Source organism: Citrobacter sp. Cb023 (genome assembly GCF_030336805.1).
Taxonomy (GTDB): Bacteria; Pseudomonadota; Gammaproteobacteria; order Enterobacterales; family Enterobacteriaceae; genus Citrobacter; species Citrobacter braakii.
In genome coordinates this window covers 1-57,460 of the sequence record NZ_JAOWCV010000029.1, presented here as the reverse complement: position 1 = coordinate 57,460, position 57,460 = coordinate 1, and the positions used below count along the sequence as shown (strand labels likewise).

Genomic DNA, 57,460 nt, shown 5'->3' with positions numbered 1-57,460 from the left:
GATGATGGCGAAAGAGGTTCCGGTGGTGGTGTCGCGATCATCCCAGTCTTTTAAGCGGACAAACATCCGCGCCACGTTTTGACCGTTCCCGCCAGGGCCAGAACCGACCGTGGAAAAGACCGACGTAATGTTGTCTTTCTCATGGGTGAAGTAATACTTCTCCACTTCCTCAACTACTTTCAATGTTTGCTGCTGGGTCGAGCCGCTGGGCAACTGTATCGAGGTGGTAAACATGCCGCGGTCTTCGAGCGGCAGGAAGGAGGTTGGCAGGCGCAGGAACAGGAAAACCATACCGCCGAGCAGCAGGCCGTAAATCAGTATCCAGCGCAGGCTGCGGTGCAGGATCCTGGCGACGCCTTTTTCGTAGCGTTCGGCGTTGCGGTTAAACATCCGGTTAAACCAGCCAAAGAAACCGGTTTGCCCGTGATGCTCGCCTTTATGTAACGGTTTGAGCAGAGTGGCGCACAGGGCAGGGGTGAGGATCATCGCCACCAGAACTGAAAGAACCATTGCGGAGACGATGGTAATCGAGAACTGGCGGTAGATAGCCCCGGTAGTACCGCCGAAGAAGGCCATCGGGATAAACACCGCCGACAGCACCATGGCGATACCGACCAGCGCGCCCTGGATTTGCCCCATCGATTTCCGCGTCGCTTCCCGCGGCGAGAGGCCTTCCTCACTCATAATTCGCTCGACGTTTTCCACCACCACAATGGCATCATCGACCAGCAGGCCGATCGCCAGCACCATCGCAAACATCGTCAGGGTGTTAACGCTGTAGCCAAAGGCGTAGAGCACGGAAAAAGTACCCATCAGGACGACGGGAACGGCGATTGTAGGGATCAGCGTGGCGCGGAAGTTTTGCAGGAACAGGTACATCACAAGAAATACCAGCGCGATCGCTTCCAGCAGCGTTTTCACCACGTCGATAATTGAGGCTTTGACAAAGGAGGTAGTTTCATACGCCACCTTGTATTCCAGCCCGTGCGGAAAATACTGTGAGAGCTCGTTCAGGCGGTCGATAACCAGCTCCGCCGTTGCCATTTCATTGGCGCCGGAGGCCAGTTTTACCCCCAGACCGGAAGCCGGGTGGCCGTTGAAGCGGCTGAGATAGTCGTACTTTTCCGCACCCATTTCGACCGTCGCCACATCACCCAGTTTAACTTCTGAGCCGTCCTGGTTGACGCGTAGCGTAATCGCGCGGAATTCATCCGGAGTCTGCAGCAGCGACTGGGCGTTGATCGTCGCATTCAGCGCTTGTTTGTCCACCGAAGGCGTGCCGCCAAGTTGCCCGACGGCAATCTGCGCATTCTGTGACTCGATAGCATCGGTCACATCTTTGGCGGTCATCTGGAAGCTGTTAAGTTTGACCGGGTCGAGCCAGATACGCATGGAATATTGTGAACCGTAAGCGTCAATATCGCCCACGCCGTTTATACGACTGAGCGGATCCTGGATATTACTGGCGACGTAGTCGGCGATGTCCTGCTTATCCATTGAGCCATCGGTGGAGACGAAGGCGATGGTCAGAATATTGGTGTCACCGGTCTTGCGCACCGTGACCCCTTGATTCTGTACCGCCTGCGGCAGCTTACGCATTGCCGATTGCAGCTGGTTTTGCACCTGCTGGACGGCTTCATCAGGATCGGTTCCCGCGAGGAAGCTCAGCGTAACCGACGCCTGGCCTGTCCCGCTGCTCTGCGACGACATGTACATCAGATTATCGAGACCAGTCATGTTCTGCTCGATAACCTGGGTGACGGTATTTTCCAGGGTTTGTGCGGACGCGCCAGGGTAGTTCGCGGTTACCCGCACGTTTGGCGGTGCCAGATCGGGATATTGCTCAACGGGCAGCGAAAAAATAGCCAGGGCTCCTGTCAGGCACAACAGGATTGCTAACACCCAGGCAAAAATGGGGCGATCGATGAAAAAATTCGCCATTAAAAGGGGACCTCGTGTTTCTGCGTATCGTTATGGGTGTGAATTGCTTCACTTTAGCGGCAAGGTACGGGGCAAACGTGGAGAAAAAAAGAAGATAATGTAAATTATCATGCCCGTTTACAGCTTACCTTTCGTGCCAACGCCGTCAGGCCTGGATCGAGAACCGACGGCGCTTTGCGGTTCTTTACGTTAGCTCACCGTCGGATTCTGCCGAACGAAAACTGATGCTCACCAGCGTTCCCCCTCCGGAGGGTTGAGAGAAAGTCAGCGTGCCGCTCAGCCTTTCCGCCCGCTCGCGCATAATATTTAATCCATAGTGCCCCGAAGGCTCATGCGGCTCGCCAATGCCGATGCCGTTATCGCGAATATAAACCGTGTGATTACCATCCGGCGCGGTCACGCAACTGACGGCAATTTCGGTTGCGCTGGCATGTTTAATCGCGTTCAGCACTGCTTCACGGACGATCTGCAGCAGATGCACCTGCATTTGCGCGTCCAGCGCCAGCGTCGGTAACCGGCAATCAAGCGTCAGTTTAGCTGAGGTCTGATTTTGCAGCGTTTCCAGCATTTCATGCAGGGCGGAGGGGAGATCGGCCTGCTGTAAAGTCAGGCGGAAGGTGGTGAGCAGTTCGCGTAGCTGGCGGTAGGCATCGTTCAGCGCCTGAGAGAAATCCGCCATAATGCTTTGCGCTGGGGCGTTATCTTCGGGAATCGAACGCTTCAGCAGCGTGAGCTGAATGCGTAAATAAGAGAGCACTTGCGCCAGCGAGTCGTGCAGCTCGCGCGCAATCGTCGCCCGCTCCTCCATTAACAACAGCTGCTGAAAATGTTTTTGCGCCTGGTTGAAGTACAACCCGCGACCCAGCATCGAGGAGACGCTGTTGAGCAGAGGGGTAGAAGCATTGACGTTCGGGCTTTGCCAGTGCAGTTCACCGTAGACGGTTTCCTGCATGGTGACCGGCAGGATCTGCATCGGCAGCTCGGGGCTTTTTGCGCCTTCGCTAATTCGCCAGTTATCTCCGACGGTGAGTTCCAGGAAATAGGCGGCGTCATGCTCGCGGACGATCTGTAAAATATGGCGGAAGCAGTACACATCAATCTGACTGGTATTTAACGCCTGAGAGCACTGATACAACACTTCCAGACGACGATTAGCTTCGTGGAGATCGTGGGTCTTCTCAGCGACAGACGCTTCCAGCGAGCGGTACAGCTTGTGTAATTCACTCGACATCTGGCTGAAGGTCTTGCCCAACAACCCGAGTTCGTTGGGCAAATCAGTATCCAGCGACGGGATGTCAAACTGACCGTGTTCAATGTGCTGGCTGGCCACCACCAGCTTATTCAGCGGACGCACCACCTGCTGGCGAATACGCCGTAAGGTAAAGAAAACGAGGGTGAAAATGCCGATCCCGCCCGCCAGTGAAATACCAAAAACCAGCATCACTTTGCGTTCGGCATAATGCTGCAGCGCCAGCACGAAGAGATCGATTTGATCGACATAGTTATTGATATTGCTCTGGTACCAATTTAAATCGCCATCGATCAGACGGGCGTTCATTTCCAGCCAGTTTGCATGTAGACGCCCATAGCGACTTTTTACTGCTTGAGGCACATACCACGCGTTCAGGTTCTGTAGTGCTGGCGAGTTTAGCGCCTGCTGGAAAAGCTGGCGGTGAGCGTTAAGCTGCGGACTTTGGCTTTGCAGATCGTAACCCAGACGGTAACTTTGCATGCGCAATGAGCCAGCCACGTTGATGGCTTCGGCATCTCGTAAGCTGCTGGTCAGCGTGAGCAGAGCAATACCCGTTGAGAGAATCGACAACAGCACTATGTAGAAAAAAGCTTTAGCCAGACTGGCCGAGACCGGACGCTTTACCGTCACTTGTGCATCCTCACACAATACACGTCGCGCCTTAAAACAGCCCGAACGATGCGGTGTATTTGATAAATGTTTATAAAACGCCATGAAACTGGATGGTAACTGAAACGCAATTTCATATGCGATGAAATAAATTGATCTGCCACAGGTTCTGGATAAATAGTTGTGCTTCCTGGGCAAATGAACATTGCCGCTTCCTTCCGTGTCGGTTAATAACAACACTCATATAAAGAATAAGGTTTTTGCAACCAAAAAAGAAGGAAGCCATGAATCGTTTTATTATGGTTAATAGCCAGCAGTGCCTGGGATGCCATGCCTGTGAGGTCGCCTGCGTCATGGCTCACAATGGCGAGCAGCATGTCCTGAGTCAACGGCATTTCCAGCCCCGAATTACCGTCATCAAGCATCAGCAGCAGCGCAGTGCGGTAACCTGCCATCACTGTGAAGATGCGCCCTGCGCCAGAAGTTGCCCGAACGGGGCAATCAGCCATGATAACGACAGCGTTCAGGTGAACCCGAAAAAGTGTATTGGCTGTAAATCGTGCGTCGTTGCTTGTCCTTTCGGCACGATGCAGATCGTACTCACTCCTGTCGCTAAAGGGAAGGTGAAAGCCACTGCGCACAAATGCGATTTGTGTCAGGGACGCGAACAGGGACCTGCCTGCGTAGAGAACTGTCCGGCGCAAGCGTTACAACTGGTGACGGAAAATTCGCTTACTGGTCTGTCAAAAGCGCGCAGGCTACGCACCGCCAGTCTGGAAAGCCAGCCCTGGCACGCCAACGCCACCGATTTCGTTTCGCATAAAATTACCAAACGTGAGCAAATGCAGGCGACGCCTGCGCGTGGTGAGCCGGATAAGCTGGCAATTGAGGCCCGTAAAACCAGCTTTGAGGAGATCTATCTGCCGTTTCGTACGGCGCAGGCGGAACGGGAAGCCTCCCGTTGCCTGAAATGCGGCGACCACAGTATTTGCGAATGGACCTGCCCATTGCATAACCATATTCCGCAGTGGATTGAACTGGTCAAAGCCGGGAATATCGACGCGGCGGTTGAGCTTTCTCACCAGACCAACTGCCTGCCGGAAGTGACCGGGCGCGTATGTCCGCAGGACCGACTCTGCGAAGGGGCATGTACGGTGCGTAGCGAGCATGGGGCGGTCACTATCGGAAATATTGAGCGTTACATCTCTGATCGGGCCCTGAGCAAAGGATGGCGACCGGACTTAAGCCACGTGCAGAAAGTGGATAAGCGCGTTGCTATCATCGGCGCGGGTCCGGCGGGTCTGGCCTGCGCGGATGTGCTGGCGCGCAGCGGAGTCAGCGCCACCGTATACGATCGCCACCCTGAAATCGGCGGTTTGCTGACGTTCGGCATTCCGGCCTTCAAGCTGGACAAATCGCTGCTGGCCCGCCGCCGTGAAATCTTCAGCGCCATGGGTATTCATTTCGAACTTAACTGTGAAGTGGGTAAGGATGTGGCGCTGTCGGCGCTGCTGGAGGATTACGATGCCGTGTTCGTGGGCGTAGGAACCTATCGTTCCATGAAGGCGGATCTGCCGAATGAAGACGCGCCTGGCGTTTATGACGCGTTACCGTTCCTGATTGCCAACACCAAGCAGGTGATGGGGCTGGATGAACTGCCTGAAGAGCCGTTCATCGACACCGCCGGACTGAACGTGGTTGTACTGGGCGGAGGCGATACGGCAATGGACTGCGTGCGTACCGCGCTGCGTCATGGCGCACGCCAGGTGACCTGCGCTTATCGTCGTGATGAAGCCAACATGCCCGGTTCGAAAAAAGAGGTGAAGAACGCCCGGGAAGAAGGGGCGAACTTCGAGTTTAACGTCCAGCCGGTTGAGCTGGTGTTGCATGATGATGGGCGAGTCAGCGGCGTGCGTTTTTTACGTACCCAGCTTGGCGAGCCGGACGCGCAGGGGCGTCGTCGCCCGGTTCCCCTCGCCGGGAGTGAGTTTGTCATGCCCGCAGATGCGGTGATCATGGCGTTTGGTTTTCACCCACATGGCATGCCGTGGCTGGAGACGCATGGGGTTAAGGTCGATAACTGGGGGCGCATAGCTGCCAATGTTGAAAGCGCATACCGTTATCAAACCAGTAACCCGAAAATCTTCGCCGGTGGCGACGCGGTACGCGGTGCGGATCTGGTGGTTACGGCCATGGCGGAAGGACGGCATGCCGCCCAGGGGATCGTTGACTGGCTGGGCGTAAAATCAGTCAAATCTCACTAAGTCGCTAAGAAGGCCGGATAAGGCGCGTTAGCGTTGCTATCCGGCTCTGTGCCGCCTAATTGCCTGATGGCGCTTCGCTTATCAGGCCGACATTGCACCAAGACAAACCCGGTTTCACGGCGTAGTATTATTTCTCACTTCTTGCTGTGGAGCCGGTATGTCGCAAAAAATTACCCTCATCAAAGATAAAGTCCTTTCCGATAACTACTTCATCCTGCGCAATATCACCTATGACCTGACCCGTAGCAATGGAGAGGTGATTCGTCACAAACGCGAGGTTTACGATCGCGGCAACGGCGCCACTATCCTGCTGTATAACCCGGAGAAGAAAACGGTGGTGCTCATCCGCCAGTTTCGCGTCGCCACCTGGGTCAATGGTAATGAAAACGGTCAACTGATTGAAACCTGCGCCGGGCTGCTGGATAACGACGAACCGGAAGCGTGCATTCGGAAAGAGGCCATTGAAGAGACCGGCTTTGAAGTGGGTGAAGTGCGTAAGCTGTTTGAACTCTATATGTCGCCGGGCGGCGTGACGGAGATAATTCATTTCTTTATTGCACAATACAGCGACAGCCAGCGGGCAAATGCGGGCGGAGGGGTGGAAGATGAAGATATTGAGGTTCTGGAGCTGCCGTTCACCCAGGCGCTGGAAATGATTAAAACGGGTGAAATCCGTGACGGTAAGACGGTGCTATTGCTGAACTATTTGCAGTCGTCGCATCTCATGGACTAATGCGCGGGATTTATATTTCTTTACAAATTTTCGGCCAATCCGACGATTCTTATTGAGCCACATCAGTCGCGCAAGGAAGATACCGCTTAGGCTGTGTGTTTTGACTTCGGGGTTGTACCGTCCATGCGCTATCGCGTTATTTTACTTTTCCTGCTCGGGTTGTTACCCGTCCGTTTGCTGTGGGCCGCGCCCGCGCAACAGACGTTTTCTGACTGGCAGGTGACGTGCAATAACCAAAACTTTTGCGTGGCGCGCAATACCGGAGAACATCACGGCCTGGTCATGACCTTGAGCCGCAGTGCCGGGGCACATACCGACGCCGTGTTGCGTATTGAACTGGGTGGGCTGGAATCGCCCACAGCCAAAGAGAGCGATATTGCGCCACGTCTGCTACTGGATGGTGCGCCGCTCCCGCTTCGCGGCGAACACTGGCGTATTACCCCCTGGCAACTGATGACCGATGATCCGGCCACCATCAGCGCATTTTTAACAACCGTACAGGACGCGAAGGCAATAACCCTGCAAAAAGGGGCGCAAAACCTGTCCCTGGTCGGGCTAAAAGCCGCGCTGCTTTTTATCGACGCCCAGCAAAAACGGGTCGGCAGCGAAACCGCATGGATCGAAAAAGGCAATGAGCCTCCGCTCAGCGTACCTCCCGCTCCCGCTTTAAAAGGCGTGGCTGTGATTAACCCAACGCCAACGCCTCTCACGCAACAAGAGCGCAGTGAATTGCTGGATTACGGTAACTGGCGGATCAACGGTATTCGCTGTTCGATCGATCCGCTGCGTCGCGAGATGCGCGTCACGGCCTTAACGGATGATAAAGCGCTGCTGATGATCGGCTGTGAAGCCGGGGCATATAACACCATCGATCTGGCGTGGGTGGTTTCACGTACTACCCCGTTGACGTCACGGGCGGTACGGCTAAGCCTGCCTTTTAAAACGGATGCGGAAAGTCGCGATATGGAGCTGACCAACGCCACGTTTGATGAGAAGTCGCGCGAGCTGGTAACCCTCGCTAAAGGACGAGGGTTGGCAGATTGCGGTATCCAGACCCGCTGGCGCTACGACGGCCAGCGTTTTCGTCTGGTGCGCTATGCCCAAGAGCCAAGCTGCGATAACTGGCATGGGCCAGATGCCTGGCCCACGCTGTGGATCACACGTTAAGCACCTTATGCGCTTTGTCGACAATGTTATCCACCGTAAAGCCGAAGAACGGGAACAGCTTGTCTGCCGGAGCCGACTCCCCATAACCCGTCATACCGACAATCGCCCCTTTCAGCCCAACATATTTGTACCAGTAGTCGGCAATTCCTGCTTCTACCGCCACGCGCGCGCTGACGTTTGAGGGGAGAACCGATTCCCTATACGCCTCATCCTGGGCGTCGAAGATATCGGTTGAGGGCAGAGAAACCACCCGCACGTTACGACCTTCACCGGTCAGTTTTTCCGCCGCCAGCAGCGTGATTTCCATTTCTGAACCGGTAGCAATCAGGATAACATCCGGCTTACCACCGCCATCCTTCAGCACATAGCCGCCGCGGGCAATCTGCTGCACTTGCTCAGGCGTCCGCTCAACCTGCGCCAGATTTTGCCGCGAGAGGATCAGCGCCGTTGGCCCGTCATGGCGTTCGACCGCCAGCTTCCAGCCTACCGCCGCTTCAACCTGATCGCAGGGTCGCCAGGTGCTGAAATTAGGCGTCAGACGCAGGCTGGCGAGCTGTTCGACGGCCTGGTGCGTGGGACCATCTTCCCCAAGGCCAATCGAGTCGTGGGTATAAACCATGATTTGTCGGGCTTTCATCAGCGCCGCCATGCGTGCGGCATTACGGGCATATTCGACAAACATCAGGAATGTTGCGGTGTACGGTACGAAGCCCCCGTGGTGAGCGATACCGTTGGCAATTGCGGTCATGCCAAACTCCCGCACGCCGTAGTGGATGTAGTTTCCTGCATGATCCTCTTTAAGAGAAGTGGAGCCTTTCCAGATGGTCAGGTTGCTGGGCGCCAGATCCGCCGAACCGCCAAGCAGCTCAGGCAGTATCGGCCCGTAGGCGTTCAGGGTATTTTGCGAGGCCTTACGGGTGGCGATTTTGGCCGGATTGGCCTGCAGCTCGGTGATATATTTCTGGGTCGTTTCTTCCCACTCTTCCGGCAGTCCACCGCTCATCCTGCGGGTAAACTCTGCCGCCAGATCCGGATGCGCATGTCGATAAGCGGCGAATTTCTCATTCCAGCTCTGTTGGGCTTTCTCGCCTTTTTCACGAGCGTCCCACGCCCGGTAAATCTCTTTGGGGATTTCAAAGGCAGGATGATGCCACCCCAACTTCTGCCGGGTCAGCGCCACTTCTTCTTCACCCAGCGCAGCGCCGTGCGCTTCCTCTTTCCCGGCTTTATTCGGTGAACCAAAACCAATCACCGTGCGGCAGATAATCAGCGACGGTTTATCGGTAACGGCCTGTGCTTCCTGAATCGCTTTTTTCACCGCCTCAGGGTCATGACCGTCAATCTCGTGCACTACATGCCAGTGATAGGCCTCAAAGCGTTTCGCGGTATCGTCGGTAAACCAGCCGTCGGTTTCGCCATCAATTGAGATGCCGTTGTGATCGTAAAAGCCGATGAGTTTGCCAAGTCCCAGGGTGCCCGCCAGCGAGCACACTTCGTGAGAAATGCCCTCCATCAGACAGCCGTCGCCCATAAAGACCCAGGTATAGTGATTAACAATCTCGTGGTCTGGCTGGTTAAACTGCGCCGCCAGGGTGCGTTCTGCAATCGCCATTCCGACAGCGTTGGCTAAACCCTGACCCAACGGTCCGGTGGTGGTCTCCACGCCCGGTGTATAGCCAATTTCCGGGTGTCCTGGCGTCTTCGAATGGAGCTGGCGGAAGTTCTTTAACTCTTCGAGCGGCAGGTTGTAGCCGGAAAGATGCAACAGGCTGTAAAGCAGCATTGAGGCGTGGCCATTGGATAAAATAAACCGGTCACGATCGTACCAGGTGGGATCGGACGGGTTATGGCGCAGGAAATCGTTCCACAGTACTTCGGCGATATCGGCCATCCCCATTGGTGCTCCAGGGTGGCCGGAGTTAGCTTTTTGGACGGCATCCATACTTAGCGCACGAATGGCATTGGCAAGCTCTTTACGGGTCATAGGAAATACTCCTTGAAAAGTAAAGTGTTAGATGCGTGTTGTGATTCACACTTTTGAGATAATTGCGGGCGTTGTCAGCAAAAAGCATAGCAGACAAGCATGGTATTGCTGGCTTAAGCAGGTAACATAGATGTTATAAATTGATAACAAATTCTTTCTTTGAATGGTGAGAGTATGGGGACCTTCAAAGTTTGTGCCGTTGACTGAGGTGATAATGTGCGGCTCAGTAGAATGGTTACCCGCGCCACTTTTTTGATAGATACGTGAAAGGAACAACAAGATGGATGACCAGTTAAAACAAAGCGCCCTCGATTTCCACGAATTTCCGGTACCCGGTAAAATCCAGGTTTCTCCGACCAAGCCTCTGGCAACCCAGCGCGACCTCGCGTTGGCCTACTCGCCGGGCGTGGCTGCACCGTGTCTTGAAATTGAAAAGGACCCGCTGGCAGCCTACAAATACACCGCACGCGGCAACCTGGTTGCGGTTATTTCCAACGGTACTGCGGTTCTGGGCCTGGGTAATATTGGCGCGCTGGCCGGTAAACCAGTGATGGAAGGTAAAGGCGTTCTGTTTAAGAAATTCGCCGGGATTGACGTGTTCGACATCGAAGTTGATGAACTCGATCCGGATAAATTTATCAACGTGGTAGCGGCGCTTGAACCAACGTTTGGTGGCATTAACCTCGAAGATATCAAAGCGCCGGAGTGCTTCTACATTGAGCAAAAACTCCGTGAGCGCATGAATATTCCGGTATTCCACGATGACCAGCACGGCACGGCAATCATCAGTACTGCCGCAATCCTTAACGGTCTGCGGGTGGTTGAGAAAAATATCTCTGATGTGCGTATGGTGGTGTCCGGTGCAGGTGCGGCGGCGATTGCCTGTATGAACCTGCTGGTGGCGCTGGGTATGCAGAAACACAACATTGTGGTCTGCGACTCCAAAGGGGTGATTTACAAAGATCGTGAACCAAACATGGCTGAAACCAAAGCGGCTTACGCAGTGGTGGATGACGGTAAGCGTACGCTGGATGATGTCATTGACGGCGCGGATATTTTCCTCGGTTGCTCTGGTCCGAAAGTGCTGACGCAGGAAATGGTTAAGAAGATGGCGCGTGCGCCAATGATCCTGGCCCTCGCCAACCCGGAACCGGAAATCCTGCCGCCGCTGGCGAAAGAGGTGCGTTCTGACGCCATCATTTGCACCGGCCGTTCCGACTACCCGAACCAGGTTAACAACGTCCTGTGCTTCCCATTCATCTTCCGCGGCGCGCTGGACGTTGGTGCTACCGCCATCAACGAAGAGATGAAACTGGCTGCGGTACACGCCATTGCTGAGCTGGCGCACGCCGAGCAGAGCGAAGTGGTGGCCTCCGCCTATGGCGACCAGGACCTGAGCTTCGGGCCGGAATACATCATTCCGAAACCGTTCGACCCGCGTCTGATCGTCAAAATTGCCCCTGCGGTGGCGAAGGCGGCGATGGATTCCGGTGTGGCAACGCGTCCGATTGCCGACTTTGACGCTTACATCGATAAGCTGACCGAATTCGTCTACAAAACCAACCTGTTCATGAAGCCGATTTTCTCCCTGGCACGCAAAGCGCCGAAGCGCGTGGTGCTGACTGAAGGGGAAGAGGCGCGTGTACTGCATGCCACGCAGGAGCTAATCACTTTAGGTCTGGCGAAACCGATCCTGATCGGTCGTCCGAGCGTTATCGAAATGCGTATCCAGAAACTGGGTCTGCAGATCAAAGCGGGCGTCGATTTTGAGATCGTCAACAATGAATCCGATCCGCGCTTTAAAGAGTACTGGAGCGAGTACTACCAGATTATGAAACGTCGTGGTATTACCCAGGAGCAGGCGCAGCGTGCGGTAATTGCCAACACCACGGTGATCGGCGCGATCATGGTGCAGCGCGGCGAAGCGGATGCAATGATCTGCGGTACGATAGGCGACTACCATGAGCACTTCAGCGTGGTGAAAGAGGTGTTTGGTCACCGCGATGGCGTGCATACTGCCGGGGCGATGAACGCCTTGCTGCTGCCAAGCGGTAACACCTTTATCGCCGATACCTACGTTAACGACGATCCTACGCCGGAGCAACTGGCGGAAATCGCCGTGATGGCGGCAGAAACCGTGCGTCGCTTTGGTATCGAACCGAAGGTAGCGCTGCTGTCGCACTCCAACTTTGGCTCATCTAACTGTCCGTCGGCCAGCAAAATGCGCGAAGCGCTGGAGCTGATTAAGGCGCGTGCGCCAGAGTTGATGATTGATGGCGAAATGCACGGCGATGCCGCGCTGGTGGAAAGCATCCGTCATGACCGCATGCCGGACAGTCCGCTGAAAGGCTCAGCGAATATTCTGGTGATGCCGAATATGGAAGCTGCCCGTATTAGTTACAACTTACTACGCGTTTCCAGCTCTGAAGGCGTAACGGTCGGCCCGGTGCTGATGGGGGTTGCGAAACCGGTTCACGTATTAACGCCGATCGCATCTGTTCGTCGTATCGTTAATATGGTGGCGCTGGCGGTCGTAGAAGCCCAAACTCAGCCGCTGTAATTTCACTTTAATTTATTTCCGGCGCGGGTTTCTCCCGCGCCTTTTTATTTCCCCTTTCTTAGTGATCCACTTCACCTTTTAAACATGGTTGCCGAATTTTGTTATTTACTCTGACAAAAAATTGCCACGATGAGGGCAGTTTTAGCGGAGGCGGTGAGCAATGGAAAAAGAACGCATTATTCAGGAATTTGTGCCGGGGAAACAGGTTACGCTGGCGCATCTCATTGCGCACCCTGGTGAGGAACTGGCGAAAAAGATCGGCGTTCCCGAAGCGGGCGCCATCGGCATCATGACGCTGACGCCAGGCGAAACCGCGATGATTGCCGGTGACTTAGCTATGAAGGCGGCAGATGTACATATCGGCTTTCTCGATCGATTCAGCGGTGCGCTGGTCATCTACGGCTCGGTAGGCGCGGTAGAAGAAGCGTTATTACAGACGGTAAGCGGTCTGGGTCGGTTATTAAATTTCACTTTGTGCAACCTGACAAAAAGTTAATCAGAGGCGGCGATGAAACGTATTGCGTTTGTCGGTACGGTGGGGGCGGGGAAAACAACGCTCTTTAATGCGCTACAGGGAAATTATTCCCTCGCCAGAAAAACACAGGCCGTGGAGTTTAATGAAAATGGCGATATCGACACGCCAGGAGAATATTTTAGCCATCCGCGCTGGTATCACGCCTTAATTACCACGCTGCAGGATGTTGATACGTTGATTTATATACACGCGGCAAATGATAAAGAAAGTCGCTTACCTGCCGGGCTGTTGGATATCGGCGCCAGTAAACGACAAATCGCCGTTATCAGCAAAACGGACATGCCGGATGCCGACGTCGCCGCAACGCGACAACTACTTCGCGGGATAGGGTTCCAGGAGCCGATTTTCGAACTCAACAGCCATGACCCGCGCAGCGTGCAGCACCTGGTGGATTATCTGACTGAGCTCAGCCAAAAGGAGGAAAGGGCAGGTGAAAAAACTCATCACAGCTAACGATATTCGTGCGGCCCACGCACGCGGCGAACAGGAAATGTCGGTTGTTCTGCGCGCCAGCATCATCACCCCGGAGGCGCGCGAAGTTGCGGAGCTGCTGGGCGTCACCATCAGTGAATGCGATGAATCCGCGCCAACCGCTGCTGCTGTCGCACCGGTTGCGGTGGATGATGGCAAAACGGAAAGCCAGCGCATTCGCGAAACCATCATTGCGCAGTTACCGGAAGGGCAGTTTACCGAAAGCCTGGTCGCCCAACTGATGGACAAAGTCATGAAGGAGAAACAGTCGCTGGAGCAGGGCGGAATGCAGCCGAGCTTTAACTCGGTGACCGGCAAAGGCGGCGTCAAAGTCATCGACGGCAGCAGCGTGAAGTTTGGTCGTTTTGACGGCGCACAGCCGCACTGCGTGGGTTTAACCGATCTGGTGACCGACCAGGACGGTAGCAGCATGGCCGCCGGGTTCATGCAGTGGGATAACGCTTTTTTCCCATGGACGCTGAACTACGACGAAATCGACATGATTCTGGAAGGCGAGCTGCACGTTCGCCACGAAGGCGAAACCATGATTGCTAAAGCCGGGGACGTGATGTTTATCCCGAAAGGCTCCAGCATCGAATTTGGTACGCCATCGACGGTGAAATTTCTGTATGTGGCCTGGCCTGCGAACTGGCAGTCCTGCTAAGGCGGATGTATGAAGGATTTCATTACCGAAGCATGGCTCAGAGCGAATCATACGCTCAGCGAAGGGGCTGAAATTCATCTCCCCGCTGACGCTCGCCTGACGCCATCTGCCCGGGAATTACTGGAAAGCCGACATCTGCGTATTAAGTATATCGACGAGCAGGGCAGCCTGTTTATTGATGACGAAGAACAGCAGCCGCAGCCGGTGCATGGTTTAACCAGCAGCGATACGCATCCACAGGCCAGTTGCGAACTGTGTCATCAACCGGTGGTGAAGAAAGCAGACACGCTGACGCATCTGACAGCGGACAAGATGGTCGCTAAAAGTGACCCGCGCCTGGGATTTCGCGCCGCGCTGGACAGCACCATCGCCCTGGCCGTGTGGTTGCAGATAGAGCTGGCGGAACCGTGGCAGCCGTGGCTGGCGGATATCCGTTCGCGTCTGGGCAACATTATGCGCGCCGACGCTATCGACGAGCCGCTGGCAGCACAAGCTATCGTCGGGTTAAGCGACGAAGATTTACACCGGCTTTCGCATCAGCCGCTGCGCTATCTGGACCACGACCATCTGGTGCCTGAAGCCAGTCATGGCCGTGATTGCGCGTTGCTTAATCTGCTGCGTACCAAAGTTCGTGAAACGGAGACGGTGGCGGCCCAGGTATTCATCACCCGTAGTTTTGACGTGATGCGACCGGACATCATGCAGGCGCTCAATCGCCTTTCCAGTACGGTTTACGTGATGATGATTCTGAGCGTAGCGAAGCATCCACTGACGGTTAGCCAAATTCAACAGCGACTGGGGGAGAAGCAATGATCATTGAACGTGCTCGTCAACTCGCCCAGCGTTCACCTGCACGGGTGGTGTTCCCGGATGCGCTGGATGTTCGGGTGTTGAAAGCGGCAAATTACCTGCATCAGCACGGTCTGGCACATCCTGTTCTTGTCGCCAGTCCGTTTGCGCTGCGCCAGTTTGCCCTCAGCCATCGGGTGGCGATGGATGGCATTCAGGTTATCGACCCGCAAAGCAACCAGTCCATGCGTGAAGAGTTTGCGCTGCGCTGGCTGGCCCGCGCGGGAGATAAAACGCCTGCAGATGCGCTGGAAAAACTCAACGATCCGCTGATGTTCGCCGCCGCCATGGTTAGCGCGGGTAAAGCTGACGTCTGTATTGCGGGCAATTTGTCGTCGACAGCAAACGTGCTGCGCGCTGGGTTACGCATTATTGGGTTACAGCCAGGCTGTAAAACGCTGTCGTCAATTTTCCTGATGCTGCCGCAGTACCTCGGGCCGGCATTAGGGTTTGCCGATTGCAGCGTCGTGCCGCAGCCCACAGCCGCGCAGCTGGCGGATATTGCGATTGCCAGCGCGCAGACATGGCAGGCGATCACCGGTGAAGAACCGCGCGTGGCCATGCTGTCGTTTTCAAGTCAAGGCAGCGCTCGTCATCCCAACGTCGCTAACGTGCAGCAGGCTACGGAGATCGTTCGTGAGCGTGCCCCGCAGCTTACCGTGGATGGGGAACTGCAATTTGATGCCGCCTTTGTTCCGGATGTCGCCGCGCAAAAAGCGCCCGCCAGTCCGTTAAAGGGCAATGCCAATGTGATGGTCTTCCCATCGCTGGAGGCAGGCAATATTGGCTACAAAATCGCCCAGCGTCTGGGAGGGTATCGTGCCGTAGGTCCGTTGATCCAAGGGCTTGCCGCACCGCTTCATGACCTCTCTCGCGGCTGTAGCGTACAGGAAATTATCGAACTGGCGTTGGTGGCAGCAGTGCCGCGTCAGACTGACATGAGTCGTGAAAACGCCTCACACACACTGGTTGTTTAGGTCCCGTTCTGGACCCCTTAATGAGAGGAAAACACAATGGAAGCATTAGGAATGATTGAAACCCGGGGCCTGGTTGCACTGATTGAGGCTTCTGACGCAATGGTTAAAGCGGCACGCGTGAAACTGGTCGGCGTGAAGCAGATCGGCGGCGGTCTGGTTACTGCAATGGTCCGTGGCGACGTAGCGGCATGTAAAGCCGCAACGGATGCTGGTGCTGCTGCTGCACAGCGTATTGGTGAGCTGGTTTCCGTACACGTAATCCCGCGTCCGCATGGCGATCTGGAAGAAGTGTTCCCGATCAGCTTTAAAGGCGACAGCAACGACATGTAAGTCGTCCATGTGACGCCACAGACTTCATTGCTGGCGTCACCCTCTCTCCTTTTCACATTACCTTCTGCGGAGGGTAGGGGGAGGTTTTACCTGAAATATGCCACGGAGGCGCGTATGAAACTGGCAATCGTCACAGGACAAATTGTTTGTACCGTACGCCATCAGGGGCTCGCGCACGACAAGTTGCTGATGGTGGAAATGATTGATGCCTGCGGAAATCCCGACGGGCAATGTGCTGTTGCTATCGACAGCATTGGGGCGGGAACCGGAGAGTGGGTGCTGCTGGTCAGCGGAAGCTCAGCCCGTCAGGCGCACCGTAACGAATCATCACCTGTCGATCTGTGCGTGATTGGCATTGTTGATGAAGTGGTGGCAGGTGGTCAGGTGATCTTCCATAAATAAGGCAGAAAATCATGAATCAACAGGATATTGAACAGGTCGTGAAAGCGGTACTGCTGAAAATGAAAGACAGCAGCCAACCCGTCAGTGCCGTTCAAGAAATGGGCGTTTTTGCCTCCCTGGATGACGCAGTGGCGGCAGCAAAACTGGCCCAGCAAGGGCTGAAAAGCGTTGCCATGCGCCAACTGGCTATCACGGCTCTACGTGAGGCGGGCGAAAAACATGCCCGAGAATTAGCGGAACTTGCCGTCACAGAAACTGGCATGGGACGCGTTGAAGATAAATTTGCCAAAAATGTGGCGCAGGCACGCGCCACGCCGGGCGTGGAATGCCTGTCTCCACAGGTTCTGACCGGTGATAACGGCCTGACGCTGATTGAAAACGCGCCGTGGGGCGTGGTGGCCTCGGTGACACCGTCCACCAACCCGGCTGCGACCGTTATTAACAACGCCATCAGCCTGATTGCGGCTGGCAACAGCGTGGTCTTCGCACCGCATCCGGCTGCCAAGGGCGTGTCTCAGCGCGCTATCACTCTGCTTAACCAGGCGGTAGTTGCTGCAGGCGGACCGGCAAACCTGCTGGTTACCGTGGCCAATCCGGATATTGAAACCGCCCAGCGTCTGTTTAAGTACCCAGGCATCGGCCTGCTGGTGGTGACCGGCGGTGAAGCCGTAGTGGATGCCGCGCGTAAGCACACCAACAAACGTCTGATTGCCGCCGGTGCGGGAAATCCGCCGGTGGTGGTTGATGAAACGGCTGATCTGGCACGCGCAGCCCAGTCGATCGTCAAAGGCGCTTCGTTTGACAACAACATTATCTGCGCCGACGAAAAAGTGCTGATCGTGGTCGATAGCGTCGCTGATGAGCTGATGCGTCTGATGGAAAGCCAGCATGCAGTCAAGCTGACCACGGCTCAGGCCGAACAGCTGCAACCGGTGCTGCTGAAAAATGTCGATGAACGCGGTAAAGGCACGGTCAGTCGTGACTGGGTAGGTCGCGACGCAGGAAAAATCGCTGCGGCGATTGGTCTGAACGTACCGGAGCAAACCCGGCTGTTGTTCGTCGAAACCTCTGCGACTCACCCGTTTGCCGTAACCGAACTGATGATGCCGGTTCTGCCGGTCGTGCGGGTCGCCAACGTCGATGAGGCCATTGAACTGGCGGTCAAGCTTGAAGGCGGCTGTCACCATACGGCGGCGATGCACTCGCGCAATATCGACAACATGAACCGCATGGCCAACGCCATTGATACCAGCATTTTCGTTAAGAACGGACCGTGCATTGCCGGTCTTGGACTCGGCGGCGAAGGCTGGACCACGATGACCATTACCACGCCAACCGGGGAAGGGGTGACCAGCGCACGCACGTTTGTGCGTCTGCGTCGCTGTGTGTTGGTGGATGCCTTCAGAATTGTATAAGGAGTGAACGACATGGCGCACGACGAACAACGTTGGCTGACACCCAGATTGCTAAAAGCGGCAACACTATGTAACCAGACGCCCGTAAAGAGCGATTCACCGCTGTGGCTGGGCGTGGATTTGGGGACGTGTGATGTGGTGTCGATGGTTGTCGACAGTGACGGACAGCCGGTTGCGGTTTGCCTGGACTGGGCCGACGTCGTGCGCGATGGCATCGTCTGGGATTTCTTCGGTGCGGTGACCATCGTTCGTCGCCATCTCGATACGCTCGAACAACAGTTGGGTTGCCGCTTTACCCACGCGGCAACCTCGTTTCCACCGGGAACTGACCCACGGATCTCGATCAACGTGCTGGAATCTGCCGGGCTTGAAGTCAGTCATGTGCTCGACGAACCGACCGCGGTGGCGGACCTGTTGCAGCTTGATAACGCTGGCGTGGTGGATATCGGTGGCGGTACCACCGGGATTGCGATTGTGAAGCGAGGCAAGGTGACTTACTCCGCCGATGAAGCGACCGGCGGGCACCACATTTCTCTGACGCTTGCCGGGAACCGTCGCATCCAGTTGGAAGAGGCGGAGCAGTTCAAACGCAGCAACGGTAAAGAAATCTGGCCGGTGGTTAAGCCGGTCTACGAAAAAATGGCGGAAATTGTGGCTCACCATATTGCCGGACAGGGCGTGGCTGATTTATGGCTGGCCGGTGGTTCCTGTATGCAGCCGGGCGTTGATGAACTGTTTCGTAAGCGTTTCCCGGAACTGCAGGTGCATTTACCCCAGCACAGCCTGTTTATGACCCCGCTGGCGATTGCAAATAGCGGAAAAGAAAAAGCGGAAGGAATCTATGCAAGCTGAATTGCAGACCGCGCTCTTTCAGGCATTCGATACCCTGAATCTGCAACGCGTAAAAACGTTTAGCGTTCCACCGGTTACGTTGTGTGGACTGGGAGCGCTCAGTACCTGCGGACAGGAAGCACAAACGCGCGGCCTGACGCATATGTTCGTCATGGTCGACAGTTTCCTGCACCAGGCGGGGATGACCGCCGCACTGGAACGCAGCCTGGCGATGAAAGGCGTGGCGATGACGCTGTGGCCATGTCCGGTGGGCGAACCGTGCATTACGGACGTCTGCGCGGCGGTCGCGCAACTGCGTGAATCGAAGTGCGATGGCGTAGTGGCCTTTGGTGGTGGTTCCGTATTGGATGCCGCAAAGGCTGTGGCGTTGCTGGTGACCAATCCCACCCAGACGCTGGCTGATATGGACGAGAGCAGCGCGTTACGCCCGCGTCTGCCGCTGATTGCCGTACCGACTACAGCCGGAACGGGTTCAGAAACCACTAATGTCACGGTGATTATCGACGCCGCGACCGGGCTTAAAAAAGTGCTGGCCCACGCAACCCTGATGCCGGATGTGGCGATTCTTGACGCCGCGCTGACGGAAGGTGTGCCCGCACACGTAACGGCGATGACCGGGATCGATGCGCTGACGCACGCCGTTGAAGCGTATAGCGCTCTGAACGCGACGCCGTTTACCGACAGTCTGGCGATTGGCGCGATTGCGATGATAGGTAAATCGCTGCCGAAGGCCGTTGGCTATGGTCAGGATCTGGCGGCGCGAGAAAGCATGCTACTGGCTTCCTGTATGGCCGGGATGGCGTTTTCCAGCGCGGGACTGGGCCTGTGTCACGCGATGGCGCACCAGCCGGGTGCGACGCTACACATCCCACATGGACAGGCTAACGCCATGCTGCTGCCCACAGTAATGGGTTTCAACCGCATGGTGTGTCGTGAGCGTTTCAGCCATATCGGACGGGCGCTAACCAACAAGAAGTCGGACGATCGCGATGCCATCAACGCCGTCAGCGAGTTGATTAGCGAAGTGGGCCAGACCAAACGACTCTCTGACGTTGGGGCGAAGCCCGAGCATTACAGCGCATGGGCTCACGCCGCGCTGGAGGATATTTGTATTCGCAGTAACCCACGCACCGCCACGCAGGCCGACATTATCGCGTTGTATGCGGCGGCACAATAAATACACATATGACAGGGAGTGAAGGTTATGGGAATTAACGAAATCATCATGTACATCATGATGTTCTTTATGCTGATTGCCGCCGTGGACAGGATCCTGTCGCAGTTCGGCGGTTCGGCACGCTTCCTCGGTAAGTTCGGGAAGAGTATTGAGGGATCGGGCGGCCAGTTTGAAGAAGGTTTTATGGCGATGGGCGCGCTGGGTCTGGCGATGGTCGGTATGACCGCGCTGGCACCGGTACTGGCGCATGTGCTCGGGCCGGTGATTATTCCACTGTACGAAATGTTGGGTGCTAACCCGTCGATGTTTGCCGGAACGCTGCTGGCGTGCGATATGGGCGGCTTCTTCCTGGCGAAGGAACTGGCGGGCGGCGACGTTGCGGCGTGGCTGTACTCCGGCCTGATCCTCGGGGCGATGATGGGGCCGACGCTGGTCTTCTCTATTCCGGTTGCGCTGGGGATTATTGAGCCGTCCGACCGTCGTTATCTGGCGCTGGGCGTGCTGGCTGGGATCGTCACCATTCCGATTGGCTGTATTGCGGGTGGTTTGATCGCGATGTACTCCGGTGTCGAAATCAACGGGCAGCCGGTGGAGTTCACCTTCGCACTGATCCTGATGAACATGATCCCGGTGCTGATCGTTGCCGTGCTGGTGGCGCTGGGACTGAAATTCATCCCGGAAAAAATGATCAACGGCTTCCAGATCTTCGCGAAATTCCTGGTGGCGCTGATCACCATCGGTCTGGCGGCAGCGGTGATCAAATTCCTGCTCGGCTGGGAACTGATTCCGGGTCTTGATCCTATCTTCATGGCACCGGGTGACAAGCCGGGTGAAGTGATGCGCGCCATCGAAGTTATCGGTTCTATCTCCTGCGTGCTGCTGGGTGCGTACCCAATGGTACTGCTGCTGACCCGCTGGTTTGAAAAGCCGCTGATGAGCGTTGGTAACCTGTTAAAAATCAATAACATTGCGGCTGCGGGCATGGTGGCGACGCTGGCGAACAACATCCCAATGTTCGGCATGATGAAGAATATGGATACCCGCGGCAAAGTGATCAACTGCGCTTTTGCGGTCTCCGCAGCCTTCGCACTGGGTGACCACTTAGGTTTCGCCGCGGCCAACATGAACGCGATGATCTTCCCAATGATTGTCGGCAAGCTGATTGGCGGCGTGACGGCGATTGGTGTGGCTATGCTGTTGGTACCGAAAGACGAAGATGTTCCGGCACCAGCAGAAACCAACCCGGAGGCGCAATCGTGAATACTCGCCAGCTACTCAGCGTCGGTATCGATATCGGCACCACCACCACTCAGGTCATCTTCTCGCGCCTTGAGCTGGTCAACCGTGCGGCAGTGTCGCAGGTGCCGCGTTACGAATTCATCAAACGCGAAATTAGCTGGCAAAGCCCGGTGTTCTTTACCCCCGTTGATAAGCAGGGCGGGCTGAAAGAGGCCGAACTTAAGGCGCTGATCCTCGCCCAGTATCAGGCGGCGGGAATTGCGCCTGAGACCGTCGATTCCGGCGCGATCATCATCACCGGAGAAAGTGCCAAAACCCGCAACGCGCGACCTGCGGTGATGACGCTCTCTCAGTCGCTGGGGGACTTCGTGGTTGCCAGCGCCGGTCCGCATCTGGAATCAGTGATTGCCGGTCACGGCGCAGGGGCTCAAACCCTGTCAGAGCAGAAGTTGTGCCGCGTACTGAATATCGACATCGGTGGCGGGACGTCGAACTACGTCCTGTTCGATGCCGGAAAAGTCAGCGGTTCGGCCTGCCTGAACGTCGGCGGACGGCTGCTGGAAACGGACGGTCAGGGGCGGGTGGTGCATGCGCATCAGCCAGGACAGATGATTGTTGATGACGTATTTGGTCCAGGCACCGGCGCCCGGACCCTCAATGCGGCGCAGCTTGTTCAGGTGGCCCGACGGATGGCGGCGCTGATCGTTGAGGTGATTGACGGCACGCTGTCACCGCTGGCGCAGGCGCTGATGCAAACCGGTCTGTTGCCGACGGGTGTGAAGCCGGAAGTGATTACGTTGTCCGGCGGGGTGGGCGAGTGCTACCGCAACCAGCCTGCCGATCCATTCTGTTTTTCCGATATTGGGCCGCTGTTAGCGACGGCGCTGCATGAACATCCGCGTCTGCGTGAGATGAACGTGCAGTTCCCGGCGCAAACCGTGCGCGCCACGGTGATTGGTGCCGGTGCGCATACGCTGTCGCTTTCGGGCAGCACCATCTGGCTGGAAGGTGTGGCGCTTCCGCTGCGCAATCTGCCGGTGGCGATTCCGGTTGATGAGGCTGATTTGGTGGCCGCCTGGCAACAAGCGCTGATGCAGCTCGATCTGGACCCGCAAACAGACGCTTACGTGCTGGCGCTACCCGGTTCGCTGCCGGTGCGCTACGCCGCGCTGTTAACGGTTATTGATGCGCTACTGGCCTTTGTCGCGCGCCATCCGAATCCGCATCCCCTGCTGGTGGTAGCCGAGCAGGATTTTGGTAAAGCCCTGGGCATGCTGTTACGCCCACAGTTACAGCAACACCCGCTGGCAGTCATCGATGAGGTGGTTGTCCGGGCGGGGGACTATATCGACATTGGTACGCCTCTTTTTGGCGGATCGGTTGTGCCGGTGACGGTGAAATCACTCGCATTTCCTTCCTGAGGGAACGACTTATGAAACTAAAGACCACATTGTTCGGCAATGTTTATCAGTTTAAGGATGTTAAAGAGGTGCTGGCAAAAGCCAACGAACTGCGTTCGGGGGATGTGCTGGCAGGGGTAGCTGCAACCAGTTCGCAAGAGCGAGTGGCGGCCAAACAGGTGCTGTCGGAAATGACGGTAGCGGATATCCGCAACAACCCGGTGATTTCCTATGAAGAGGACTGCGTGACGCGTCTGATTCAGGACGACGTCAACGAAACGGCCTATAACCGCATCAAAAACTGGAGTATCAGCGAGCTGCGCGAGTACGTGCTGAGCGATGAAACCTCCGTTGATGACATTGCGTTTACGCGCAAAGGATTAACGTCGGAAGTGGTCGCAGCGGTTGCAAAAATCTGCTCTAACGCGGACCTGATCTACGGCGGTAAGAAAATGCCGGTGATCAAAAAGGCCAACACCACCATTGGTCTGCCGGGCACCTTCAGCTGTCGTTTACAGCCGAACGACACCCGTGATGACGTGCAGAGTATTGCGGCACAAATCTACGAAGGGCTGTCCTTCGGGGCGGGCGATGCGGTGATTGGCGTTAACCCGGTAACCGATGACGTGGAAAACTTAAGCCGCGTACTTGATACCGTGTACGGCGTCATCGACAAATTCAATATCCCGACCCAGGGCTGCGTCCTGGCGCACGTTACTACCCAGATCGAAGCCATTCGTCGCGGCGCGCCGGGCGGGCTGATTTTCCAGAGTATCTGCGGCAGCGAGAAAGGCTTAAAAGAGTTTGGCGTTGAGCTGGCCATGCTGGATGAAGCGCGTGCAGTGGGCGCTGAGTTTAACCGTATCGCCGGGGAAAACTGCCTGTACTTCGAAACCGGACAAGGGTCTGCGCTCTCCGCTGGCGCTAACTTCGGCGCCGATCAGGTGACGATGGAAGCACGTAACTACGGTCTGGCGCGTCACTACGATCCGTTCCTGGTGAACACCGTTGTCGGCTTTATCGGGCCGGAGTATCTCTACAACGACCGTCAGATTATTCGCGCGGGTCTGGAAGATCACTTTATGGGCAAGCTGAGCGGCATCTCAATGGGCTGCGACTGTTGCTATACCAACCATGCTGATGCTGACCAGAACCTCAACGAAAACCTGATGATTCTGCTCGCCACCGCTGGCTGCAACTACATCATGGGCATGCCGCTCGGTGACGACATCATGCTCAACTATCAGACCACCGCCTTCCACGACACCGCGACCGTGCGCCAGTTGCTGAACCTGCGTCCGTCGCCGGAGTTTGAACGCTGGCTGGAAACCATGGGCATTATGGCAAACGGTCGCCTGACCAAACGGGCGGGCGATCCGTCACTGTTCTTCTGATGACGCGGGGATGACACACGATGGATCAAAAACAGATTGAAGAAATTGTACGCAGCGTGATGGCGTCAATGGGTGAGTCGCAGCCGCAGGCGCAAGCGCCGGCAGCACAAGCGCAATGCAGCGCCACCCAGTGCGCCGCGCCGACCGGTGAAAGCTGTGCGATGGATTTAGGCTCAGCCGAGGCTAAAGCGTGGATTGGCGTTGAGAATCCGCACCGCGCAGAGGTGTTGACTGAACTGCGTCGCAGCACTGCGGCGCGTGTATGTACCGGTCGAGCCGGTCCACGTCCGCGTACCCAGGCGCTGCTGCGCTTCCTGGCCGACCACTCGCGTTCGAAAGATACGGTATTGAAAGAAGTGCCGGAAGAGTGGGTAAAAGCCCAGGGGCTGCTGGAAGTGCGCTCGGAAATCAGTGACAAAAACCTGTATCTGACACGTCCGGATCTGGGGCGCCGTCTGAGTGCGGAAGCCATTGAAGCGCTGAAATCACAGTGTGTAATGAACCCGGATGTGCAGGTGATTATCTCTGATGGCCTGTCTACGGACGCTATCACCGCTAACTACGAAGAGATCCTGCCGCCGCTGTTGTCTGGCTTAAAACAGGCCGGATTGAAGGTTGGGACGCCGTTCTTTGTTCGCTATGGTCGCGTGAAAATCGAAGATCAGATCGGCGAACTGCTGGGCGCGAAAGCGGTGATCCTGCTGGTTGGGGAACGTCCGGGCCTGGGCCAGTCGGAAAGCCTTTCTTGCTACGCCGTCTATTCGCCGCGTGTGGCGACGACCGTTGAAGCTGACCGTACCTGTATCTCGAACATTCACCAGGGCGGTACGCCACCGGTTGAAGCGGCGGCGGTCATTGTGGATTTGGCCAAGCGCATGCTGGAGCAAAAAGCCTCCGGCATCAATATGACCCGTTAAGGAGGCATCATGCCAGCATTAGATTTGATTAGACCTTCAGTCACCGCAATGCGCGTGATTGCCTCGGTAAATGACGGTTTTGCCCGTGAACTTAAATTACCGCCACATATACGTAGCCTCGGACTCATCACAGCAGATTCTGATGACGTGGCGTATATTGCCGCAGACGAAGCGACAAAACAGGCAATGGTGGAAGTGGTTTATGGCCGCTCGCTGTATGCCGGCGCGGCGCACAGTCCCTCTCCAACTTCGGGTGAAGTGCTGATTATGCTCGGTGGACCCAACCCGGCAGAAGTTCGTGCAGGTCTGGACGCGATGGTAGCCAATATTGAAAGCGGCGCGGCGTTTCAGTGGGCGAATGACGCAGAAGATACCGCCTTCCTGGCGCATGTGGTTTCGCGTACCGGCTCGTATCTCTCGGCGACCGCAGGATGCCGGCTTGGCGATCCGATGGCGTATCTGGTGGCGCCGCCGCTGGAAGCGACATTTGGTATTGATGCTGCGCTGAAATCGGCTGATGTACAACTGGTGACTTACGTTCCGCCGCCGTCAGAAACCAACTATTCGGCTGCGTTTATGACCGGTAGCCAGGCCGCTTGTAAAGCTGCATGTAACGCCTTTGCCGATGCCGTTCTGGATATTGCCCGTAACCCAATCCAGCGCGCGTAAGAGAGGTTGTGATGATCAATGCACTGGGATTACTGGAAGTGGATGGCATGGTCGCAGCCGTGGATGCGGCGGATGCCATGCTGAAAGCCGCGAACGTGCGCCTGCTTAGCCACGAAGTGCTCGATCCTGGCCGGTTGACGCTGGTGGTGGAAGGCGATCTGGCGGCGTGCCGCGCAGCGCTGGATGCCGGTAGCGCCGCTGCTGCGCGTACAGGCCGTGTTATCAGCCGTAAGGAAATCGGCCGACCGGACGATGATACCCAGTGGCTGATCGGCGGTTTTAAGCGCCAGCCGAAGAAACCAGAACAGAAGCCAGAAGTGAAAACAGATGTAAAAACGCAGAAGACGCAGGACGCTCCGTTGACGCCTGAATCCTCTGATCAACTTCTGACGCTGTTGGCATCGGTCCGTCAAGGAATGACGGCAGGGGAAGTGGCTGCCCACTTTGGCTGGTCACTTGATGAAGCCAGAAAGGCGCTGGAACAGCTCTTTTCTGACGGAGCGTTGCGTAAACGCAGTAGTCGCTATCGCTTAAAAAATTAACCTGTCGGAGGGCCGGGGGCTTCGTTGAAGCTTCCGGCTTAAAAGATCATGAAAAAGAACCGTACTGCAAACCTGCACCATCTTTATCATGAAGCATTACCCGAAGACGTTAAACTTACGCCGAAAGTGGAGGTGGACAACGTTCACCAGCGGCGAACAACGGATGTGTATGAGCATGCGCTGACGATTACCGCATGGCAGCAGATCTACGACCAGTTACATCCGGGAAAATTTCATGGCGAGTTCACGGAAATCCTGCTCGATGATATTCAGGTGTTCCGTGAATACACCGGACTGGCGTTACGTCAGTCGTGTCTTGTCTGGCCGAACTCTTTCTGGTTTGGTATTCCGGCCACGCGCGGCGAACAGGGATTTATTGGCACCCAGTGTCTGGGGAGCGCTGAAATTGCCACCCGCCCTGGCGGGACAGAGTTTGAACTGAGTACGCCGGATGATTACACCATTCTGGGTGTCGTCATTTCGGAAGAGGCGATTGCCCGTCAGGCCAACTTCCTGCATAACCCGGAAAGAGTGCTGCATATGCTGCGCAACCAGTCGGCGCTGGAAGTTAAAGAACAACACAAAGCCGCGTTATGGGGCTTTGTGCAGCAGGCGCTGGCGACGTTTAGCGAAAATCCGGAAAACCTCCATCAACCTGCGGTACGCAAAGTGCTGGGCGATAACCTGCTGCTGGCGATGGGCACTATGTTGGAAGAGGCGCAGCCGATTATCACGGCTGAGAGCATCAGCCATCAGAGCTATCGTCGCCTGCTGTCGCGTGCGCGGGAATATGTGCTGGAAAATATGTCAGAACCGCTGACCGTGCTCGATCTGTGTAATCAACTGCACGTCAGCCGTCGGACGTTGCAAAACGCCTTTCACGCGATCCTTGGTATCGGTCCGAATGCCTGGTTAAAACGCATTCGCCTGAACGCCGTACGTCGGGAGCTGATAAGCCCGTGGTCGCAGAGTACGACGGTGAAAGACGCCGCGATGCAGTGGGGATTCTGGCATTTAGGGCAATTTGCCACCGACTACCAGCAGCTGTTTGCGGAAAAACCTTCATTGACGCTGCATCAGCGCATGCGCCAGTGGGCATGATGCGATGAATGTGCCGGATGCGACGCAAATGCGTTTTATCCGGCCTGGGGGCTGGTATTGTCTGGGGTTACACCCAGTCGCGAACCTGAATAAACGCGCTAAGGGCGGCTTCCGGGCTGTTCGCTTCCGGCTGCCAGTCATACTCCCAGCGCACCAGCGGCGGCATCGACATCAGAATCGATTCCGTACGGCCGCCGGTCTGCAGACCGAATAACGTGCCGCGATCCCACACCAGGTTAAATTCCACATAGCGTCCGCGACGGTAAAGCTGAAAATTGCGTTCACGTTCGCCCCAGTTCATTGCTTTGCGGCGCTCAACGATGGGCAGATACGCTTCGGTATAGCCTTGACCTACCGCCTGCATAAAGGCGAAGCTGTGGTCGAAATCCGGCGTATTCAAATCATCGAAAAACAGCCCGCCAATGCCGCGCTGTTCGTTGCGATGCTTGAGGAAGAAGTAGTCATCGCACCACTTCTTGTAACGGGGATAAACGTCTTCGCCGAACGGCTGGCACAGATCTCGCGCCGTGCGGTGCCAGTGAACCGCATCCTCATCAAAGCCGTAGTAGGGCGTTAAGTCAAAGCCGCCGCCAAACCACCAGACCGGGTCAGTGCCCGGTTTTTCCGCGATAAAAAATCGCACGTTGGCGTGACTGGTCGGAATGTAGGGATTCTGCGGATGTACCACCAGCGAGACGCCCATGGCCTCAAAGCTGCGTCCCGCAAGCTCGGGGCGATGGGCGGTAGCCGAGGCCGGCATTGCCTCGCCGTGAACGTGGGAGAAGTTGACGCCCGCTTGCTCGAAAATACCGCCGTTACGCAGCACCCGGCTGCGCCCGCCACCGCCTGCTTCACGTTGCCAGTTATCCTCAACAAACTCGGCGCCGTCTACGGCGGATAACTGCTGGCAAATATCATCTTGCAGGCTGAGCAGGAACTGTTTTACGCGCTGTGCATCGGGCTTCATGGTTAACGTTTCTTCGAGTGTGCTTTCTGGTTATCAAACCAGTGGAAATAGCTGATGATGCCATTGGCGATAGCGGTGGCGATTTTCTGGCGAAATGCCGCCGTACCCAGCAGACGTTCTTCTTCCGGGTTGGTAATGAACGAGGTTTCGACCAGTACCGACGGAATTGATGGTGATTTTAGCACCACGAAGGCGGCTTGTTCCGTGCTGCGGCTGTGAAGACGGTGTACCGGCTTGATCTTCTTGAGAATATGCGAGCCTAACGTCAGGCTGTTTTTAATGGTATCCGTTTGCACCAGATCGAACAGCACCTGCTGCAGCAAATGGTCTTTATCGGTGGTCTTCTTCCCGGCCACTTCATCGGCCCGGTTTTCACGATCGGACAGATACTTCGCCATGGCGCTACTGGCACCGCGATTGGACAACGCAAAGACCGACGCACCTGCAGCGCTCGGATTGGTAAAACCATCGGCGTGGATCGACATGAACAGGTCAGCGCCATGCTTATGAGCGATCTCGACGCGATCGTAAAGCGGAATAAATGTATCGCCGGAGCGCGTCAGGCGCGCATCAATCCCCTGGTTGCGTAGAATCGAGCGCACGTTTTTGGCAATCGCCAGTACCACGTGCTTTTCCTTCGACCCATTGCGACCAATTGCGCCGGTATCAATCCCTCCGTGACCCGGATCAAGGACAACAACGCGCTTAGCGCCGGCTTTTTTCGCTTTCGGTTTGCTGTGTCCATTGCTGGTCTTAAGCGCTTCTTCTTTAGCGATGGCTTGCGACATGCCTGACAGCGTTAGGGCGGCCAGCCCGGCTTTCAACACCTGGCGGCGCGATGTGAGTGTTTTTAGTGGTTTAAAAGTGCTCATACGGCCTGAGTTGTAAAAAAAGGTTCTAAACGTTATATCGTATCGCGTTGTCCGTTGCGACGGATCGGGATAAGAATTGTTTTACTTTTCATTTCAATACGTGACAATTCCGTATTATGCCATTTTTTCCGCCGCTTCGCGTCAGATATTGGCTAAATCAGCCGTTCGCGCCATAATCGCTTTTTAACGTCCTGAAAAGGTAACCAATACCATGGAAATACGCGTTTTTCGCCAGGAAGATTTCGAAGAGGTGATCACCCTCTGGGAGCGCTGTGATCTGCTGCGTCCATGGAACGACCCTGAAATGGACATTGAGCGTAAAGTCAATCATGACGTCAGCTTGTTCCTGGTCGCTGAAGTGAATGGCGAGGTGGTCGGTACGGTGATGGGTGGATATGACGGGCATCGCGGCTCGGCCTATTACCTGGGCGTGCATCCTGAGTTTCGCGGTCGTGGCATTGCCAATGCGCTGCTCAACCGGCTGGAGAAAAAGCTCATTGCCCGCGGTTGTCCGAAGATTCAAATCATGGTGCGTGACGATAATGACGTCGTACAGGGTATGTATGAACGTCTGGGCTATGAACATGCGGATGTACTCAATCTGGGCAAGCGTTTGATCGAAGATGAAGAGTACTGAGTTTCATCCGGCCGACTATGACGCTCATGGGCGTCTGCGCCTGCCTTTTCTCTTCTGGTGCGTGCTGCTGCTGCAGGCGCGCACCTGGGTTCTGTTTGTGATTGCTGGTTCTTCCCGTGAGCAGGGCAACACGCTGCTGAATCTGTTTTATCCCGATCACGACGCTTTCTGGCTGGGTTTGCTTCCCGGCGTTCCTGCGGTATTGGCATTTTTACTCAGCGGGCGACGCTTTGCGTTTCCGGTGGTATGGCGCTGGCTGCGAGGATTACTGATCCTCGCTCAACTGGTGCTACTGTGCTGGCAGCCGGTGATGTGGCTGGCAGGCGATCCGGTCAACGGCGTCGGGCTGGCGCTGCTGGTGGCGGATGTCGTTGCGCTGATCTGGCTGTTAACTAATCAACGTCTGCGCGCCTGTTTTTCCCTCGAGAAAGAATAACGGCACTTTTTGGCGAAACCGGACTCCAAGCAACGTTGATAAATAAGGAAGGAAGTGAAATGAAATCACTGCGTTTGACTTTATGCGCGATGCCGCTGCTATTGACCGGGTGTTCAACGTTGTCATCGGTGAACTGGTCTGCCGCCAATCCGTGGAACTGGTTTGGTTCTTCAACGCAGGTCACTGAGCAGGGCGTCGGAGCGTTAACTGGCGCAACCCCGCTGGATGAAAAAAACATTGCTGATGCGCTGGACGGTGATTACCGCCTGCGTAGCGGGATGAAGACCGATAACGGTAATGTGGTGCGCTTTTATGAAGCGATGAAAGATGACAAGCTGGCGATGGTTATCAATGGCAATCAGGGAACGATTAGCCGTATTGATGTAGTCGACAGCGATATTCCCTCTTCTGCGGGTGTCGAAATCGGTACACCGTTTAGCGACCTTTACACTAAAGCCTTTGGTAATTGTCAGAAGGCGACTGGCGATGACAGCGCGGGTGTTGAATGTAAAGCAGAAGGAAGTCAACATATTAGCTACGTCTTTTCCGGTGAGTGGAGCGGGCCTGAGGGCTTAATGCCGTCTGACGATACGTTGAAAGCATGGAAAGTAAGCAAAATTATCTGGCGGCGTTAATTTGCGTCTGAACAAATCGGCTTGTTAAAAAAACAGGTAGAATAGCGCCCATCAATGCCACGATGTCGTGGCATCTTTTTTTTCAGGAGGAACAATGTCTCAGGTTCAGAGTGGCATTTTGCCAGAACATTGCCGTGCGGCGATTTGGATTGAAGCCAATGTTAAAGGCGACGTTGAGGCCCTGCGTGGGGCCAGCAAAACCTTCGCCGATAAGCTGGCGACCTTTGAAGCGAAGTTCCCGGATGCGCATCTGGGCGCGGTTGTTGCTTTTGGCAACAACACCTGGCGTACACTGAGCGGCGGCGTTGGCGCAGAAGAGTTAAAAGACTTTATCCCTTACGGTAAAGGTCTTGCGCCAGCTACCCAGTATGATGTGCTGATTCATATTCTCTCTTTGCGTCATGACGTGAATTTCTCCGTTGCACAGGCGGCAATGGAAGCCTTTGGCGACTGTATTGAAGTCAAAGAAGAGATCCACGGTTTCCGTTGGGTTGAAGAGCGCGATCTCAGCGGCTTTGTTGACGGTACGGAAAACCCGGCAGGCGTTGAAACGCGCCGTGAAGTCGCGGTTATTAAAGATGGCGTGGATGCTGGCGGTAGCTATGTGTTTGTGCAGCGTTGGGAACATAACCTGAAGCAGCTTAACCGCATGAGCATTCATGACCAGGAAATGATGATTGGGCGTACCAAGGAAGCCAACGAAGAGATCGACGGTGATGACCGTCCGGTTACCTCTCACCTGAGCCGCGTCGATCTCAAAGAAGACGGTAAAGGACTGAAAATTGTGCGCCAGAGCCTGCCATACGGTACCGCCAGCGGTACGCACGGCCTCTATTTCTGTGCCTATTGCGCCCGTTTGCACAACATCGAGCAGCAACTGCTGAGCATGTTTGGCGACACTGACGGCAAGCGCGACGCGATGCTGCGCTTCACTAAACCGGTGACCGGCGGCTATTATTTCGCGCCATCGCTGGATCGTTTGCTGGCCCTGTAATTTTTTGATGCCAGATGGCGCTGATGCCGCCATCTGGCACAATATAGCTCTCCCCCGAATCACCCAACGTCCGCTATTCTGATAATGCACTCGCGTTGACGCTCATCCTGAAAAATCACCTCCCACGTTCATTATTATTTACCTGCCAGTTTCTCGGTTATGACAACGGTATTAAATGGAATTATTTAGAATTAATAAACTATTAATACCAATTTATTACTTTAAAAATTCTGAATATATCTGAATTAAATCACAATTTAAATGTGAGGAAGATCAGGTTTTTTAATGCAATTTATGAAAACAAAATAAGTAATAAGTGTAATTAATTCCGCTATAAATTGATTTAATGCCTTCATTTGTTGACAATTAAAATGACTGTCTTGTAATCTGAAAATGACCGAAAAATAACGGAATTTATATTTAACCATTTTGCAACAAAGGGTCATTGGAGGTTTTATGTCTACAAAATTATGGGGTGGGCGTTTTGATATGCCTACAAATAAACTGGTCGAATCTTATAATGCGACAATTATGCTGGAACAACGTCTCTGCCCTTTTGATATTCAGGGGAGTATTGCTCACGCCACTATGTTGGGCCGTCAGGGGATTATCACGCAGGATGAAGCGAATGCGATTATTGGCGGGTTAAGGCAAGTTAATAAAGAGATTGAGGACGGGCAATTCGTTTTTGATACCGTTGATGAAGATATTCATATGGCGATAGAAAGACGTATGACAGAAATAATTGGTCCTGTTGGCGGGAAGCTACATACTGGCCGCAGTCGTAATGACCAGACGACTGTCGATTCGAAAATGCACATGAGATCGACTATTCGTGAAATTCAGCAGGATATCGTTCATCTACAAAAAGTTATTATCAGCAAGGCTGAAAATAACATTAATGCGATCATGCCTGGCTATACTCATTTACAGACCGGTCAGCCTATTCTTCTGTCGCACTGGATAATGGCATATTATTGGATGTTACGCCGTGACTGGACTCGTTTTGCAGACCTTTATCAACGCATGGGGGAATGCCCTTTAGGTTCAGCAGCCCTTGCCGGTACTACTTTCCCCATTGATCGTGATTTCACGGCTAAAGAGCTTGGCTTTGACAAACCGACTGAAAACAGTATTGATTCTGTCAGCGATCGTGACCATATGGTTGAATTCACTGCCGCCGCTGCTATGTGCTTTATGCATCTTACCCGTTTGTCAGAAGAACTGGTTTTATTCTCAAGTCAGGATTTTAAGTTTATCGAGCTTTCAGATGATTTCTGTACCGGTTCCAGCATCATGCCACAGAAGAAAAACCCCGACGTGGCTGAAAAAATGCGCGGCAAAGGGGGGCGTATGTACGGAAATCTAATGGCGATGTTGACCATTATGAAAGGTATCCCTCTGGCCTATAATACTGATATGAGTGAGGATAAAGAGCAGGTCTATGACTCTATGGATACCTTACAGACCAGTCTGAAAATTATGGCGCCGATGCTCGAAAAAATGGTTATTCTTTCAGATAATACTCGCAGCGCAGCGGCAAGAGGATTTTCAAACGCAACCGATATGGCTGACTACCTGGTTCGTAAAGGCATTCCTTTTAGAGAAGCTCACCATATTGTTGGCAGTGCTGTTAATTACTGTATAAAACATAGAAAAATGTTGGAAGAGCTTACTCTGGATGAATTCCACACATTTGATGATAAAATTGAAAATGATATTTATGAGAGTATATCTCTCGAAGCATGTATTAAATCAAGAATGTCTTATGGTGGCACAGGGACTGATGCTGTTAAAAAACAGATCGAAATTGCTAAATCATATTTAAACTAATCCCGAGCATAGTAATTAATATCTCCCGGATGCAATATCCGGGAGACGCTTTGAGGTGAAAAATGGATGCTTTATTTTTTATACAATTATTTATTGTACTCGCCTGTATTGGTATAGGCGGGCGTTATGGCGGAATGGGGCTGGGTGCTGGTGGAGGACTTGGTGTTGCAATATTAGTTCTGGGTTTTGGACTTAAACCCTCCGCACCATCTATTACTGCAATGCTAATTATTATTTGTGTGATTGGCGCTGTCAGCGTATTACAGGCCGCTGGTGGGCTTGATTATCTTGTGCGCGTGGCTGAAAAATTACTCCGTAAAAAACCACAGGCAATTACTTTTGTTGCCCCCATATTAACTTCCATATTTACGTTATTCTGTGGGACTACTTACGTTGCTTTCTCTTTGTATCCGGTTGTCGCTGAAGTTGCTGCTGAAGCAAAGGTCCGTCCGGAGCGAGCGTTGTCCGCAACGGTTATTGCGGCCAGTGTCGCGGTTGCTGCCAGTCCGATGAGTGCGGCAACCGCGGGGATGCTGGCTATTCTGCATGAATATGCCGGGATTAGCCTTGGGCAAATACTGACGATTGCTCTCCCATCATTCTTTATGGCAGCTATTGTTACCAGCTTTTCAGTTTATAAACGCGGAAAAGAGCTGGAGGATGATCCGGAATTCCAGAGGAGAGTTGCTGCTGGCGAATATGAGTTCATGCATACTGAGCAGAAAAAAGAATTTGTTGCTTCAGCGGGCGCTAAAAAAGGTGTCGTTATCTTTGCGATTGGTGTGGTACTGGTACTTATTTTAGGTTCTTTTACTGAGTTACTCCCTTCCTGGGATGGAAAAAGACTGTCAACCCCAATGGTTATTCAGATGGTCATGTTGACAGCCGCGTTGTTTATTATGATTGTCAGTAAAGTACCAAGTAGTACCTTGAATAGCGGCTCAGTCTTCCGTGCAGGTTTGATGGGAGTGGTAGCAATACTCGGTGTTTCATGGATGACAGCGACGTTTTTTGATGCCTATCAGCCAGAACTGATTAAGGTTTTTGGTGGCATTGTCAATGATGCACCAATGCTATTTGGTGTGGTTGTATTCTTGTTCTCGCTGGTCATTATGAGCCCGGCGGCGACGGTAGCTGCCATCATGCCACTCGGTGTTACCTTAGGTATTCCAGCCCCGTTTCTTATCGCTATTTTTGCTTGTACCTGTGGTGACTTTATTATACCTGGAGCAAATCAAATCGGCTGTGTTGCATTTGATCGAACAGGTACCACAAAGATTGGACGCTTTGTTGTCAACCATAGCTATATTCGTCCGGGCTTTGTGATGGTTATCTCCCAGGTAATTTTTGCTTATCTCATTGCTCAGGTTGTTCTGTAAAGTACATTCTATGGAAAATTGCAGTGGTGCTATTCAGAAGTGAGTACCAGGCATCCTCTCTGAATTCATTCAGGGGGGATGCCATGAAGAAAAGGTTTACCACAATTAAATTGCTCTCTCACTACATCAGCATTTTTGAAAAAAGGAAGCAAAAAAGAGTTGATGCTACAACGGTGACAAGACCAGGTAGCATGTAGCTGTGATTAACCACATACTTGCCAATTCGAGTTGTCCCGGTACGATCAAACGCCACACAGCCAATCTGTGCCCCCCCTGGAATAATGAATGATCCACAAGTCAGCGGGAGCAGGGCGACCAGGGTTTCTGCCGGATATCCCATTAACACGCCAGCGGGGAGTAGCGCTACAGCAGTCGCTGCGGGGCTATAAATTACGGCTGAAAGACCAAAAACAATAATGCCGAACAAGACTGGATTCTGGAAACCGTGGAAAGCCGTGTTAAATAATTCGTGCCATGCCTCAAAAAAGGAGTTCATCATCCATGACAGACCAAATATGGCGACAACACCTACAAGACCAGCTTTAAAAACAGAACCTGAATCGAGTTTTGACGGAGAAATTCGACATACCATCATAATAATACATGCTGTTGTCAGCATAACTATTTGCAGCGTGGTAGGGATACTCATACGCTCCATTCCGGTACCGTTATTCCACTCAGGACGTAATTCAGGAATTGAACCCATAAGAACGACCAGAATGATACCGGTAAGGAAAATCAGCAATCCTCTCTTCGCCTCTTTTGTCACTATATTGGCTGTTCGCTCTTCAGCTTTTACTGATTCAAACTCACCTTCAGCAACCCTGCGTCGGAATTCCGGATCATTTTTAAGCTCATGACCTCTTTTAAAGACGAACAGGCAGCCGACAACGCAGCCAAGGAACGTTCCGGGAACGGTGACTAACAAGATATCTAAAGCAGAGACATGTAATCCAGCAAGGACAGCAATTGTCCCTGTTACGACCGCACTGACCGGGCTGGCAATAAGCCCAAAATTGGCAGCGATTACTGACATCGACATGGCCCTCTCTGGCCGTACCCTGGCATCTGCTGCAATTTCAGCAATGACTGGATAAACCGAAAAGGCAACATATCCTGTTCCGCAGATAGCAGTAAAAAGGTAAGCGACTGCGGGGCCGAGGAAAGTGATCGCGCCCGGCCACTTTCTGAGGATCCGTTCTGCCATCGTAACGAATAAATCAAGCCCGCCAGCCGCCTGGAGGATTGTGATGCAAGTGATAACCGCAAGGATAATAGAAATAACAGTGAAAGGAGGTGAGTCGGGAGGGAGTCCAAAACCAAAAGTCAGGATAGCGAGTCCTAACCCGCCAGCAGCCCCCAGGCCAATCCCACCAAAACGCCCACCTATACCGATACATATAAGTACTATCGCAAACTGAGTTACGAATAACACCATAATTAATTCCTTTTTATTAACAAATGGCTTGGTATAATTTGAATAATAGGGGCTATAATCTTACCATAACAGTATATTAAGCAATCTAACTTATTAGATTATTTATACTCATCAGTTTTGCAGCACTTTAATCCGAGAGTGTTTATGGATAACAAAAACGAACTGTTTGAAAGTATTAAAAATTATCTGCTTGATGATGCTAACCGCAATGCTGATGGTCGCATTGAAACTGAAACTGAGCTTGCCGTTCGTTTTAATACATCAAGATATAAAGTTCGTCAGGCGCTCAGCACACTGGTACAGATGGGAATGTTGGAACGTTCTCCTCGTCGTGGCAGCGTCTTGAAGAATTTGGAACAGCACAACATAAATCACCAGTTGTTAATGCAGTTTGATTTGTCTGGGTTTGATATCACAGAATTTACAGAGGCAAGGATCCTGATTGAGTGCGCGATTATCCCTCTGGCAACGCGTAGAATTTTTCCGGCGATGCTCTCCAAACTTGAAAATGAGCTAAGGCTTATTGAAGAGAATGCGGATAACCCCCAGGTGGCCGATCGTCACGATAGAGATTTTCATTTGCTCTTGCTACAGGCGAGTGGCAACCGGGTGCTGCAGGTTTTCTCTGATGTCCTCATTACTTATTTTGAGAAAACAAGGGAGTCGTTACCTGCGAACGATCGTCAGTATTTTCTTGATACGGCGGCAAAACAGAGGGAAATACTGCTTCATATTAAAAAAGGGGATGCGCAGATGGCATCGGAGTTGATGAGAGCGCATTTGCTGGAAAAACGGCTGTAAGTCTTCTGTTAACCTGGTCAGAGCATGTTTACTATTGGGTCCCCGCAATGCCGGGGACTTTTTTTACCTGAGATTAACCTGATTTAGTGAGCTATTCCTCAGCACTTATTTGTTATTGCTGTATCTTCTGCGTGAATGAAGCGAATGCTTCATATTCAAAAGGAGAATATTGAAATGGGAAAACTCACGGGCAAAACAGCATTGATTACGGGCGCATCTCAGGGTATTGGCGAAGGGATCGCCAGAACATTTGCCCGCCATGGCGCGAACCTAATCCTGCTGGATATCTCCGATGAGATTGAAAAACTGGCGGATGAGTTGGCTGGGCGCGGGCACCGTTGCACCGCCGTACACGCTGACGTCAGAGATTTTGCGTCGGTCACGGAAGCGGTAAAACGCGCTAAGAAGATTGAAGGAAAAATCGATATTCTGGTCAACAATGCGGGCGTATGTCGCCTCGGCAACTTCCTTGATATGAGCGATGAAGATCGCGATTTCCACATTGATATCAACATTAAAGGCGTCTGGAACGTGACGAAAGCCGTTCTGCCGGAGATGATTGCCCGCAAAGACGGGCGCATTGTGATGATGTCATCTGTGACCGGCGATATGGTTGCCGATCCGGGCGAAACGGCCTACGCGCTGTCGAAAGCCGCAATCATCGGTTTGACCAAATCTCTGGCGGTGGAATACGCGCAGTCCGGCATTCGCGTTAATGCTATTTGCCCGGGCTACGTTCGTACGCCGATGGCGGAAAATATCGCTCGTCAGTCTAATCCGGAGGATCCTGAATCCGTATTAGTCGAAATGGCAAAAGCGATCCCGATGCGCCGCTTGGCCTGCCCACTTGAGGTTGGTGAACTGGCGGCATTCCTGGCGTCGGATGAGTCCAGTTACTTGACTGGCACGCAAAACGTGATTGATGGCGGCAGCACCCTGCCTGAAAGCGTTAGCGTCGGCGTCTGATTGATGCCGGTCTCCTCCCCGTGCGCTGGGGAGGAGGTACCCTTATTCTCTTTTCAACTTTCAAATCATCAAACGGTATATAAAACCGTTACTCCTTTAGCACTGGTTATAAATATGATGACCATAAGAAAGTCATTAAATTTATAAGGGTGCGCAATGGCCGTTAACTTACTGAAAAAAAGAACCCTGACGCTGGCAGCAATGCTGCTGCTGGTGGGTCAGGCGCAGGCAACGGAGCTGCTGAACAGTTCATACGATGTCTCTCGCGAGCTGTTTGCCGCCCTTAACCCGCCGTTTGAACAGCAATGGGCGAAGGATAACGGCGGTGACAAACTGACGATTAAACAATCTCATGCCGGGTCATCAAAACAGGCGCTGGCGATTCTGCAGGGGCTGAAAGCCGATGTGGTGACCTATAACCAGGTGACCGATGTACAGATCCTGCATGACAAAGGCAAGCTGATCCCGGCCGACTGGCAAAGCCGTCTGCCGAATAACAGTTCGCCATTCTATTCCACCATGGCGTTTTTGGTGCGTAAGGGTAACCCGAAGAATATCCACGAATGGAACGACCTGGTTCGCCCGGACGTGAAACTGATTTTCCCGAATCCGAAAACCTCCGGTAACGCGCGTTATACCTATCTGGCTGCGTGGGGCGCGGCAGATAAAGCGGATGGTGGGGATAAAGCCAAAACTGAACAGTTCATGACCCAGTTTCTGAAAAACGTGGAAGTGTTTGATACCGGCGGTCGCGGGGCAACCACCACATTCGTGGAACGCGGTCTGGGCGATGTGCTGATCACCTTTGAATCAGAAGTGAACAACATCCGTAAACAGTATGAAGACCAGGGCTTCGAAGTGGTGGTGCCGAAGGTCAACATTCTGGCGGAGTTCCCGGTGGCCTGGGTAGATAAAAATGTGCAGGCTAACGGTACTGAAAAAGCGGCAAAAGCTTACCTGAACTGGCTGTACAGCCCGCAGGCGCAAACCATCATTACCGATTTCTACTACCGCGTGAATAACCCGCAGGTGATGGACAAACTGCAGGATAAATTCCCGCAGACCGAACTTTTCCGCGTGGAAGACAGGTTTGGCTCGTGGCCTGAGGTAATGAAAACGCACTTTGTCAGCGGCGGTGAGTTGGACAAACTGTTGGCGGCGGGGCGTAAGTAAATGTTTGCTGTTTCTTCCCGACGCGTGCTGCCCGGCTTTACCTTAAGTTTGGGCACCAGCTTACTGTTTGTCTGCCTGATTTTGCTGCTGCCGCTTAGCGCGCTGGTGATGCAATTGGCGCAAATGAGCTGGGCGCAATACTGGGATGTGATTACCAACCCGCAGGTGGTGGCGGCTTATAAAGTGACGCTGCTGTCGGCGTTTGTGGCGTCGATTTTTAACGGCGTGTTTGGTTTGCTGATGGCGTGGATCTTAACCCGCTATCGCTTTCCGGGCCGTACGCTGCTGGATGCGCTGATGGATCTGCCGTTTGCGCTGCCTACGGCGGTAGCAGGTCTGACGCTGGCATCGCTTTTTTCGGTCAATGGTTTCTACGGCGAGTGGCTGGCGAAGCTGGATATTAAAGTGACTTACACCTGGCTTGGCATTGCGGTGGCGATGGCTTTTACCAGCATTCCATTCGTGGTGCGTACCGTGCAGCCGGTGCTGGAAGAGTTAGGTCCGGAGTATGAAGAAGCGGCGGAAACGCTCGGCGCTACGCGCTGGCAGAGCTTTCGTAAAGTGGTACTGCCGGAGCTGTCTCCCGCGCTAGTCGCGGGCGTTGCGCTCTCGTTTACCCGCAGTCTCGGTGAGTTTGGTGCGGTTATCTTTATCGCCGGAAACATCGCATGGAAAACGGAAGTGACCTCGCTGATGATTTTTGTTCGTTTGCAGGAGTTTGACTACCCGGCCGCCAGCGCGATTGCATCTGTGATCCTCGGGGCTTCGTTGCTGCTGCTGTTTTCAATTAACACCCTGCAAAGTCGCTTTGGTCGACGCGTGGTAGGTCACTGATGGCAGACATTACCCAATTGAAACGTTATGGCGCACCCCGCATCAACTGGGGGAAATGGTTTCTGATCGGCACGGGCATGCTGGTATCCGCCTTTATTTTGCTGGTGCCGATGGTTTACATCTTCGTGCAGGCGTTCAGCAAGGGGTTGATGCCGGTATTACACAACCTGGCTGATCCGGACATGCTGCACGCCATCTGGCTGACGGTGCTGATTGCGCTGATTGCGGTGCCGGTGAACCTGGTGTTTGGCGTGTTACTGGCCTGGCTGGTGACCCGATTTAACTTCCCTGGACGCCAGTTGTTGCTCACGTTACTGGATATTCCGTTTGCCGTTTCACCGGTGGTCGCCGGCCTGGTCTATCTGCTGTTTTACGGCTCTAACGGCCCGCTTGGCGGATGGCTGGATGAACACAACCTGCAAATTATGTTTGCCTGGCCGGGAATGGTGCTGGTGACGGTGTTCGTGACCTGTCCGTTTGTGGTGCGCGAACTGGTGCCGGTGATGTTAAGCCAGGGCAGCCATGAAGATGAGGCGGCGGTTCTGCTTGGCGCATCCGGCTGGCAAATGTTCCGTCGCGTTACGCTGCCGAATATCCGTTGGGCATTGCTGTACGGCGTGGTGCTGACCAACGCCCGTGCGATTGGCGAGTTCGGCGCGGTATCGGTGGTTTCTGGCTCGATTCGCGGTGAAACCTTGTCTTTGCCGCTACAGATTGAATTACTGGAGCAGGACTACAACACAGTCGGCTCCTTTACCGCCGCGGCGCTATTAACGCTGATGGCGATTATTACCCTGTTTTTGAAGAGCATGTTGCAATGGCGCCTGGAAAACCAGGAGAAACGCGCGCAGCAGGAGGAAAATCATGAGCATTGAGATTGCCAATATTAAGAAGTCTTTTGGTCGCACCCAGGTGCTGAACGATATCTCGCTGGATATTCCTTCAGGTCAGATGGTCGCCCTGTTGGGGCCTTCTGGATCGGGCAAAACCACGCTGCTGCGCATCATCGCCGGGCTGGAGCATCAGTCCAGCGGGCATATCCGTTTCCATGGCACTGACGTCAGCCGTTTGCACGCCCGCGACCGTAAGGTGGGGTTCGTGTTTCAGCACTATGCGCTGTTTCGTCATATGACTGTTTTCGACAATATCGCTTTTGGTCTGACTGTTCTGCCACGGCGGGAGCGCCCGAATGCGGTGACGATCAAAGCAAAAGTGACCAAACTGCTGGAGATGGTTCAACTGGCTCATCTGGCGGACCGTTTCCCGGCACAGCTTTCCGGGGGGCAAAAGCAGCGCGTGGCGTTGGCGCGTGCGCTGGCGGTAGAGCCACAGATCTTGTTGCTCGACGAGCCGTTTGGCGCGCTCGATGCTCAGGTGCGTAAAGAACTGCGTCGCTGGCTGCGTCAGTTGCATGAAGAGCTGAAGTTCACCAGCGTGTTTGTTACCCACGATCAGGAAGAAGCGACGGAAGTCGCAGACCGCGTGGTGGTGATGAGCCAGGGTCATATCGAGCAGGCCGATGCGCCCGATCAGGTATGGCGCGAACCGGCTACCCGTTTTGTCCTGGAATTTATGGGTGAAGTTAACCGCCTGCAAGGGACGATTCGCGGTGGACAATTCCACGTGGGCGCACATCGCTGGCCGTTGGGCTATACGCCTGGCTATCAGGGTCCGGTGGATCTGTTCCTGCGTCCGTGGGAAGTGGACGTCAGCCGTCGTACCAGTCTGGATTCACCGTTGCCGGTACAGGTGTTGGAAGCCAGTCCGAAAGGACACTACACCCAATTAGTTGTGCAACCCTTGGGGTGGTATAACGAACCGCTGACGGTGATTATGCAGGGCGATGATTCCCCGAACCGCGGCGAACGTCTGTTTGTTGGGCTGCAAAATGCGCGTTTGTATAATGGCGACCAGCGTATTGAAACGCGTGAAGAGGAACTTGCCCTGGCGCAAAGTGCCTGATAGGTTAATTCGTATAGTTATCATCCGGTGGCGCTGCGCTTACCGGGCTTAACGGGTGGTGCATGACCTGTAAGCCGGGNTAAGCGCAGCGCCACCCGGCATTTTATTGAGCTGAAAACGTGAACACATTAGAACAAACAATTGGCAATACGCCTCTGGTGAAATTACAACGTCTGACGGCGGATAACGGCAGTGAAATTTGGGTCAAGCTGGAAGGCAATAATCCCGCAGGTTCGGTGAAAGACCGCGCGGCGTTGTCGATGATCGTTGAAGCGGAAAAGCGCGGGGAAATTCAGCCAGGCGACGTGCTGATTGAGGCCACCAGCGGTAATACGGGTATAGCGTTGGCGATGATTGCCGCGCTGAAAGGCTACCGCATGAAGCTCCTGATGCCAGACAACATGAGCCAGGAGCGACGTGCGGCGATGCGTGCTTACGGGGCTGAACTGGTTCTGGTGACCAAAGAGCAGGGGATGGAAGGGGCGCGTGATTTAGCCCTTGAGATGGCGCAGCGCGGAGAAGGTAAACTTCTCGATCAGTTTAATAATCCTGATAACCCGTATGCGCACTACACGACTACCGGACCCGAAATCTGGCAGCAGACGTCAGGACGTATTACCCATTTCGTCTCCAGCATGGGGACGACTGGCACCATTACCGGCGTATCGCGTTTTCTGCGTGAACAGGACAAACCCGTCACCATCGTTGGCCTGCAGCCGGAAGAAGGCAGTAGTATTCCGGGCATTCGTCGCTGGCCAGCGGAATATATGCCGGGCATTTTCAACGCCTCGCTGGTGGATGAGGTGCTGGATATTCATCAGAACGATGCGGAAAACACCATGCGTGAACTGGCCGTTCGCGAAGGGATTTTTTGCGGAGTGAGTTCTGGCGGCGCGGTTGCGGGCGCGTTACGCGTGGCGCGCGCGACACCGGGGGCGGTGGTGGTGGCGATTATCTGCGATCGCGGCGATCGCTACCTTTCCACCGGGGTCTTTGGCGAAGAGCATTTCAGCCAGGGATTAGGTATTTAATTTGTCGGCCTGATAAGCGTAGCGCTAGCAGGCAACCGTACGGCAGGATCGCCGGATGACGACGCAAAGCGTCTTCTCCGGCCCGCACTGTTCAATCGTTACGTTTTTCTACCAACTTATCAAGGAATTGCCACAGCGTCTCATTCATCTGCTGGTAATCCCAGGTGCGCATCTCTTCAACAGCGCGAATAAAGCGTTTCCCTTTCGCTTCGGCCAGTTCTTGCGCAGAGTGCTGAATTAATCCTTCGACCGCTTCGGCGGTAAACTCCATATGGCACTGAAAACCATAGACGAAATTACCGTATTGTACGATTTGTCGCGGACATCCCTCGCTTGTGGCAAGAATTTTCGCCTGGTCGGTTAATCCCGGCATGTCATTGTGCCAGTGACCCACGTTGAGCGGTGAGCCGAAATGGCTGAACAACGGATGCTGTTGGCCTGCCTCGGTCAGTGCGATCGGATAGTGACCAATCTCTTTTTCCGGGCTTTGGCACACCTTCGCGCCCAGTGCTTCGCCGATTAACTGCGACCCCAAACAGATCCCCACCACGATTTTTCGTGCCGCAATCGCCTGGTTTATCAGATGTTGCTCTGCCTGAGAGTCAAAGTATGGGCACTCTGCGAGCGTGGTGCGGGGTGACTGCGGCCCACCAAATACCACCAGCATATCGAAGCCATCGGCATTAGCGGGAACAGTTTCTCCGGCGTAAACGTGCGACCAACTGATGGTATAGCCGCGTGATTCGGCCCACGGCAGGTACGCGCCAGCAGATTCGAAAGACTCATGAATAACAAAATGAACTCGCACTTTTTCTCTCCTGTTAGCGCTTTAGCGCCTGATGGATATCAGTCGCCAGCTTATCAATGTCGCTGTCTGCTAATGTTGACAGCGTAATGCGCAAGCCATGCGCAGGCGTATTGACGCCAAACACTTCGCCTTCACGTACCAGCCAGCCGGACTTTGCCAGCGCAAAAGCGATCGCCTGGCTGTTATCTTCTAGCGGCAGCCACAGATTAAGACCGTCGCTGTCGGGCAGCGTAATGCCATGAAGCCGCAGAGCCGCTGCCAGCTTTTGCTGCTGGGCGGCGTAAAACTGCTGAGTTTGCGCCAGCGTGTGTTGATAAGTCTCGTCACTCAGGCAGGCGCAGGCCAGATCCTGCAGCAGATGGCTGACCCACTGACTGCCGGCGTTGAGCCGTAAACGCAGTTTCGCGGAAGTGAGTGGATCGCTGGCCACGATGGCCAAGCGTAAATCCGGGCCTAAAGTTTTCGACATTGAGCGAACAATCGCCCAGTGCGTGGTTTCCTTCGCAATCACCGGATACCAACTGCATGCGGACAGCAGCGCAAAGTGGTCGTCGACGATCACCAGCGTCTGCGGATAGCGGGCCAGGATTTCCTGCAATTGCGTCGCGCGGGATGCGCTCAGACTGCATCCTGTCGGATTATGGGCGCGCGGTGTCAGAATCACCGCCCGCGCGCCTTTCTGTAGCGCGATTTCCAGCATGTCTGGCTGCATGCCTTCGCTGTCAACGTTGACCGGACTGGCGGAGAATCCGGCATAACGCAGCATGTTGATGCTACTCAAAAAGCATGGATCTTCTACCACAACGCTGTCGCCAGGCAGTAAATGGGCGCACAGTAGGCGCTCAATGGCATCAATGGCGCCGCTGGTGATATCAATTTCTCCCGTGGCTGGCATCGCATCTTGCATCCATTGCGCGGCCCACGCCTCAAGGCCGGGTGATACAGCGGCATCACCGTACAAACGAGGATTCTTATTTATTTGCGCGAAATAACGGCTGAGGTCGGGAAGACGCGCGGGGGCTGGATTACCGCCGGAAAGATCGATAAGCGCGGTATCTGGATTGCCACCTTCCAGCGCAACGGGGGCTGAAATCCCCTTGATTACCGTGCCGTTACGTCCCTGGCTTTGTGCCAGCCCGGAGGTGACCAGGCGTTTATAAGCCGCCGCGACAGTATTACGGTTAACGTTCAATGCTGTTGCCAGTTCACGCACCGGCGGCAACGTTTCTCCTGCTGCCAACGTGCCTGTAGCGACATGTTGACGAATACTGTCAAAAATTTCGTTAGCGGTTTTTCCGTCGATCATTATTGACCTATGACAAAATGAATTTTAGCATATGACGATAATAGTGAGGCGTAAGCCCGCTGTCCAGCGAGAGGAGAAATTTATGGAGCAGGGGAGTGATATTCAGTCAGTGCTCTTCGGCGACAAGCATCGGGCGTTACAGACCGATATCGTCGCCGTCCAGTCACAGGTGGTTTATGGCAGCGTAGGCAACAGCATCGCCGTTCCGGCCATTAAAGCGCAGGGATTACGCGTGACGGCAGTGCCTACGGTGCTGTTCAGCAATACCCCGCATTATGAAACATTTTACGGCGGCGTTATTCCGGCCGACTGGTTTAGCGGGTATCTCCGCGCCTTGAATGAGCGTGATGCTTTACGCGAGCTGAAGGCGGTGACTACAGGCTATATGGGCAGTGCAGAGCAAATCGCTCTGTTAGCACAGTGGCTGAAAACGGTGCGGGCTACGCATCCGACAGTGTGCATTTTGGTCGACCCGGTGATTGGCGATACGGACAGCGGTATGTATGTAAAAGCTGAAATTCCGCAGGCCTACCGTCAGCACCTGCTACCGCTGGCTCAGGGACTGACGCCGAACGTGTTTGAACTGCAAATGCTGAGCGGAAAGCCGTGTCGTACGCTTGATGAAGCCATCACGGCGGCGCAATCGCTGCTTACCGAAACGCTGAAATGGGTGGTGATCACCAGCGCGCCGGGGGATAGCGAAGATATTATTAACGTGGCGGTAGTGACGGCTGAAACGGTTGAGGTGTTCGCTCATCCACGGGTTAAAACGGATCTGAAGGGAACTGGCGATCTGTTTTGTGCTGAGCTGGTGAGCGGTATTGTGCTGGGTAAAGCGCTGACAACCGCGACGCACGATGCAGCACAGCGCGTACTGGAAGTGATGAAATGGACCAATCTGTGCGGTTGTGATGAGTTAATTCTGCCACCGGCAGGGGAGGCGCGATGAAGAGTTACCGGCTGGTGGTTCGCCAGAATGGGCGTATGGTTGGACATTTTGACACCAGCGGGGCAACGGCGCTGGAAGATATCTGTGTGGCGCGGGCCATGTTTGGCATCGCGGGTGGCTACAATTGTGAACTGTTAGTGGCGGATTCGGAGCGACGGATGCTGGAAAGCGGGCCGGAAGGGATGAAAATCCTGATGCGCGAGGCGTGTTACCGACCAGTCACCTCACAAATTTAGCGCTTTTCCGAACTACAAAAAACCGTTGTCGGGGTATATACAAAATCATTCAGGTTGCATCAAGGCGGCAAAGGAGAGAATCCCCGGGAGCGTACATGAGTACGTGACTGGGGTGAGCGACTGCAGCCAACACAGAGGCAATCTGAAAGATGAAGTATATAAAAAAATGGCGCCTGATGGCGCCATTTTTCTCTGCAGCAAGAATTACTTCTTGATGCGGATAACCGGAGTTTCACCCACTGTCACGCTACCGGACAGTTTGATCAGCTCTTTGATTTCGTCCATGTTGGAGATAACAACCGGAGTCAGGGTAGACTTGGCTTTTTCTTCCAGCAGCGGCAGATCGAATTCAATAACCGGGTCGCCCACTTTAACGCGCTGACCTTCTTCAGCGATGCGCTTAAAGCCTTCGCCTTTCAGTTCAACGGTATCAATACCGAAGTGAACAAACAGCTCAATGCCGCTGTCGGATTCGATAGAGAAAGCGTGGTTGGTTTCAAAGATTTTGCCGATGGTGCCATCAACAGGGGCGACCATTTTGTTACCGGTTGGTTTGATAGCGATGCCATCACCAACGATTTTTTCAGCAAAAACTACATCCGGCACGTCTTCGATGTTGACGATCTCGCCAGAGAGCGGAGCAACAATCTCAATAGTTCCGGTGTCTTTCTTATCATCAGAAACCAGAGATTTCAGTTTATCGAACAAACCCATGATCTTCTCCTAAGCAGTAAATTGGGCCGCATCTCGTGGATTAGCAGATTGTTTTTTCTTCAATGAACTTGTTAACCAGCGTCATTAACTCGTCCGTTGTCGGTTGAGCAAGAGCCTGCTCTGCTAACACCTTCGCATCTTCGAAGTTCGTGTTACGGATAATCTTCTTAATGCGCGGGATAGAAATGGCGCTCATAGAGAATTCGTCCAGACCCATCCCCAGCAACAGAAGTGTAGCACGTTCGTCGCCTGCAAGCTCACCACACATGCCAGTCCATTTGCCTTCCGCATGAGAAGCATCAATAACTTGCTTGATCAGCGTCAGCACAGATGGCGACATCGGTTGGTAAAGGTGTGAAATCATATCATTACCACGGTCAACTGCCAGGGTGTACTGCGTTAAATCATTGGTGCCGATACTAAAGAAATCAACTTCTTTGGCTAAATGACGCGCAATTGTTGCCGCTGCCGGTGTTTCCACCATCACGCCAATCTCAATGCTTTCGTCAAATGCTTTACCTTCGTCGCGCAGTTCCTGTTTGTAGATTTCGATCTCTTTGCGTAGTGCACGCACTTCTTCAACAGAGATGATCATTGGGAACATGATGCGCAGTTTGCCGAAAGCAGAGGCGCGCAGGATAGCGCGAACCTGATCACGCAGGATCTCTTTACGATCCATGGCGATACGTACGGCACGCCAGCCCAGGAACGGGTTCTCTTCTTTCGGGAAGTTCATGTACGGCAGCTCTTTATCGCCGCCGATGTCCATGGTACGGACGATGACCGCCTGAGAGCCACAGGCTTCAGCAACGGCTTTATACGCGGCAAACTGTTCTTCTTCAGTCGGCAGCGATTCACGGTCCATGAACAGGAATTCGGTGCGGTACAGACCAACACCCTCGGCGCCATTACGCTCAGCGCCTTCAACGTCACGAACGGTACCGATGTTGGCGCAAACTTCTACCTGATGTCCGTCCAGCGTGATAGCCGGGAGATCTTTCAGCTTAGCAAGTTCCGCTTTTTCGGTAGCAACCTGCTCCTGAACGGCGCGCAGTTGCTCAATAACTTCATTGGTCGGATTGACGTAAACCTGGTTGTTTACGGCATCCAGAATCAGATAGTCGTCGTTTTTAACCTGAGAGGTGACGCTACCCGTACCTACGATGGCTGGCAGTTCCAGAGAACGCGCCATGATAGAAGTATGGGAAGTCCGTCCGCCCGCGTCGGTGATGAAACCCAGCACCTTGTTCAGGTTCAGCTGTGCGGTTTCTGACGGGGTCAGGTCTGCGGCTACCAGGATAACTTCTTCCTGAATAGCGCTCAGGTCGATAATAGCCAGACCCAGGATGTTACGCAGCAGGCGTTTACCGATGTCACGTACGTCAGCCGCACGTTCTTTCAGGTATTCATCATCCAGCTCTTCAAGGGCTGTGGCCTGACCTTCGATAACTTCATGCGCAGCTGCATCAGCCGTCATGTGCTTATCTTTAATCAGGGCTATGATTTCCTGCTCCAGCTCCTCATCTTCGAGCAGCATGATATGCCCTTCAAAGATGGCTTCTTTTTCTTCACCGAACGTTTCACCAGCTTTGGTTTTGATCGCTTCCAGTTGCGCAGATGCCTTGGCACGACCGCTCAGAAAACGTTCAACTTCCTGATCAACCTTGTCGGCAGAAATTTTTTTCCGGTCAATGACGATCTCGTCTTCTTTCAGCAGCAATGCTTTACCGAAAGCGATACCCGGGGATGCTAAAATGCCTGAAATCATAACCCTACCTTACTTGTGACTGATATTTAAAAGAACTCGTTGAACTTACTCGAGTTCAGCCATCAGTTTAACCAGATGCTCAACTGCTTTCTGCTCGTCTTCACCTTCCGCGGACAGGGTGACAACGGTACCCTGAGTCAGGCCCAGAGTCTGCAGTTTAAACAGGCTTTTGGCGCTAGCGCTTTTGCCGTTGGAAGTCACAGTAATTTCAGAAGTAAAGCCTTTTGCTTCTTTAACAAACTGAGCAGCAGGGCGAGTATGCAGACCGTTCGGAGCGGTAATGGTAACTTCTTGCTGGAACATTATATTTCCCCAACTTATAGGTTTAGTGTTGTGGAACTAAAGTCTAGCCTGGCGGTTCAACTTTAGCCTGTATTGTTAGCATCGGCGTAAACTGGACGCGACACAAAAGGAGTTCGGTGCAATCCGTTGCTGGCAACTTCTTGCCGCTGACGTTTCGTTCGTCATTAAACATTATGCCGCGAAAGGAAGAGTTGAACCAAATCATAAAATCGATTCAGCTAGCGCTTTTCCTGTAACGATTAATTTCGCGCATCAAAATAATTAGTTTGGTTAAATACCAGTTCCGGCGGGTTGAATCAATGCCAGGAGAGTTGAAAATTTGAAGCAGGCCACAAAAAAGCACCCCAAAGGGTGCTTTTTTACGCGTTTTTAACATGCTGGCATTACTGTTGCAGTTCTTTCTCTGTGAAGAGATCGGCAAACAGTGCAGTGCTCAGATAACGCTCACCCGATGACGGTAGGATAACCACAATATTCTTATTGGTAAAGGATTCATCTTCCTGGAGCTTAAGCGCGGCAGCCACGGCTGCGCCAGAAGAGATCCCTGCCAGAATACCTTCTTCTTCCATCAGGCGGCGCGCGGTAGAAATAGCTTCATCATTGGTGATGGCAACGACTTTATCGATAAGCTTCAGATCAAGGTTGCCAGGAATGAAGCCCGCGCCAATACCCTGAATTTTATGCGGGCCAGGTTTGAGTTCTTCACCCGCCAATGCCTGGGCGATAACAGGGGAGTCAGTAGGTTCTACCGCGACGGTGATCAGGTCGGTTTTGCCTTTAGTGCCTTTAATGTAACGGGTCACGCCAGTTAGCGTACCGCCGGTGCCGACGCCGGAAATAAAGACATCAACCTGGCCATCGGTATCTTCCCAGATTTCCGGGCCGGTGGTTTTTTCGTGAATTTCCGGGTTCGCCGGGTTGCTGAACTGCTGCAGCAGCAGGAATTTTTCCGGATCGCTGGCTACGATTTCTTCCGCTTTCTGAATTGCGCCCTTCATACCTTTTGCGCCTTCAGTCAGCACCAGGTTCGCGCCCAGCGCTTTTAAGAGCTTGCGGCGCTCAATGCTCATGGTTTCCGGCATGGTCAGAGTCAGTTTGTAACCACGGGCGGCGGCGACGTAGGCCAGCGCAATCCCCGTGTTGCCGCTGGTCGGTTCTACCAGCTCAACGCCCGGTTTCAGTACACCACGTTTTTCGGCATCCCAAATCATATTGGCACCGATACGGCATTTGACGCTAAAGCTTGGGTTGCGTGATTCCACCTTCGCCAGAATGCGTCCGTTACCGATACGGTTCAGTCGAACCAGCGGCGTATGACCGATAGTCAGCGAGTTATCTTCAAAAATCTTACTCATGGCCTGTCCTTAACTGTATGAAATTGGGATACCGCTTCAGCATACCTGTTGAGAAAGTATGGGGAAGTAAGGAATTCGCATATCTATATGCTGATGAGAAATAATGCGTAGCAGTATGGAATAAGAGCGGGCATAAGCCAGCCCGCTTTTACACATTTTTGCATTACTTCCATAACGCATGTTTAGCACGATAGCAGTCTACCCACATCGCCGTGGCACCACAAACTGCTACCGGCATGATGAACAGATTGAGCACCGGAATCATGGTGAACAGGCTGGTCAATGCGCCAAACTGCATATTGGTCACCTTGCGCGTGCGCAGCGCGACGCGCATCTCCTTAAAAGGCACCTTATGGTTATCAAAAGGATAATCGCAGTACTGAATGGCCAGCATCCACGCGCTGAACAGGAACCACAGGACCGGGGCGACGGTCTGCCCAATGCCTGGAATAAAATAGAGAATCAGCAACACAAAGGCGCGCGGGAGATACCACGCCAGCTTTTGCCATTCGCGTTTCATAATGCGCGGAACGTCTTTCATAATGCCGAGAATACCGGTGTCGGGCGGTGTTGCGCCCGTTAAGCGCGCTTCCAGCTGTTCAGCCAGCAGACCGTTAAACGGTGCGGCGATCCAGTTGGCGATAGTGGAGAACAGGTAGCCGAACACCAATAGCACTGAAATGGTCACAATCGGCCACAGTAAATAGCTGAGCCACTGAAGCCAGTCAGGGACGTGACTCATCAGCGCGGGGACCCAGTTACCGAGTTGTGTAAATAACCACCAGAATGCGCCGCCCATCAGCAGGATATTCACCAGCAAAGGCAGAATAACAAAACGACGAATGCCCGGTTGGGTGATGAGCTTCCATCCCTGAGAAAAGTAATAAAGGCCGCTGCGAGGTACAACTGCAGATGATGAAACCATGGTCAGGACGTACTCCTTGTTATATAAGCTCTGGTAAACTGTGCGTATCTTACCGGGTTGTTGAGCGTTAAGCTGTTCGGAAATGTTCGAAAAAACAGCAAAAAGCACAATTTTGTTCATCTTTATGCCGTGAAAGCCAAGAGTACACTTGCACTTGGCGTAATCGACAAATACTCTTAGTGAGTAAATGTTTGCCGTGGTGGCAAGGTGTTAGAACAACAGAGAATATAATGATGCAGGATTTGCGTCTGATATTAATCATTGTTGGCGCGATCGCCATAATCGCTTTACTGGTACATGGTTTTTGGACTAGCCGTAAAGAGCGGTCTTCTATATTCCGCGATCGCCCACTGAAACGCATGAAGTCTAAACGTGAAGACGAGGATTCGTTCGACGACAACGTCGAGGAAGACGAAGGCGTGGGTGAAGTTCGCGTTCATCGTGTGAATCATGCTCCCGGTAATGCGCAGGAACATGGTGTTCCTCCTCAGTCGCCGCAACACCAGTACCAGCCGCCTTATGCGTCTGCTCAGCCGCGTCAGCCTGCGCAGCAGCCTGCACAAGCGCCGGTACCGCCGCCGCATGTTCAGCAACCGCAGCAGCCGGTGCAACATCAGCCTGTTCAGCAGCCACCTGTGCAGCAACCTGTTGCCCCGCAGGTTCAGCAACCTGCTCAGCAAGCACCGCAACCTGCGCCGCAGACCTTCCAGCCAGCAGAGCCTGTCGTTGAACATCAACCGCAGCCCGAGCCGGTAGTAGAAGAAGCGCCTGTTGCTGAAAAACCGCAGCGTAAAGAAGCGGTCATCATTATGAACGTTGCGGCTCATCATGGTAGCGAGCTCAACGGGGAAGTGCTGCTCAACAGCATTCAGCAGGCCGGTTTCAAATTTGGCGATATGAATATTTTCCATCGTCATTTGAGCCCGGATGGCAGCGGTCCGTCGCTGTTCAGCCTTGCTAATATGGTTAATCCGGGAACGTTTGACCCAGAAATGACGGGCGACTTCAGCACCCCTGGTGTGACTATTTTTATGCAGGTTCCGTCCTACGGGGACGAGCTGCAAAACTTTAAGCTGATGCTGCAGTCTGCACAGCACATTGCCGATGAAGTGGGTGGTGTGGTGCTCGACGATCAACGTCGCATGATGACGCCGCAGAAACTGCGCGAGTATCAGGACCGCATCCGCGAAGTTAAAGAATCTCGCGCCTGATTTTCCTCTGGCGTGACATTTCCTTTCTAAACCCCCGCCTGTCGGGGGTTTTTTATCATTGATGGTGCGATATGGAATCAATCGAACAACAACTGACAGAACTGCGAACCACGCTTCGCCATCATGAGTATCTCTACCATGTGATGGACGCGCCGGAAATTCCCGATGCGGAATACGATCGCCTGATGCGCGAACTGCGCGAACTGGAAGCGCAGCATCCGGACCTTGTTACCCCCGACTCGCCAACCCAACGCGTTGGCGCAGCGCCGTTAACCGCGTTCAGCCAGATTCGCCATGAAGTGCCGATGCTGTCGCTGGATAACGTGTTTGATGAAGAGAGTTTTCTCGCTTTCAACAAGCGCGTGCAGGACAGGCTAAAGAGTACCGATAAACTGACCTGGTGCTGTGAACTGAAACTGGACGGCCTGGCGGTGAGTATCCTGTATGAAAACGGTGTGCTGGTCAGCGCTGCAACGCGTGGTGATGGCACCACGGGTGAAGATATTACCTCTAACGTGCGCACCATTCGCGCGATCCCGTTAAAACTGCGTGGCGAAAACATCCCTTCACGTCTGGAAGTGCGCGGTGAAGTGTTCCTGCCGCAGGCCGGATTTGAAAAAATTAACGAAGAGGCCCGCCGCACTGGCAACAAAGTGTTTGCTAACCCGCGTAACGCAGCGGCCGGTTCATTGCGCCAACTCGATCCGCGTATCACAGCGAAGCGACCGCTTACTTTCTTCTGCTATGGCGTTGGTGTGTTGGAAGGCGGCGTGCTGCCAGATACCCATCTGGGCCGCCTGCTGCAATTTAAAGAGTGGGGCCTGCCGGTAAGCGACAGAGTGGCGCTTTGCGACTCCCCGGAGGAAGTACTTGCTTACTATCACAAGGTTGAAGAAGACCGACCAACGCTGGGATTTGATATCGATGGCGTGGTGATCAAAGTCAACTCCATGGCGTTGCAGGAGCAACTGGGCTTTGTCGCCCGCGCGCCGCGCTGGGCTGTGGCCTTTAAGTTCCCGGCGCAGGAGCAGATGACTTTCGTACGCGATGTTGAGTTTCAGGTTGGACGTACCGGGGCGATTACGCCCGTCGCCCGCCTTGAGCCGGTCCAGGTTGCCGGGGTGCTGGTCAGTAACGCAACGCTGCATAACGCTGATGAAATCGAGCGTCTGGGGTTGCGTATTGGCGATAAAGTCGTCATTCGCCGTGCGGGCGATGTCATCCCGCAGGTGGTGAACGTCGTGCTTTCTGAACGCCCGGACGATACCCGCGAAATTGTGTTTCCAGCGCATTGTCCGGTTTGTAATTCTGACGTTGAACGTGTGGAAGGCGAAGCGGTCACTCGCTGCACCGGCGGTTTGATCTGTGGAGCACAGCGTAAGGAATCGCTGAAACACTTTGTTTCCCGCCGCGCGCTCGATGTTGACGGTATGGGCGACAAAATTATCGATCAACTGGTCGAGAAAGAGTATGTCCACACGCCGGCGGATCTTTTCACCCTGACCGCCGGTAAACTGACGGGGCTTGATCGTATGGGGCCGAAGTCGGCGCAAAACGTGGTCAATGCGCTGGAAAAAGCGAAAGAAACCACGTTTGCCCGTTTCCTCTATGCGCTAGGCATTCGTGAAGTCGGCGAAGCCACGGCTGCAGGTCTGGCGGCGTATTTTGGCACGCTCGACGCGCTGGAAGCCGCTTCTATTGAAGAGCTGCAAAAAGTGCCGGATGTCGGCATTGTGGTGGCGACGCACGTGTTTAATTTCTTCGCCGAAGAGAGCAACCGCGAGGTAATTGTTCAACTGCTGGCGCAGGGGATCCACTGGCCAGCGCCGGTGGTCATTAACGCTGAAGAAATCGACAGCCCCTTCGCAGGTAAAACGGTGGTGCTGACCGGGAGCCTGAGCCTGATGTCGCGCGATGACGCCAAAGCGAGACTGACCGAGTTAGGTGCAAAAGTGGCCGGTAGCGTGTCGAAGAAAACCGATCTGGTGATTGCCGGTGAAGCGGCGGGTTCGAAACTGGCAAAAGCACAGGAACTGGGTATTGCCGTGATCGATGAAGCTGAAATGATCCGCTTATTGGGTGCCTGAGATGGAAAAACAGCAGCTGGTTGACATCGCTAATACTGTGATGCCCTTTGGCAAATATAAAGGGCGTCGGTTGATTGATGTCCCGGAAGAGTATCTGCTGTGGTTTGCCCGTAAGGATGAATTCCCGCCGGGCAAGCTTGGCGAGCTGATGCAAATCACGCTGCTGATTAAAACTGAGGGGCTGACGCAACTGGTGCAGCCCCTGAAACGTCCTCTTTAAGCCTTCGCGGCGCGGCTTTTCTGTTGCGTCTGCAATGCGTCCGTCTGTTGCTTGTAGCGACGCGCCAGCACGGCGCACACCATTAGCTGTATTTGATGGAAGATCATCAACGGCAGCACCATCATCCCAATCACCGAAGTCGGGAACAAAATATTGGCCATTGGGATCCCGTTCGCCAGGCTCTTTTTCGAACCGCAGAATACAATGGTGATTTCATCAGCTTTGTTAAAGCCGCATTTGCGCGCAACAAAGACATTTATGCCAATCACGATTGCCAGCAGTATGATGCTGACCACCACGATAAACAGCAGTGAACCCACCCCCACTTTGTGCCAGATCCCGTTAACGACGGCTTCACTGAAGGCGGAGTACACCACCAGCAAAATAGAGGATTGATCCGTTTTCGCGATCCATTTTTTATGTCGAGAAACCCAGTTTCCAATCCACGGACGTGAAAGGTGACCCAGCACGAACGGCAGCAGCAGCTGCAACATGATTTTTCCCACCTGCTCCAGGCTACCTTCTGCGCCGTGCATATTCATCACCAGCCCTACCAGCAGCGGCGAGAGAAAAATACCCAGCAGACTGGAGGCCGAAGCAGAACAAACGGCGGCGGCAACGTTACCGCCCGCCAGCGACGTAAAAGCGATGGCCGACTGCACAGTGGCAGGCAAAATACACAGGTACAGAAAACCGGTGTACAGCATCGGGTCAACGTTGACCGGCGCCCACCAGGCGAACAGAACGCCGAGAACCGGGAAGACAACAAACGTGCTGCACATCACCCACAGATGCAAACGCCAGTGGCTACCACCAGCAATAATGGCTTCACGCGAGAGTTTCGCCCCGTGCATAAAAAACAGCAGGGCAATGGCGGCGGTGGTTAAGCCTTCAAAGAAAGGCACAAAACCACCTTCGGCCGGGAAAAAGGACGCCAGCAAAACAACGGTAATCAGCGTTATCGTGAACGGATCAAGAATACGAAAAAGTTTCATAAAGACTCCTGAAATTCGGTAGTAACATTTTGCTTTTTTCCGTTTGAGAAATAAAATTGATTTATTGCATCCATATATGAATCGAATAGATGAATTACTCTCTGCGTCAGTTGCGTATCTTTGTCACCGTCGCTCAAGCCAAAAGCTTTAGCCGGGCGGGGGATATCATCGGCTTAAGCCAGTCGGCGGTCAGCCATAGTGTAAAAGAGCTGGAAGGGCAGACGGGTGTGCGGTTATTAGACAGAACGACGCGGGAAGTGGTACTGACGGAGGCCGGACACCAGTTGGCGGCGCGGCTGGAACGTATTCTGGATGAATTGCACAGCACGCTGCGCGAAGCCGGACAGGTAGGAACGCAGTTAACCGGCACGGTGCGGGTTGCCGCCAGCCAGACGATCTCTGCTCATCTTATTCCGCAGTGTATTGCCCAGAGTAATCAGCTTTATCCGGCTATCGATTTTGTGCTGCACGACCGGCCACAGCAGTGGGTGCTGGAGAGTATTCGCCAGGGAGAAGTGGATTTTGGCATTGTGATTGATCCCGGCGCAGTCACCGATTTGCAGTGTGAAGCCGTGCTGTCCGAACCGTTCCTGCTGCTGTGTCGCCAGGATCATCCGTTAGCCCAACGAGAGTGGGTGAACTGGCAGGATTTGTATCACGAACGCCTGGTGCTACAGGATTATGCTTCCGGTAGTCGACCGCTGATCGACGCTGCGCTGGCCCATTTTTCCATTGATGCCAATATCGTTCAGGAGATTGGCCATCCCGCCACGCTGTTTCCGATGGTTGAGGCGGGGATTGGCATCAGCGTGCTGCCCGCGCTGGCGCTCCCCTTACCGCAGGGCAGTCACTTGCAGGTTAAGCGCCTGACGCCGGTTGTTGAACGGCAACTGATGCTGGCCCGACGTAAAAACCGCTCTTTATCAACCGCTGCTCAGGCGCTGTGGGATGTGGTGCGTATGCAGGCCAGTGAATTAACCGCAGCCCGCGCCCGCGATCCGTTGTATCAGTTATAACGCTCACGCTGATGGTTATCAGAGGGGAAATGGTTCTTCTCTGCATAGCAAAAAGGCGCCTTTAGGGCGCCTTTTTATATTGGTAGGTCGTGCAGGATGACTCGCTTCGCTCGCCCTTCGGGCCGTCGCCGTAAACGGCTCCGTTGTCTCACTGCGTTCGACTCG

Annotated in this window: 54 protein-coding genes and 1 other RNA gene (1 of these 55 cut by a window edge); 40 read left to right on the top strand and 15 right to left on the bottom strand. The window is 53.7% G+C overall.

Features of this window, described 5'->3' with window-relative positions:
* Together acrD and narQ are read right to left on the bottom strand one after the other, a co-directional pair.
* Positions 1-1,941: the 5' portion of a multidrug efflux RND transporter permease AcrD gene (gene acrD, locus OGW44_RS05155; protein WP_016153965.1), read on the bottom strand. The gene continues 1,173 nt to the left of window position 1, outside the view; only the first 1,941 of its 3,114 coding nucleotides appear in the window; it begins with the start codon at positions 1,939-1,941; its stop codon lies beyond the left edge, outside the window.
* A gap of 184 nt (positions 1,942-2,125) precedes the next feature.
* Positions 2,126-3,823, bottom strand: coding sequence for a nitrate/nitrite two-component system sensor histidine kinase NarQ (gene narQ / locus OGW44_RS05150; protein WP_016157109.1), 1,698 nt, complete (start codon positions 3,821-3,823; stop codon positions 2,126-2,128).
* A 263-nt stretch (positions 3,824-4,086) separates the two neighbouring features.
* Here narQ and aegA point away from each other — a divergent pair, with 263 nt between their 5' ends.
* From aegA to OGW44_RS05135, 3 genes are all read left to right on the top strand, one after another.
* Positions 4,087-6,066, top strand: a complete 1,980-nt coding sequence (gene aegA / locus OGW44_RS05145) for a formate-dependent uric acid utilization protein AegA (RefSeq protein ID WP_016157108.1) — start codon at positions 4,087-4,089, stop codon at positions 6,064-6,066.
* Between the two features lie 157 nt (positions 6,067-6,223).
* The gene (gene nudK, locus OGW44_RS05140; protein ID WP_047501610.1) at positions 6,224-6,799 is read left to right on the top strand and encodes a GDP-mannose pyrophosphatase NudK; all 576 of its coding nucleotides are present in this window, start codon (positions 6,224-6,226) and stop codon (positions 6,797-6,799) included.
* Between the two features lie 123 nt (positions 6,800-6,922).
* Positions 6,923-7,966 (top strand): DUF1176 domain-containing protein, encoded by a 1,044-nt coding sequence (locus tag OGW44_RS05135; RefSeq protein WP_185654974.1) that lies wholly within the window; start codon positions 6,923-6,925, stop codon positions 7,964-7,966.
* Here the strand turns inward: OGW44_RS05135 and tkt are convergent.
* On the bottom strand, positions 7,956-9,950 hold the full coding sequence (tkt, locus tag OGW44_RS05130; RefSeq protein ID WP_016157105.1) for a transketolase: 1,995 nt from the start codon (positions 9,948-9,950) through the stop codon (positions 7,956-7,958). The two genes, OGW44_RS05135 and tkt, sit on opposite strands and share 11 nt — an antisense overlap.
* Before the next feature lie 280 nt (positions 9,951-10,230).
* Here tkt and maeB point away from each other — a divergent pair, with 280 nt between their 5' ends.
* The 18 genes from maeB to eutR all read left to right on the top strand — a co-directional run bounded on the left by maeB (position 10,231) and on the right by eutR (position 27,444).
* Complete coding sequence (gene maeB, locus OGW44_RS05125) at positions 10,231-12,510, top strand: NADP-dependent oxaloacetate-decarboxylating malate dehydrogenase (protein WP_016153959.1); 2,280 nt, start codon at positions 10,231-10,233, stop codon at positions 12,508-12,510.
* Between the two features lie 160 nt (positions 12,511-12,670).
* Positions 12,671-13,006, top strand: coding sequence for an ethanolamine utilization microcompartment protein EutS (gene eutS, locus OGW44_RS05120; protein ID WP_003037995.1), 336 nt, complete (start codon positions 12,671-12,673; stop codon positions 13,004-13,006).
* Between the two features lie 12 nt (positions 13,007-13,018).
* On the top strand, positions 13,019-13,498 hold the full coding sequence (gene eutP / locus OGW44_RS05115; RefSeq protein ID WP_016153958.1) for an ethanolamine utilization acetate kinase EutP: 480 nt from the start codon (positions 13,019-13,021) through the stop codon (positions 13,496-13,498).
* Positions 13,476-14,180, top strand: a complete 705-nt coding sequence (gene eutQ / locus OGW44_RS05110) for an ethanolamine utilization acetate kinase EutQ (protein WP_047416392.1) — start codon at positions 13,476-13,478, stop codon at positions 14,178-14,180. The genes eutP and eutQ overlap by 23 nt, the downstream gene beginning before the upstream one ends.
* 9 nt (positions 14,181-14,189) lie before the next feature.
* On the top strand, positions 14,190-14,993 hold the full coding sequence (gene eutT, locus OGW44_RS05105) for an ethanolamine utilization cob(I)yrinic acid a,c-diamide adenosyltransferase EutT (protein WP_046275200.1): 804 nt from the start codon (positions 14,190-14,192) through the stop codon (positions 14,991-14,993).
* A complete protein-coding gene (gene pta, locus OGW44_RS05100) occupies positions 14,990-16,006 on the top strand; it encodes a phosphate acetyltransferase (RefSeq protein ID WP_016153955.1) in 1,017 nt (338 codons plus the stop codon). The genes eutT and pta overlap by 4 nt, the downstream gene beginning before the upstream one ends.
* Positions 16,007-16,042: 36 nt before the next feature.
* A complete protein-coding gene (gene eutM / locus OGW44_RS05095) occupies positions 16,043-16,336 on the top strand; it encodes an ethanolamine utilization microcompartment protein EutM (protein WP_003835054.1) in 294 nt (97 codons plus the stop codon).
* Between the two features lie 114 nt (positions 16,337-16,450).
* A complete protein-coding gene (gene eutN / locus OGW44_RS05090; protein ID WP_016153954.1) occupies positions 16,451-16,738 on the top strand; it encodes an ethanolamine utilization microcompartment protein EutN in 288 nt (95 codons plus the stop codon).
* Positions 16,739-16,749: 11 nt separating this feature from the next.
* Complete coding sequence (locus OGW44_RS05085) at positions 16,750-18,153, top strand: aldehyde dehydrogenase family protein (protein ID WP_016153953.1); 1,404 nt, start codon at positions 16,750-16,752, stop codon at positions 18,151-18,153.
* Between the two features lie 12 nt (positions 18,154-18,165).
* On the top strand, positions 18,166-19,005 hold the full coding sequence (eutJ, locus tag OGW44_RS05080) for an ethanolamine utilization protein EutJ (RefSeq protein ID WP_065554055.1): 840 nt from the start codon (positions 18,166-18,168) through the stop codon (positions 19,003-19,005).
* Positions 18,995-20,182 (top strand): ethanolamine utilization ethanol dehydrogenase EutG, encoded by a 1,188-nt coding sequence (gene eutG / locus OGW44_RS05075; RefSeq protein ID WP_016153951.1) that lies wholly within the window; start codon positions 18,995-18,997, stop codon positions 20,180-20,182. The genes eutJ and eutG overlap by 11 nt, the downstream gene beginning before the upstream one ends.
* Positions 20,183-20,209: 27 nt before the next feature.
* On the top strand, positions 20,210-21,442 hold the full coding sequence (eutH, locus tag OGW44_RS05070) for an ethanolamine utilization protein EutH (RefSeq protein ID WP_016153950.1): 1,233 nt from the start codon (positions 20,210-20,212) through the stop codon (positions 21,440-21,442).
* Complete coding sequence (gene eutA, locus OGW44_RS05065; RefSeq protein ID WP_185654975.1) at positions 21,439-22,842, top strand: ethanolamine ammonia-lyase reactivating factor EutA; 1,404 nt, start codon at positions 21,439-21,441, stop codon at positions 22,840-22,842. Before eutH ends, eutA begins: the two co-directional genes overlap by 4 nt.
* A gap of 11 nt (positions 22,843-22,853) precedes the next feature.
* Positions 22,854-24,215 (top strand): ethanolamine ammonia-lyase subunit alpha, encoded by a 1,362-nt coding sequence (gene eutB, locus OGW44_RS05060; protein ID WP_003038029.1) that lies wholly within the window; start codon positions 22,854-22,856, stop codon positions 24,213-24,215.
* A gap of 20 nt (positions 24,216-24,235) precedes the next feature.
* Complete coding sequence (eutC, locus tag OGW44_RS05055; protein WP_049270086.1) at positions 24,236-25,132, top strand: ethanolamine ammonia-lyase subunit EutC; 897 nt, start codon at positions 24,236-24,238, stop codon at positions 25,130-25,132.
* A gap of 9 nt (positions 25,133-25,141) precedes the next feature.
* On the top strand, positions 25,142-25,801 hold the full coding sequence (gene eutL / locus OGW44_RS05050) for an ethanolamine utilization microcompartment protein EutL (protein ID WP_016153946.1): 660 nt from the start codon (positions 25,142-25,144) through the stop codon (positions 25,799-25,801).
* An 11-nt stretch (positions 25,802-25,812) separates the two neighbouring features.
* Positions 25,813-26,343, top strand: coding sequence for an ethanolamine utilization microcompartment protein EutK (eutK, locus tag OGW44_RS05045; protein WP_016157100.1), 531 nt, complete (start codon positions 25,813-25,815; stop codon positions 26,341-26,343).
* 48 nt (positions 26,344-26,391) lie between these two features.
* A complete protein-coding gene (gene eutR, locus OGW44_RS05040; RefSeq protein ID WP_016153944.1) occupies positions 26,392-27,444 on the top strand; it encodes an HTH-type transcriptional regulator EutR in 1,053 nt (350 codons plus the stop codon).
* Positions 27,445-27,511: 67 nt separating this feature from the next.
* Here the strand turns inward: eutR and hemF are convergent, their stop codons facing one another.
* Entirely contained in the window at positions 27,512-28,411 is a 900-nt protein-coding gene (gene hemF, locus OGW44_RS05035) for an oxygen-dependent coproporphyrinogen oxidase (protein WP_185654976.1), read from the bottom strand.
* A 2-nt stretch (positions 28,412-28,413) separates the two neighbouring features.
* Positions 28,414-29,283 (bottom strand): N-acetylmuramoyl-L-alanine amidase AmiA, encoded by an 870-nt coding sequence (gene amiA / locus OGW44_RS05030; protein WP_016153942.1) that lies wholly within the window; start codon positions 29,281-29,283, stop codon positions 28,414-28,416.
* A 211-nt stretch (positions 29,284-29,494) separates the two neighbouring features.
* Here amiA and OGW44_RS05025 point away from each other — a divergent pair, with 211 nt between their 5' ends.
* The 6 genes from OGW44_RS05025 (at position 29,495) to OGW44_RS05000 (ending at position 35,197) form a co-directional block, all read left to right on the top strand.
* Positions 29,495-29,920, top strand: coding sequence for a GNAT family acetyltransferase (locus OGW44_RS05025; protein ID WP_003038048.1), 426 nt, complete (start codon positions 29,495-29,497; stop codon positions 29,918-29,920).
* Positions 29,907-30,356, top strand: coding sequence for a DUF2919 domain-containing protein (locus OGW44_RS05020; RefSeq protein WP_016157098.1), 450 nt, complete (start codon positions 29,907-29,909; stop codon positions 30,354-30,356). The genes OGW44_RS05025 and OGW44_RS05020 overlap by 14 nt, the downstream gene beginning before the upstream one ends.
* 59 nt (positions 30,357-30,415) lie before the next feature.
* Positions 30,416-30,991: an RpoE-regulated lipoprotein gene (locus tag OGW44_RS05015; RefSeq protein ID WP_016157097.1), complete on the top strand. Its 576-nt coding sequence runs from the start codon at positions 30,416-30,418 to the stop codon at positions 30,989-30,991.
* A 94-nt stretch (positions 30,992-31,085) separates the two neighbouring features.
* Positions 31,086-31,985 carry a porphyrinogen peroxidase gene (gene yfeX, locus OGW44_RS05010; RefSeq protein WP_016153939.1) on the top strand — a complete coding sequence of 300 codons (900 nt, stop codon included), beginning with the start codon at positions 31,086-31,088 and terminating at the stop codon, positions 31,983-31,985.
* Positions 31,986-32,441: 456 nt separating this feature from the next.
* Positions 32,442-33,818 carry an argininosuccinate lyase gene (gene argH, locus OGW44_RS05005; protein ID WP_047416385.1) on the top strand — a complete coding sequence of 459 codons (1,377 nt, stop codon included), beginning with the start codon at positions 32,442-32,444 and terminating at the stop codon, positions 33,816-33,818.
* Between the two features lie 62 nt (positions 33,819-33,880).
* Entirely contained in the window at positions 33,881-35,197 is a 1,317-nt protein-coding gene (locus tag OGW44_RS05000) for an anaerobic C4-dicarboxylate transporter family protein (protein WP_016153937.1), read from the top strand.
* 121 nt (positions 35,198-35,318) lie between these two features.
* Here the strand turns inward: OGW44_RS05000 and OGW44_RS04995 are convergent, their stop codons facing one another.
* Entirely contained in the window at positions 35,319-36,635 is a 1,317-nt protein-coding gene (locus tag OGW44_RS04995) for an anaerobic C4-dicarboxylate transporter family protein (RefSeq protein ID WP_185654977.1), read from the bottom strand.
* 144 nt (positions 36,636-36,779) lie between these two features.
* On the opposite strand from OGW44_RS04995, the gene OGW44_RS04990 reads away from it, so the two are divergent.
* The 7 genes from OGW44_RS04990 (at position 36,780) to cysM (ending at position 43,402) form a co-directional block, all read left to right on the top strand.
* Complete coding sequence (locus OGW44_RS04990; protein WP_016153935.1) at positions 36,780-37,436, top strand: FadR/GntR family transcriptional regulator; 657 nt, start codon at positions 36,780-36,782, stop codon at positions 37,434-37,436.
* A 174-nt stretch (positions 37,437-37,610) separates the two neighbouring features.
* Positions 37,611-38,402 carry an SDR family oxidoreductase UcpA gene (gene ucpA, locus OGW44_RS04985; protein WP_016153934.1) on the top strand — a complete coding sequence of 264 codons (792 nt, stop codon included), beginning with the start codon at positions 37,611-37,613 and terminating at the stop codon, positions 38,400-38,402.
* Between the two features lie 156 nt (positions 38,403-38,558).
* Entirely contained in the window at positions 38,559-39,575 is a 1,017-nt protein-coding gene (locus tag OGW44_RS04980; RefSeq protein ID WP_016153933.1) for a sulfate ABC transporter substrate-binding protein, read from the top strand.
* Positions 39,576-40,409 (top strand): sulfate/thiosulfate ABC transporter permease CysT, encoded by an 834-nt coding sequence (gene cysT / locus OGW44_RS04975; RefSeq protein WP_003038061.1) that lies wholly within the window; start codon positions 39,576-39,578, stop codon positions 40,407-40,409.
* The gene (gene cysW, locus OGW44_RS04970) at positions 40,409-41,284 is read left to right on the top strand and encodes a sulfate/thiosulfate ABC transporter permease CysW (protein ID WP_016153932.1); all 876 of its coding nucleotides are present in this window, start codon (positions 40,409-40,411) and stop codon (positions 41,282-41,284) included. Before cysT ends, cysW begins: the two co-directional genes overlap by 1 nt.
* Positions 41,274-42,371 carry a sulfate/thiosulfate ABC transporter ATP-binding protein CysA gene (gene cysA, locus OGW44_RS04965; protein ID WP_047416377.1) on the top strand — a complete coding sequence of 366 codons (1,098 nt, stop codon included), beginning with the start codon at positions 41,274-41,276 and terminating at the stop codon, positions 42,369-42,371. Before cysW ends, cysA begins: the two co-directional genes overlap by 11 nt.
* Before the next feature lie 119 nt (positions 42,372-42,490).
* Entirely contained in the window at positions 42,491-43,402 is a 912-nt protein-coding gene (gene cysM, locus OGW44_RS04960; RefSeq protein WP_016153930.1) for a cysteine synthase CysM, read from the top strand.
* A 91-nt stretch (positions 43,403-43,493) separates the two neighbouring features.
* Here the strand turns inward: cysM and OGW44_RS04955 are convergent, their stop codons facing one another.
* Together OGW44_RS04955 and ptsJ are read right to left on the bottom strand one after the other, a co-directional pair.
* On the bottom strand, positions 43,494-44,210 hold the full coding sequence (locus OGW44_RS04955; protein WP_185654978.1) for a type 1 glutamine amidotransferase: 717 nt from the start codon (positions 44,208-44,210) through the stop codon (positions 43,494-43,496).
* Between the two features lie 13 nt (positions 44,211-44,223).
* Positions 44,224-45,516 carry a MocR-like B6 salvage transcription factor PtsJ gene (gene ptsJ, locus OGW44_RS04950; protein WP_185654979.1) on the bottom strand — a complete coding sequence of 431 codons (1,293 nt, stop codon included), beginning with the start codon at positions 45,514-45,516 and terminating at the stop codon, positions 44,224-44,226.
* Positions 45,517-45,598: 82 nt separating this feature from the next.
* Here ptsJ and pdxK point away from each other — a divergent pair, with 82 nt between their 5' ends.
* A complete protein-coding gene (gene pdxK, locus OGW44_RS04945; protein WP_047499829.1) occupies positions 45,599-46,465 on the top strand; it encodes a pyridoxine/pyridoxal/pyridoxamine kinase in 867 nt (288 codons plus the stop codon).
* A complete protein-coding gene (locus tag OGW44_RS04940; RefSeq protein ID WP_016153926.1) occupies positions 46,462-46,701 on the top strand; it encodes a hypothetical protein in 240 nt (79 codons plus the stop codon). Before pdxK ends, OGW44_RS04940 begins: the two co-directional genes overlap by 4 nt.
* Positions 46,702-46,905: 204 nt before the next feature.
* On the opposite strand, the gene crr is transcribed toward OGW44_RS04940, so the two are convergent.
* From crr to cysZ, 5 genes are all read right to left on the bottom strand, one after another.
* The gene (crr, locus tag OGW44_RS04935) at positions 46,906-47,415 is read right to left on the bottom strand and encodes a PTS glucose transporter subunit IIA (RefSeq protein WP_000522253.1); all 510 of its coding nucleotides are present in this window, start codon (positions 47,413-47,415) and stop codon (positions 46,906-46,908) included.
* Between the two features lie 40 nt (positions 47,416-47,455).
* A complete protein-coding gene (gene ptsI / locus OGW44_RS04930; protein ID WP_016153925.1) occupies positions 47,456-49,183 on the bottom strand; it encodes a phosphoenolpyruvate-protein phosphotransferase PtsI in 1,728 nt (575 codons plus the stop codon).
* 45 nt (positions 49,184-49,228) lie between these two features.
* Positions 49,229-49,486 (bottom strand): phosphocarrier protein Hpr, encoded by a 258-nt coding sequence (gene ptsH / locus OGW44_RS04925; protein WP_002913505.1) that lies wholly within the window; start codon positions 49,484-49,486, stop codon positions 49,229-49,231.
* Positions 49,487-49,869: 383 nt separating this feature from the next.
* On the bottom strand, positions 49,870-50,841 hold the full coding sequence (cysK, locus tag OGW44_RS04920; RefSeq protein WP_005121957.1) for a cysteine synthase A: 972 nt from the start codon (positions 50,839-50,841) through the stop codon (positions 49,870-49,872).
* A gap of 163 nt (positions 50,842-51,004) precedes the next feature.
* Positions 51,005-51,766 (bottom strand): sulfate transporter CysZ, encoded by a 762-nt coding sequence (gene cysZ / locus OGW44_RS04915; RefSeq protein WP_016153924.1) that lies wholly within the window; start codon positions 51,764-51,766, stop codon positions 51,005-51,007.
* 230 nt (positions 51,767-51,996) lie between these two features.
* Here cysZ and zipA point away from each other — a divergent pair, with 230 nt between their 5' ends.
* The 3 genes from zipA (at position 51,997) to OGW44_RS04900 (ending at position 55,284) form a co-directional block, all read left to right on the top strand.
* Entirely contained in the window at positions 51,997-52,977 is a 981-nt protein-coding gene (gene zipA / locus OGW44_RS04910; protein ID WP_065554062.1) for a cell division protein ZipA, read from the top strand.
* 71 nt (positions 52,978-53,048) lie between these two features.
* Positions 53,049-55,064 carry an NAD-dependent DNA ligase LigA gene (ligA, locus tag OGW44_RS04905; protein ID WP_019077345.1) on the top strand — a complete coding sequence of 672 codons (2,016 nt, stop codon included), beginning with the start codon at positions 53,049-53,051 and terminating at the stop codon, positions 55,062-55,064.
* Position 55,065: 1 nt separating this feature from the next.
* A complete protein-coding gene (locus tag OGW44_RS04900; RefSeq protein ID WP_019077344.1) occupies positions 55,066-55,284 on the top strand; it encodes a DUF3820 family protein in 219 nt (72 codons plus the stop codon).
* Here the strand turns inward: OGW44_RS04900 and OGW44_RS04895 are convergent.
* Positions 55,281-56,279 carry a bile acid:sodium symporter family protein gene (locus tag OGW44_RS04895; protein ID WP_185654980.1) on the bottom strand — a complete coding sequence of 333 codons (999 nt, stop codon included), beginning with the start codon at positions 56,277-56,279 and terminating at the stop codon, positions 55,281-55,283. The two genes, OGW44_RS04900 and OGW44_RS04895, sit on opposite strands and share 4 nt — an antisense overlap.
* A gap of 89 nt (positions 56,280-56,368) precedes the next feature.
* On the opposite strand from OGW44_RS04895, the gene OGW44_RS04890 reads away from it, so the two are divergent.
* Positions 56,369-57,295, top strand: a complete 927-nt coding sequence (locus tag OGW44_RS04890; protein WP_016153919.1) for a LysR family transcriptional regulator — start codon at positions 56,369-56,371, stop codon at positions 57,293-57,295.
* 80 nt (positions 57,296-57,375) lie between these two features.
* Here OGW44_RS04890 and OGW44_RS04885 read toward each other — a convergent pair.
* Positions 57,376-57,460, bottom strand: a non-coding RNA gene (locus tag OGW44_RS04885) — RtT sRNA; the annotation flags it as partial.

Excerpts from the sequence above, each read along its gene's own strand:
- OGW44_RS04895 (WP_185654980.1), bottom strand. The coding sequence starts at position 56,279 with ATGAAACTTTTTCGTATTCTTGATCCGTTCACGATAACGCTGATTACC.
- OGW44_RS04900 (WP_019077344.1), top strand. The coding sequence starts at position 55,066 with ATGGAAAAACAGCAGCTGGTTGACATCGCTAATACTGTGATGCCCTTT.
- OGW44_RS05085 (WP_016153953.1), top strand. The coding sequence starts at position 16,750 with ATGAATCAACAGGATATTGAACAGGTCGTGAAAGCGGTACTGCTGAAA.
- eutL (WP_016153946.1), top strand. The coding sequence starts at position 25,142 with ATGCCAGCATTAGATTTGATTAGACCTTCAGTCACCGCAATGCGCGTG.
- cysA (WP_047416377.1), top strand. The coding sequence starts at position 41,274 with ATGAGCATTGAGATTGCCAATATTAAGAAGTCTTTTGGTCGCACCCAG.
- cysZ (WP_016153924.1), bottom strand. The coding sequence starts at position 51,766 with ATGGTTTCATCATCTGCAGTTGTACCTCGCAGCGGCCTTTATTACTTT.
- yfeX (WP_016153939.1), top strand. The coding sequence starts at position 31,086 with ATGTCTCAGGTTCAGAGTGGCATTTTGCCAGAACATTGCCGTGCGGCG.
- cysK (WP_005121957.1), bottom strand. The coding sequence starts at position 50,841 with ATGAGTAAGATTTTTGAAGATAACTCGCTGACTATCGGTCATACGCCG.
- aegA (WP_016157108.1), top strand. The coding sequence starts at position 4,087 with ATGAATCGTTTTATTATGGTTAATAGCCAGCAGTGCCTGGGATGCCAT.
- eutK (WP_016157100.1), top strand. The coding sequence starts at position 25,813 with ATGATCAATGCACTGGGATTACTGGAAGTGGATGGCATGGTCGCAGCC.
- zipA (WP_065554062.1), top strand. The coding sequence starts at position 51,997 with ATGATGCAGGATTTGCGTCTGATATTAATCATTGTTGGCGCGATCGCC.
- crr (WP_000522253.1), bottom strand. The coding sequence starts at position 47,415 with ATGGGTTTGTTCGATAAACTGAAATCTCTGGTTTCTGATGATAAGAAA.
- ligA (WP_019077345.1), top strand. The coding sequence starts at position 53,049 with ATGGAATCAATCGAACAACAACTGACAGAACTGCGAACCACGCTTCGC.
- OGW44_RS04980 (WP_016153933.1), top strand. The coding sequence starts at position 38,559 with ATGGCCGTTAACTTACTGAAAAAAAGAACCCTGACGCTGGCAGCAATG.
- eutS (WP_003037995.1), top strand. The coding sequence starts at position 12,671 with ATGGAAAAAGAACGCATTATTCAGGAATTTGTGCCGGGGAAACAGGTT.
- argH (WP_047416385.1), top strand. The coding sequence starts at position 32,442 with ATGTCTACAAAATTATGGGGTGGGCGTTTTGATATGCCTACAAATAAA.
- ptsI (WP_016153925.1), bottom strand. The coding sequence starts at position 49,183 with ATGATTTCAGGCATTTTAGCATCCCCGGGTATCGCTTTCGGTAAAGCA.
- OGW44_RS04990 (WP_016153935.1), top strand. The coding sequence starts at position 36,780 with ATGGATAACAAAAACGAACTGTTTGAAAGTATTAAAAATTATCTGCTT.
- eutG (WP_016153951.1), top strand. The coding sequence starts at position 18,995 with ATGCAAGCTGAATTGCAGACCGCGCTCTTTCAGGCATTCGATACCCTG.
- OGW44_RS04940 (WP_016153926.1), top strand. The coding sequence starts at position 46,462 with ATGAAGAGTTACCGGCTGGTGGTTCGCCAGAATGGGCGTATGGTTGGA.
- OGW44_RS05135 (WP_185654974.1), top strand. The coding sequence starts at position 6,923 with ATGCGCTATCGCGTTATTTTACTTTTCCTGCTCGGGTTGTTACCCGTC.
- OGW44_RS04890 (WP_016153919.1), top strand. The coding sequence starts at position 56,369 with ATGAATTACTCTCTGCGTCAGTTGCGTATCTTTGTCACCGTCGCTCAA.
- eutM (WP_003835054.1), top strand. The coding sequence starts at position 16,043 with ATGGAAGCATTAGGAATGATTGAAACCCGGGGCCTGGTTGCACTGATT.
- pdxK (WP_047499829.1), top strand. The coding sequence starts at position 45,599 with ATGGAGCAGGGGAGTGATATTCAGTCAGTGCTCTTCGGCGACAAGCAT.
- eutC (WP_049270086.1), top strand. The coding sequence starts at position 24,236 with ATGGATCAAAAACAGATTGAAGAAATTGTACGCAGCGTGATGGCGTCA.
- pta (WP_016153955.1), top strand. The coding sequence starts at position 14,990 with ATGATCATTGAACGTGCTCGTCAACTCGCCCAGCGTTCACCTGCACGG.
- tkt (WP_016157105.1), bottom strand. The coding sequence starts at position 9,950 with ATGACCCGTAAAGAGCTTGCCAATGCCATTCGTGCGCTAAGTATGGAT.
- OGW44_RS05020 (WP_016157098.1), top strand. The coding sequence starts at position 29,907 with ATGAAGAGTACTGAGTTTCATCCGGCCGACTATGACGCTCATGGGCGT.
- ucpA (WP_016153934.1), top strand. The coding sequence starts at position 37,611 with ATGGGAAAACTCACGGGCAAAACAGCATTGATTACGGGCGCATCTCAG.
- eutJ (WP_065554055.1), top strand. The coding sequence starts at position 18,166 with ATGGCGCACGACGAACAACGTTGGCTGACACCCAGATTGCTAAAAGCG.
- ptsJ (WP_185654979.1), bottom strand. The coding sequence starts at position 45,516 with ATGATCGACGGAAAAACCGCTAACGAAATTTTTGACAGTATTCGTCAA.
- amiA (WP_016153942.1), bottom strand. The coding sequence starts at position 29,283 with ATGAGCACTTTTAAACCACTAAAAACACTCACATCGCGCCGCCAGGTG.
- OGW44_RS04995 (WP_185654977.1), bottom strand. The coding sequence starts at position 36,635 with ATGGTGTTATTCGTAACTCAGTTTGCGATAGTACTTATATGTATCGGT.
- eutT (WP_046275200.1), top strand. The coding sequence starts at position 14,190 with ATGAAGGATTTCATTACCGAAGCATGGCTCAGAGCGAATCATACGCTC.
- eutP (WP_016153958.1), top strand. The coding sequence starts at position 13,019 with ATGAAACGTATTGCGTTTGTCGGTACGGTGGGGGCGGGGAAAACAACG.
- maeB (WP_016153959.1), top strand. The coding sequence starts at position 10,231 with ATGGATGACCAGTTAAAACAAAGCGCCCTCGATTTCCACGAATTTCCG.
- eutR (WP_016153944.1), top strand. The coding sequence starts at position 26,392 with ATGAAAAAGAACCGTACTGCAAACCTGCACCATCTTTATCATGAAGCA.
- ptsH (WP_002913505.1), bottom strand. The coding sequence starts at position 49,486 with ATGTTCCAGCAAGAAGTTACCATTACCGCTCCGAACGGTCTGCATACT.
- cysT (WP_003038061.1), top strand. The coding sequence starts at position 39,576 with ATGTTTGCTGTTTCTTCCCGACGCGTGCTGCCCGGCTTTACCTTAAGT.
- eutB (WP_003038029.1), top strand. The coding sequence starts at position 22,854 with ATGAAACTAAAGACCACATTGTTCGGCAATGTTTATCAGTTTAAGGAT.
- OGW44_RS05000 (WP_016153937.1), top strand. The coding sequence starts at position 33,881 with ATGGATGCTTTATTTTTTATACAATTATTTATTGTACTCGCCTGTATT.
- cysW (WP_016153932.1), top strand. The coding sequence starts at position 40,409 with ATGGCAGACATTACCCAATTGAAACGTTATGGCGCACCCCGCATCAAC.
- eutH (WP_016153950.1), top strand. The coding sequence starts at position 20,210 with ATGGGAATTAACGAAATCATCATGTACATCATGATGTTCTTTATGCTG.
- hemF (WP_185654976.1), bottom strand. The coding sequence starts at position 28,411 with ATGAAGCCCGATGCACAGCGCGTAAAACAGTTCCTGCTCAGCCTGCAA.
- OGW44_RS05015 (WP_016157097.1), top strand. The coding sequence starts at position 30,416 with ATGAAATCACTGCGTTTGACTTTATGCGCGATGCCGCTGCTATTGACC.
- OGW44_RS05025 (WP_003038048.1), top strand. The coding sequence starts at position 29,495 with ATGGAAATACGCGTTTTTCGCCAGGAAGATTTCGAAGAGGTGATCACC.
- nudK (WP_047501610.1), top strand. The coding sequence starts at position 6,224 with ATGTCGCAAAAAATTACCCTCATCAAAGATAAAGTCCTTTCCGATAAC.
- eutN (WP_016153954.1), top strand. The coding sequence starts at position 16,451 with ATGAAACTGGCAATCGTCACAGGACAAATTGTTTGTACCGTACGCCAT.